The organism is Oricola indica (assembly GCF_019966595.1).
Classification (GTDB): Bacteria; Pseudomonadota; Alphaproteobacteria; order Rhizobiales; family Rhizobiaceae; genus Oricola; species Oricola indica.
Window position 1 is genome coordinate 1 of sequence record NZ_JAINFJ010000006.1, and the last position, 55,749, is coordinate 55,749.

Below are 55,749 nucleotides of genomic sequence, written 5' to 3' on the forward strand. Positions count from 1 at the left end.
CAGGCGCGGCATTGTTGGTGGAGTTCTCATAATGATCGCCTATCCTCACGCAAAGCCGTAATCAACTTGGCAATCCCGATCTGGCTGTTTTCGGTTCTGTCGATCATCATCTTTTTTCCCGTCGCCATCGGAATCGTCATTGTCGAAAAGCCGGCGTTCGGCATCGCGCAACTCGCGTTCATTGCGGGAAGCGCCATGCTGCATCTCGGCTATTTTCTCCTGTTGCAGACGGGTTACCGCAAAGGCGATCTTTCGCTTGTCTACCCAACGGCACGCGCGACAGGGCCAGTGCTGTCGACGTCATTCGCAGTCCTGTTCCTCGGCGAGACGGTCACTCCCCTCATGGCGGCCGGCGCGGCGATCGTCATTTTCGGAGTGTTGATGCTGACAGGCGGCATCAGGCGTCGGGCGGACAACCTTTCCGCCTCCCTTCTGTTCGGCCTTGGCGCGGGCTTCCTGATCGGCAGTTACACTGCCTGGGATGCCTATGCGGTGTCCGCCTTGCTGGTTCCGCCCTTGCTGCTGGATTACGTCTCCAGCGTCGGGCGCGCGGTCTTGCTCGCTCCGGTCGCCAACCGCAATCGCGCGCTCGTCCGCCGGCATTGGCGCGAACATCGGAGCGGCGTTGTCGTGATCGCGATCTTCAACCCGCTGGCCTATATCCTGGTGCTCTATGCGCTGACATTCACGCCGGTCGCCTATGTGGCGCCTATGCGCGAGGTGAGCGTGTTGCTGACTGTACTCGCGGGCAGCCTGTTGCTCGGCGAAGGACGGTTGCGCCCCCGGCTTTTCTGGGCAGCCGTGATCCTGTCGGGCATGACGCTTCTGGTGACCGCGTGAGGGGGTGCCTCAGCGCGACAATTCCCGCGTCGCCTCGTCCAGCCCCTTCAGGGTCAGCGGATACATGCGTCCGCCCATGATCTCGTTGAGCATCTGCGTCGACTGGGTGTAGCGCCAGCGGTCTTCGCGCTCGGGATTGAGCCAGATCGTCCTGGGGAATTTGTCCAGCACGCGCTGCATCCACACCGCGCCGGCCTCGTCGTTCCAGTGCTCGACCGAGCCGCCGGCCATGGCGATCTCGTAGGGGCTCATCGCGGCGTCGCCGACGAAGACCACGCGGTAGTCGGAGCCGTAGGTGTGCAGCACGTCGAAGGTCGGAATGCGCTCGGCGTGGCGGCGGCGATTGTCCTTCCACACGCTCTCATAGAGGCAATTGTGGAAGTAGTAGTATTCCATGTGCTTGAACTCGGCGCGCGCTGCCGAGAACAGTTCCTCGACGACGCGGATATGGTCGTCCATCGAGCCGCCGACATCGAAGAACATGACCAGCTTCACCGCGTTGCGCCGCTCGGGGCGCATCTTCACGTCGAGATAGCCGTGCTCGGCGGTGGACTGTATGGTGCCGTCGAGGTCGAACTCGTCATGCGCGCCCTGCCGCGCCCAGCGGCGCAGCCGTTTCAGCGCCACCTTGATGTTGCGCGTGCCGAGCTCGACCGAATCGTCGAAATTCCGGAATTCGCGCTTGTCCCAGACCTTCACGGCGCGGCGATGCCGGCTTTCATGCTGGCCGATGCGCACGCCCTCGGGATTGTAGCCATAGGCGCCGAAGGGAGAAGTGCCGGCCGTGCCGATCCATTTCGAGCCACCCTGGTGGCGGCCCGCCTGTTCCTTGAGGCGCTCCTTCAGCGTCTCCATCAGCTTGTCGAAACCACCGAGCGATTCGACCAGCTTCTTTTCCTCTTCCGACAGGTGTTTTTCGGCCAGCCGGCGCAGCCATTCCTCCGGCAGGTTGGCGACATCCACGCCGGTTTCGCCGGAGACAGCCTCCAGCCCCTTGAAGACACGCGAGAACACCTGATCGAAGCGATCGATATGGCGCTCGTCCTTCACCAGCGCCGCGCGCGCGAGAAAATAGAACCCCTCGACATCATAGGTCACGAGCCCGGCCTGCATCCCTTCCAGCAGCGAAAGATATTCGCGCAGCGACACCGGCACCTTGGCGGCTTTCAGTTCGAGGAAGAAGGGAATGAACATGGCCCGTTTCTATCGTCTGTGTCTGCATGTGTCATCAAGGAGACGTCGAGGCCGTTCTGATAAACTGCGGACTGAAAAGGGTCTGAATTCATCTAACAACGGCTGAGTCTCCTAGGTTGGAATTATCAGAGTAGTATCGTGCATTTTCTGGAGACGGCGCGAATCATCTATTGTGTGCTCGACGATAGCTAGGGCTTACGCCTGAGTTGTGTTGTCGCTTTATGGGGCGAGAACTTGGAACAGTTAGCCGAATTTGTCCGTCCTTGGATCCAGCGTTTTTGGTGGGTGCGCGGTATCGTCGCGGCACTTTGCGTCATCACTCTTGCCTCGAAGATTTTTGACCTGCCATCGAATGAGGTATTGGCCGTAATTCACGCAGCCATCTATTCTTGGGAGAAGGCAACAGCTTGGATCGCCGGTATCCTGCCCAATTTTTTTCCATTTAATCTAGTAGGACCGGTTGAGGCGAGAGCAATATTATTTGCGGTTTCATTGGCGCCTGTTGGAATAGCTGGAAATCTATATTATTGGTGGTGGCTGCCCGAAAAAATCGAAAAATCGCCTCATATTGCTTATTATGCGGGAAAATATAGTGGTGCAGAATTTTTATATAATAAATTTGGCCCTAAAATCACTTATTATTTCGGAAGGTCATTGGAAATAATTGGAGTTACAATTTCTGTAGTTTCTGGATTTTTTCTATATTATTATATTGTTCTTTTATATTATCGAGATAATAAGATTGCCTATGGACTATTGGTTGCTGGGGTTTTATATATAGCAATAGCATTTATTTTAATACAGCCTATCAGGAGAGGCTTTATTCTGGTTTTATCTTTTTTACTGACAGTAGAAGTGTTATATATAGCAAGGACGCCGGGTGTAACCGATGCTATTCGCGCATTCGCGTGTGAGTTCCATGGTGGGGCACATGCCATTTGCGCGCCGCCCGAGATGTAGCCCCCAAGAAAAATTCGTGATGCTGTCCCTCGATAGAGCGGGCCTGTGTAGCGATGGCAACAACACGACATGATGGCTGGCTCTGAAAGGCGCTGGCGCTGATGTCTGCACGTGTCATCGAGGACGGAATGCGTGCTAGTCTCACCGTGTATTCGCAGATTGGAGAACCCCATGTCCGATTACAAGCCGGCCGGCTACACCAGCCTGTCGCCCTATCTGATCGTTCCCGATGCGCAGAAGACGCTCGATTTCGTCAAGGCCGTGTTCGGCGCGGAGCCGCTAAGGCTTCATCGCCGCGATGACGGCTCGATCATGCATGCCGAGGCGCGCATCGACGATACGGTGGTGATGATGGGCGAGATGCCGGAGGGGCCGCAGGCGAGCATCCATGTCTATTGCGCCGATGTGGGGGAAGCCTTCCAGCGGGCGCTCGATGCAGGCGGCACGATCGTCCAGCCGCTCGAACTCAAGCCCGACGGAGACCGGCGCGGCGGCATCGATGACGGCAACAACACCACGTGGTGGCTGGCGCGTCAGGAGGGCTGAAGCCGCCCTAGGCGAAGTTGTTGCCCCAGACGATGAAGCCGACGATCGCCAGCACCAGCGCGAGGGCCGCGGCGGCCGGAAGGCGGCTTGCCCATCGCAAGCCGGAGCCGCGCGGATGGCCGCGCCCGAGGAAGAAGACGGGAACGGCGACGAGCCCCGCCGCCAGTTGCCAGCCGAGGAACCCGGTCACGCGGTTCAGGCCGCGTGTGAAGCTGTCGCCCGTCGGTTCGGTGATCGAGAACTGGATGAAGGACCAGATGAACAGCCCTGCCCAGACGGCGAGCAGGACGATGGTGGTCGAATTCTTGCGTTGATCCGGCATCGCCAGTCCCTCCCCGAAGCCGGGGAGAGTGTCGGCGAAAGACGCAAGAAGATCAATCGGGCGTCAGCGCGCGTATTTGATGAAGGGCGTGAGCTTGCCGATCCGGTCGTAGAGCCTGCGGGCCGTCTCGTTGAAATGCTGCGTATTCCAGTAGACCGCCGGGCAGCCCTCTTCATCGGCGGCGGCGTAGACCGCCTCGATCAGCGCCCGGCCGATTCCCTTGCCGCGCACCTCCGGGTCGGCATAGAGATCCTGCAGATAGCAGACATTCTCTATCTTCCATCCGTGGCGGTGGAACAGGTAATGGACGAGCCCGACCGGCTTACCGCCGACCAGCGCGATCAGGCCGCGAAACTCGTTCGGCGCGCCGCCATTGCCGGCCAGCATGCGTTCGAAAGACGACACGTAGACCTCTTCGGGCACCGAGGATTCATAGAACTCGAGATAGGCGGTCCACAGGCGGCGCCACTCGGCCTCGTCGCCGCGTTCGAGCGGGCGGATTTCAGGCGTGTCAGACATCGCGGTGCTTCCCGATTTCGGAAAGGTCGTATTCCGTCGTCTGGTAGACTTGGTTGATCCAGTTGCCGAACAAAAGGAAGGCGTGGCTGCGCCAGCGGTTGAGGGGCTTGTTGTCGGGGTTGTCTTCCGGGAAATAGTTCACCGGCACGCCGATCGGCGTGCCGTTTTCAACGTCGCGGAAATACTCCTCGGCCAGCGTCGTCGAATCATATTCGACATGGTTGAAGATGTAGAGCCGGTTGCACTTCTTTTCCGAGATCAGGCAGAGGCCGGTATCCGGCGATTCCATCAGCACTTCCAGCCCCATGTCGGGCGTGATGTCGTCCTTGCGCACCTCGGTCCAGCGCGAGACGGAAATCTGGAAGTCGTCGGAAAAGCCCGCGAGATAGGGCGAGGCCGGCTTCAGGTTGCGGTGGCGGTAGACGCCGAAGGCCTTCTTGGGAAGCGTGTATTTCGGCACGCCGTGGAAATGCCAGATCGCCGCCATCGCGCCCCAGCAGATGTTGAAGGTCGAATGCACATTGGTCTCGGTCCAGTCGAGGATCCGCTGCAATTCGTCCCAGTAGGTCACGTCCTCGAAGGGCAGCGTCTCGATCGGCGCGCCGGTGATGATGAAGCCGTCGAACTTGCGGTGCTTCACCTCGTCCCAGGTGTGGTAGAAGGAGATCAGGTGTTCGGCCGAGGTGTTCTTTGGCTGATGGCCGCCGACGCGCACCAGCGTCAGTTCCACCTGCAGCGGCGTCGAGCCGATCAGCCGGGCGATCTGGGTCTCGGTCTTGATCTTGTTCGGCATCAGGTTGAGCAGGCCGATCTGCAGCGGCCTTATGTCCTGGCGCAGCGCGGTCGTGTCGTCCATGACCATAACGCCCTCGCGCACGAGAATATCGCGGGCGGGAAGCTGGTCTGGAATACGGATCGGCATGGCCTTGCTCTTTCACTCAAACAAAAAAACCGGCCGCGAAACAACGCTACCGGTCGGGACGTCCTCTGACTGTCGTCTCGGCCCTTTAGCGAGTTTTTTTACGTGGCTGCAAGCCGGCCGGCCAAATCACCACGCGGCGGAATGTAGTGCCGGCGGCGACGGGCGTCAATCTGTCGGTAAGATGGGTGCCGGAGTAAAGGATTTCGCCCTTACGTAGCGTTATGGAATTTTTTCCTTTTGGTGGCTATCGTGAACCGGAAACGTACTGAATATGGACCAATGATATGATCCATGGCCTGATTGCCAATCTGGCGGTTGTCGGACTTTTTGTGTCGGTTTGGTTTTTCGCCAAAGAGGCCCTTGTGCGGCACACTCACGGCAAAAGGGTGGTCGCCCTGGGCATTCTGGTCGGGTTGGGCTCGATTGCGACGATGGCGATGGCGGTCCGGACGCAGGATGGCCTTCTCTTCGATCTTCGGTTCGCCTTGCTCGCGACTGGTGCCTTTCTCGAAGGGCCGATTGTCGGCGTCATCGCCGCCCTGGCCGCGATCTCCTTCCGAATCATCGAAGGCGGCGCGGGCTGGTTTGCCGGAACCGTCGGCATCCTGCTCTCGGCCCTGATCGGTATCGCCGCCTACCGGTGGTTGCCGTTCCGCTGGACCTTTCGCCAGTTCGCGCCGCGCGCCCTGCTGGTAGCCTTCGCCGCAACGACCTTGCCGAATATCGCTGTTTTCATGCTTCCCGCGGATCTTCTCGATGCGTCGATGGGCCGGACGGTCTTGCTGACGATGGGCCTGAATTTCGTTGGCATGCTGTTTGTCGTTTTTGCCGTCTGGCATGGCAAACTTCGCCTGAGGGAGCGCGCTCTCCTGCTGGCGGCGATCAGGCAGGCGCCGGATTACTTCTACGTCAAGGATCGCCAGAGCCGGTTTGTCGCGGTCAACAAGGCCGTCGCCGCGCATCATGATTCGGAGCTGAAGTCTACTCTGGCCGGCAAGTCGGATTTCGATCTCGAACCGGAACGGGCACGGCAATTATTCGCGGCCGAGCAGGATCTGATGACCAGTCCCGACAACAGGATCGATACGCGCGAGACCGTCGACCTGCCCTCCGGCGACACGCGCGTCTTCGAAACGACTAAAGTTCCGGTGAGCGATGTCGATGGACAGGTCATCGGGCTGGTCGGGATTACGCGGGACGTGACGGAAGCCGTCGAGGCGGAACTTCAACTGCACGAAGACCGGCGCCTGCTGGTTTCGATCCTGTCGAAAATGACGGACGGCGTGGCGCTCTTCGACCGGGAAAGCCGCCTCGTCTACTGCAACGATCAGTATCACGCATTCTTCTCGCGGACGCGGGACGTCCGCGTTCCGGGCGCCGAACTGACGGCCATCTTGCGCGCCGCGGCGGAGCGTCGCGAGCAGCTCGACATTCCTCATGAGGACGTCGAGGGCTGGATCCGGGACGTCGTGCAGGGCATGAAGCGGGGCGGTTCAGAGGAAATCCGTCTGTTCGATGGCCGCACGGTCATGGCTCGGACGAGGGTGGTTCACAATCTGGGCGCGCTGTCCGTCGTGTCCGACATTACCGACATGCGGTTGACCGAGCAGAAGCTCTCCGGCCTTGTCAGCGAGATGGAAACGCTCGCAAGGACCGATGCGCTTACCGGCATCGTGAACAGGCGGGCGTTCGACGAGTATCTCGAGCGCGAGGTTTCGCGCGGCAAACGCGGCGGGAGCCCGGTCAGCCTGATCATACTCGACGTCGATCACTTCAAGGCCTTCAACGACTTTCACGGTCATCCGGAAGGCGACATCTGCCTCAAGCGCGTGGCGAATATTCTGAGATCGCAGATCAGGCGCGGTTCGGACTTGCTGGCGCGCTATGGGGGAGAGGAGTTCTGCGTCATCCTTCCCGACACCGATGAAGACGGCGCCATCGTTTTTGCCGAAGGCCTGCGCGCGGCAGTCGAAGCGGCGCGGATCGAGCATGGCGCTTGCGACGCGGGAATCGTGACGGCGAGCCTGGGTGTCGCGACGATTCCGGCGGGGGTCGACGATCTGTCGGCGTCGGACCTCCTGAAAATGGCGGACATCGCCCTCTACGGCGCCAAGAAAAGCGGCCGAAACCGCGTCATGCAGCATTCGCGGGTGTTTCAAACCATGACTGCGAAAACCTTGCAGCCTGAGGAGCAACCCGCCAAAACGAAACAGGCCGGTTGAGCGGCGCAATTCGTCTCGAAGGCTTTCCGGCGACGATGCTCGAAGAGCGACTGGCCGGCCAAATCACAACGGACAGCTGGTTATGCCTGAAACGGGATGATGTCAGTGTTTTGGGAGGATGGGGCCGCGTCTCGAATGGGGCCGCGCGAACTCTCGAACGGCCCCGTTTGCCAGGTGCGGACAGAATTCAGGCGGCGGCGTCCTTGTTGACTCCGCCCTTAACGGCGATCGCTGTCATGCGGCGGTCGCCGTCATAGGTCTGATCGAGGCATTTCTTCAAAACCGCCGCGTCACCGTCCAGGCCGAGGCGGTTGGCGAAGGCGGCCAGCGTGCCGTAGCCAGCGAGCGCATAATGGACCATGCGCTGATATTGCGGGATGATGGCGGCGTCGCGCACGTCGGCGTCCGTGATCTCGTCGGACAAGCCATGCTTGCGCGCTTCTTTCACGAGGCCTTCCATACCCTTGCAGTGCTCCGCGTTGGGCTTGATGCCGTGGTCGTTGCACAGCTTTTCTATCTCGGCGATGCCATCGGCAATACCGTTGCCGCCATCGATCAGCGCCTCGGATAATTCCTCGTCCTGGGCGGCGCGGCCCAGTTCGGTCACGACGGGCAGGGACTGGGTGTTCGCGCTCCAGATGTCCTGAAGCTGGTCGAGGTAAATGTCCTTGAGCGAATTCATTGTCATGTCGGACTCCTTTGGTCTGGTCAGTCCCCCAACGACCAGCGCCACGGAAAGTTCCTCTTGTCGATACGGCTTGCCTGTATCCTGTCGCCCGCCCGAGGCGCCGCACTGACCGTCAGATTATTGCGCCTGGTTGCGTTCGCAGTCCTTGCGCTTACGGCAGCCAAGCAGCGCTGATCCGAAGGGGCTAAACGACCCACATGGGGTGCAATACGGCCGACAACACACCCGGGTCCCCCTCCGGCCTTCGCGTTTTTTGTCCGCCGCTCCGGACACCCCACCACAATCGCCCGAACCCTTGGCGGAGATACATGGCATGGCGTTCAACCGAGCGCTTCTGCACCCTTCGGCGAAGACACTCGACGCCGGGCTATCTGAGCTCCATCGAGTTCGAGGATAAAATCATGTTGGCCCAACCTCGTGTCCGAAAAACCGGCAGCGGGCCATTCCGGCGACGGTGCTCGAAGTGCGACTGGCCGGCCGGCCAAATCACTACGGACAGCTGGATATGCCCGAAAGGGGACGAGGTCAGTGATTTTGGGGGGAGGGATGGCCGCGTCTCGAATAGGGCCGTGAACGGACATCATCGGATGTATGGCAAAATGTCCGCTATGTGCCAGCATCAGCCATGGCTCGGATGTAGCAGCCTATCGAACCATCGCCGACGCAAGCTCGGCCAACGCTGACTCCAGCGCGGGCACTAGATCGTTTGTGTCGTCGACGATGCCGGCGTCCGTGTTGATCTGGAAGGCGACACTCACGCCAAAATCGGCGTAGTGGCGCAGGCTGGAGACGTAACCGGGAATCCAGCCGCCGTGCCCATAAACAGGGCCGTGCGGCGTCTTCGTGTAGATCGCCACGCCGGCCCCGTAGCGGATGCCGGGTGCATCGGGCGCAACAGGCACCCCGTCGAGCATACGCGTGAGATAGGGCGCATCGAGAGCCTCGCCGCCGAAAAGCGCATGCCCCCAACGCGCGAGGTCGCCCGACGTCGTGGCGAACCCCCCTCCGGTCCACTCCACCGCCGGGTCCCAGACCAGCCACCCCGCCGCGTCCGCTGTCCGTCGGGGCAGGCCGAATGGATTGTCAGGCACGGTGTAGCCAACGGCGAGCCCCTCGATGTCTCGTCGATCGGAAGGGGTCGTGGCGTCCAGCCCCAGCGGATCGAGCAGCGTTTCGCGGACGACCGTGTAGTAGGGGCGTCCCGTTACCGCCTCGATCGCGAGGCCGAGCAGGATGTAGCCGGTGTCGGTGTAGGCCCAGCCCGCTCCGGCCGGAAAGAGGGCGGGTTGTGCTAGGACGAACGCCACCAGTTCGTCGGGTGCGAAGCTTGATTCGCCGGCTGCGATCCGCGCCGCCTGCGCGGCCTGAAACTCAGGCAGGTGCGGATGGTCCGGCAGACCTGACTGGTGGCGAAGCAGGTGGCCGATGGTGATCGAATCTCCGTTGGGCAGCGTATCGAACCACGTTCGGTCGCCGAGATGTTCGGCGATCAGGTCGTCCCGTGAAAGCTGTCCGCCGTTCTCGAGTGCGAGCAACGTCGCCGCAACAAACATCTTGCCAATGCTTGCCGCCAACATTGGTGTCTCCGGCGTCATTGCCCTGTCTGCCTCGACATCGGCGAGCCCGGTCGACGCGACGACGACCTCCCCATCGGGCAGCGCGATGGCTGCAGTGGCACCGGGGAATTCGTAACGATCACGGAACTCGTCCAGTGTCTGCTTTAGCGACGCTGCGAGGTCCGCCCGGTCCTGGGCCGCAACCGGAGTTGCCACAGAAAGCCAGAAGCACGCCGCGACTAGGGAGCGTCGGAACCACATCGCCGTCACGCTCCTGCCGAAAGGGATGCGGCGGGTGCGGCGGTCGGCATGATCTCCGTCGCCGCGCCTTCGCGCGAAAACAGGCTGTCGCGCTTCCACCAGATGACCGCTGCCGCGACTGCGGCTAGAATCCATGTGTCCCACGGTTGCGCGTCAGGCCAGAACGGGTTGATCAACTGCCAGTGGAACAGCATCGGCAGCAGCAGGCTTCCCCGTGCGCTGTTGAAGATGGGGGTGACCAGGATGGCGAGCGTCACGTTGCCGATGAAGAACGGCAGGAAATTCCAGTCGGTGAAAACCATGTTGGCGAGGAAGAAGGCTGGCAGGTGCCAGACCCCCCAGGTCGCGCCGATCAGCGCCCCCGCCCAGATAGGGGCCATGTGCCGCTGTAGGATCGGCTGCGCCACGCCGCGCCAGCCGAACTCCTCCATCGGTCCCAGGAACAGCATCATCCCAAGGAAGGCGAACGCTGGGCCGAGCCCGCCCGGTGGCAGAGGCGAGAGCAGCGGGCCGCCCTTCAGAGCCGACCCGGCCATATAAACCAGCGGAATGCCCACCAGGATGAACAACCACCACACCGGCGCGCATCGCCAGAGCAGAAGTCGTCCCAGGAAGGCACGCAGTCCGCTCGATCCTGCGTAGGCGAGAACCACAATTACCCCGGCAATGCCTGGCGCCCAGGTTGCGAGAAAATAGAGCGGATGGCTGCCGCTGATCTCGCCGAACAGCGCCGTCACGGTGTCTGGGATCAGGATGTAGCTGCCGATGATGCTCCAGGCGATCGCGAAGGTGATCACGAACTGGGCCACCAGCGCAGATGAGGGGATGATGTGGACTGAAGTCCGTTTGCTTGGGGATTGCATGGTCTTGGCTCCTGGAATTGGTTTGAATGGCGTTGCGGGTGCACGCGGCTAGCCGCCGCCGGTGGGCGCGGTCACTAGTCATCCGGGAGTTCCGACCCGGGATTCATGAAGCTGAAGCTGCCGGCTTCGGCGCCCAGTGAGCGTTCGACGATCGTCTGGGTCGCACTGCGCCGAGCGCGGATTTCGCCCTCGCTGAAGCGGAACAGCCCGCCGTCAGTCAGGAACTGCGCCCCGGTCAGCAGGAACTGGACCGTCTCCAACGGGCGATCTACACTGAACGCGCCTTCGCTGTTTCCCTGCTCCACGATCGTCGCGAACATCGGCGAAAGCTTCAGCACGGTCTCGATGTTGGTGATCTCGTGCAGCTCTCGATTCTCGGGCAGGTGCATCATCTCGGCGAGGTCGCGGGTGCTGTCGTCGCCAACATGGCTGTCCGCCAACAGCATCTCCATCTTTGCCATGGCGGTCAGCGAGGGGTTGTCCGCAATTGCTTGCGCCTGCTCCAAGATCAGGCCCAGCGCGCGGTCTACGATCGCACCCAGGATCTCCTGCTTCGACTTGAAGTAATGGTAGAAGGTGCCCTTGGCGACGCCGATTTCACGGATGATCGTCTCCACCGGGCAGTTGCTGTAGCCGAGTTCCTTGAACAGCCGCTCAGCCGTCTCGATGATTTCCAACCGCCGCTCCTCCGGTGGCTTTGTGATGCGCGCCATGGTGTCTCCTTCTGCAGAGATTCATACTGACCGACGGTCGGTCAGTCAAGTGCCCGATAGGGTTTGCCAGAGCGGCGCTGTTTTTGTGCGCAATTCGAAGGATCAGCCAAGGCAAGGAGTGATATGTTCTGAAACTGGTGATGCCAGGCCCATTTTCAGGCTGCGGATGTCCGCTTCGGGTCAGAAGCGGCCGTTTTCGCGGCCGGCGCCGGAGAATCCGCTTTGGGGCGCAACATCGCTGACAGCACAGCCGAGTCCCGCGGCCCTTCACTCAAACCCCTTTTTTGCCACCCGCATTTGCCCCTCCGGCCTTGGCTTTTTTCATCCACCGCCCCGGACACCCCGCCACAATAAGTCCGAACCTTTGGCGGAGATACATGGCATGGCGTTCAACTGGGCGCGCGCGATCGAGAAGAACCGTGACGATCTGATCAGTGTCGTCACGACGCTCTTCGTCATGGCGGGCATCCGCACGGGGAAAACGGTCACCGTGTTGCCGCGGTTCATGCATCGGCGCATCCTCAGCCTGTTGCGCCCGGCGGAATATGCCGCGCGGCGGCTGATCCTCATGGCGGCCTGCAAACTGGCGGTGATTTCCACTCCACCCGCCACTGCGTCGAGGGGAAGCCGGCAAGCGGGTCGCGAAGCCGGAGGGAGCGAGACGGGAGGCAAGCCTGCCGATCCCGCGCAAGACGATGCCATTCCGGCCTTTTCGCTGTTCGACCCGTTCAAGCGTCCCGCCTATCCGTGGATCGAGCCCGAGGATCTCGTCACCACCTCCGTCGATGACGCCGGGGACGGGCCGCCGCCCGGCGAGCCGGTTGGCGCGGGCTGCCTCTGCCGCCGGATCAGGGCGCTGGAGGGGGCGTTGCAGGACCTGGAGGGCGCGGCGCTGCGGCTTGCCCGCTGGCGCGCGCGGCGATACCGCGATCCCGCATCGTCCGCGACGATGAGCCGGGCTCGCCCCCGACGCTGGAGCGTCCTGCGGACGGGCCGTCCGCCCGGCTGGAAACGCAGGCCGAAGACGCAAGTCGAGGCGGTGCTGCACGAGTGTCATTCCCTCGCGCGCGAGGCGTGGAACACGTCATGATATCCCGCGCATGGTTTTCGGTTTGCCCGAACGCCCGCCCGGGACCGGTGCGCGGCGACGGCGGCGCTTGCCCGGAGATCCGCGACCGGCTTTGCGTTATCCGCCGCGCTGCCGCGCCAGAAACGCCAGCCGCTCGAAGAGATGCACGTCCTGCTCGTTCTTCAGCAGCGCGCCATGCAGCTTGGGCAGCGCGTTCTTTGCGTTGCCGTGCAGGGTTTCCGGCTCGACATCGTCGGCGACGAGCAGGCGGATCCAGTCGAGCACTTCCGAGGTCGATGGCTTCTTCTTCAGCCCGGCGACCTCGCGGATTTCGTAGAACTGGGTCAGCGCGGCGTTGACGAGGGTCTGCTTGATGCCCGGATAATGCACGTCGACGATCGCCTGCAGCGTCTGCATGTCCGGAAACTTGATGTAGTGGAAGAAACACCGGCGCAGGAAGGCGTCGGGCAGTTCTTTCTCGTTGTTGGAGGTGATGATGACGATGGGGCGGTGCTCGGCGCGGATCGTCTCGCCGGTCTCGTAGACGAAGAACTCCATGCGGTCGAGTTCCTGCAGGAGATCGTTCGGAAACTCGATGTCGGCCTTGTCGATCTCGTCGATCAGCAGCACGGTCTTGCGGTCGGCGGTAAATGACTCCCAGAGCTTTCCGCGCTTGATGTAGTTGGAGATGTCCTCGAAACGCGGGTCGCCGAGCTGCGAATCGCGCAGGCGCGACACGGCGTCATATTCGTAAAGGCCCTGCTGGGCTTTCGTGGTCGACTTGACGTGCCATTCGATCAGGTCGAGGCCGAGCGCGGAAGCGACCTGCCTGGCGAGTTCGGTCTTGCCGGTGCCGGGTTCGCCCTTCACGAGCAGCGGCCTTTCGAGCCGGATCGCGGCATTGACGGCGACCGTCAGGTCCTTTTCGGCGACATAGGCTTCGGTGCCTTCGAACTGCATGCGGATATCCTCGGTTGTCACCGACCGTCATATGCATCGTGGCGTCGGCGGGCAAGCGCTGCGCCGGAGACCGGTCTGTGCAAAATCGCACAGTCTGGATCGGGCCGCTTTGCTAGACCGGGCTTGCCGGGGGCGGGGGCGCACCCACCTTCGGTGGCGGGAGGTCTCGCGGCCGTTCTTGTTGCCCCACGAACCAAGCGGGGCCTCCCATTAGATTTTGGAAAATCAGCGCGTCGGAACCGGCGTTTCGCCCCGGTAATCGTAGAAGCCGCGCCCGGTCTTGCGGCCGAGCCAGCCGGCTTCGACATATTTCACCAGAAGCGGACAAGGCCGGTATTTGGAATCCGACAGCCCGTCATGCAGCACCTGCATGATGGACAGGCAGGTGTCGAGGCCGATGAAATCGGCAAGCTCCAGCGGACCCATCGGGTGGTTGGCGCCGAGCTTCATCGCCGTGTCGATCGCTTCCACCGAGCCGACACCCTCGTAAAGCGTGTAGATCGCCTCGTTGATCATCGGCAGAAGAATGCGGTTGACGATGAAGGCCGGGAAATCCTCCGAAACGGTCGTCGTCTTGCCGAGCGTCGCCACATAGGCTTTCGAGGCCTCGTAGGTCACGTCTTCGGTGGCGATGCCGCGCACCAGTTCGACCAGCTTCATGCGCGGGACCGGGTTCATGAAATGGATGCCCATGAACCGTTCCGGCCGGTCGGTGGAGGCCGCGAGCCGGGTGATCGAGATCGAGGAGGTGTTGGAAGCCAGCATGGCCTCGGGCTTGAGCACCGGGCAGAGCTTCGAGAAGATCTCGCGCTTGACCGCCTCCTTCTCGCTCGCCGCTTCGATGACGAGGTCGCAATCGGCGAGGTCTTCGAGTTTCCCGACGGGCATGATCCGCGCGGCGGCGGCATCGGCGTCGGCCTTGTCCAGCTTGCCGGTGTCGACCATCCGGTCCATCGCCTCGACGATCTTCGCCTTGCCGGCTTCGGCGTTTTCGAGCGAGATGTCGTTGAGTTTCACATCATAACCGGCCGTCGCGCTGACCTGCGCGATGCCGCAGCCCATCTGGCCGGCGCCGATGACGCCTATCGTCTTGATATTTCCCGTCATTTTCTTGTCTCGCAGAGTTGTCGCCGCTGTTTTTCCGTATTCTGCGATTGCTGCGCTGCAATGTAAACAAGGAATGTTGCGGTGCGATACCTAGCGAGACTGGTCGAACCCGAGTTCCCGACGCAGCTTGCGGGTAAGCTTTTCGGCGACGATGCGATGGCTTTCGCGCAGGTAATCCTTGAGCGCATCGTCATCCATCGAGTCGTCGGACACGCGCTGGATCCAGGTCATCCCGCGCGACGCCAGATAGGGCGCCGGTCGCAGCCCCGGCTGTTCGCGGAGTATGTCGAAGGCGAACTCGCTCACCTTGAAGGTGACCGCCAGATCGTCGCCCGCGCTCCAGCCGGCGATGGCGAAGACCTTGCCACCAACCTTCCAGACATGCGCGTCGCCCCACTGCACGACATGGGTCGTGGCCGGAAGGCTGGCGCAGAATGTGTTGTAGGCGTCGAGGTCCATCCGGGAGACGCTAGACGATGGCGGCATGCAAGCCTAGTCGATGAATTCGACGGTGACGCCCTTGGTGACAAGCCTTGCCAGTTCTGCCGCGTCCCAGTTGGTCAGGCGCACGCAGCCATGCGAGTTCGTCTTGCCGATTCGGTCGGGTTCCGGCGTGCCGTGAATTCCGTAAGTCGGTTTCGACAGGGCGATCCAGATCGAGCCGACCGGGCCGTTGGGGCCGGGCGGGATCGTCAGCACCTTGGTGTTCGTGCCCTGAACGAAATTCACCTTCGGATTGTAGGTGTAGTTGGGATCGATGGCGACGCGATCGACCTGTACCAGGCCGGACGGCGAGGGGGTGTCGGACGAGCCGATGGTGGCCGGATAGGCGGCGATCAGACGCCCCGCCTCGTCATAGGCACGCACCTGTTCGTTCGCCTTGTCCGCCTCGATATGGGCGACGGAACGCTCGACGTTCTGGCCGACCGCGACGACGCGGATGGTCGTTCCGGCGCGGTAGAAATTCACATCGGGATTGAGCTGTTCCAGATAGTTCTGCGCCATGTGGAAGCGTTCCGCCAGCATTTCCGCCGGCGAGGTGAAGGACATGGCGGGCATCTTCGCCTTTTCGGCGTAGTCGGTCGGGATGGACTCGGCGAACGGGCCGGCGACGTCCTCGGGCGTGATGACATATTGCGCGAAGGCCGGGCCGCCGGTGCGGTCGAGTTCCGCATCCAGCGTCGCTTCGTCCACCACCGTATAGGCCACGCCGGTCACCTGGCTGGCAGCGGCGACGGCCTTCCTGACATTGCTGCCCATCTGGCCGTCGATCACGCCGGGCGAATAGCCAAGACGGTCGAGCAGGACCTGGAGCTTGACGACGACCGGTCCTTTCGAAGGGATGTTCGGTTCCGGGCGCGGCATGGCGGCGGTTTTGGTATTTGCCGCCGGCGTTTCTCCGGCGTCCGGGGCCGGGACGACCCGGGACTGCGGCGCCTGCGCATCCGGCGGGGTTATCCGTGCGGGCGCATCCGGGTTCTGCTCCGCCAGCAATTCATCGAGGCTGCGGATACGCGAATTTCCGTCGCCGGGCGATCTTTCGTCGAGAGGCGCGCGCTCCACCGTTTCGGGAGCGGGGATCGGGTCTGCTGTTCCCGGGAAGTTCCGGGGCTGCGGCGGCGTCTGCGGCGCGGGCGGGAAATCGTTGCTGTCGTCGCGCGGGGTCGCGGCAAGCGGCGGGAGGACGCGCTCCAGCAGTCCCTTCAGGGGCTGCGGCTCTTCCACCGCAATGATGCGATTGGTCTGCCGGTCGAAGTAGACGCGACGGCCATGGCTGTCGACGAAAAATCCGACATCGGATTGCGCGACCTGGTATCGGGCGGCTTCCGGCGGCGCGCCTGCGGTTTCGGCATGGGCGGACATGGTGGCTGCCGCTGCCGTGATCGAGAGCAAGCCGAGGAGGACGAGGCGTTTCATTGGGGGATTCCCGGGACCATGGAAAAACGGTTCACGCGACATCAATGTCCCGCAAGCGAATGTGTCCCTTCATTACCCAGAATTTTATACAATGTGGGCATGAAAATGGCCGACCCGGCCGATTTTGGCCGGGTCGGGATGGTTATCGCAGCCTTACGCCGCCTGATCCTGCTGGACGGCGGCGGGCCGGAAATTCAGCCGGTCCGAGCCTTCCAGAACATTGACGGTCGAGCCGTCCAGGATTTCGCCGGACAGGATCATCTCGGCGAGCGGGTCCTGCACCTCCTTCTGGATCACGCGCTTGAGCGGGCGTGCGCCATAGGCGGGGTCGTAACCCTTTTCGGCGAGCCACTGCATGGCGGCGTCGTCCATCTTGAGCGTGATCTTGCGATCGGCCAGAAGATCCTCCAGCCGGCGCAGCTGGATCTTGACGATCCGGCCCATCTCCACCCGCTTGAGCCGGTGGAACAGGATGACCTCGTCCACGCGGTTGAGGAACTCCGGCCGGAACGAGGCGCGGACAACGCCCATGACTTCGTCGCGAACGCTGTCGGTATCCTGATCCTCGCCGAGATTGACGAGATATTCCGCGCCGAGATTCGACGTCATGACGATCAGCGTGTTCTTGAAGTCCACCGTGCGGCCCTGGCCGTCGGTCAGGCGGCCGTCATCGAGCACCTGCAACAGCACGTTGAAGACGTCCGGATGGGCCTTCTCGATCTCGTCGAACAGGATCACCTGGTAGGGCCGGCGCCGGACCGCCTCGGTCAGGACGCCGCCTTCCTCATAGCCGACATAGCCGGGAGGCGCGCCGATCAGGCGCGAGACGGAGTGCTTCTCCATGAACTCGCTCATGTCGATGCGCACCATGGCGTTCTCGTCGTCGAACAGGAAGTCCGCGAGCGCCTTGGTCAGTTCCGTCTTGCCGACGCCGGTGGGGCCGAGGAAGATGAACGAGCCGATCGGCCGGTTCGGATCCTGCAGGCCGGCGCGGGCACGGCGGACTGCCTTGGAGACGGCCTGAACGGCCTCGCCCTGGCCGACGACACGCTCGGCCAGTTCGTCCTCCATCCGCAACAGCTTGTCACGTTCGCCTTCGAGCATCTTGTCGACGGGCACGCCCGTCCAGCGCGAGACGATGTGGGCGACGTGATCCGGCGTGACCGTCTCCTCGACCATCGAGCCGGCATCGCCTTCGCCGCGCTGTTCGGCTTCGGTGAGCTTTCGTTCCAGATCGGGGATCAGGCCATAGGCCAGTTCACCGGCTTTCTGGAACTCGCCCTTGCGCTGCGCCGTGGCAAGCTCGTTGCGCGCCTCGTCAAGTTGACGCTTGAGGTCGGCGGCGGTGCCGAGCTTTTCCTTCTCGGCCTGCCATGTCGCCGTCAGGCTGTCGGATTCCTCCTCGAGCCCGGACAGTTCCTTCTCGAGTTTCGAGAGGCGATCCTTCGAGGCATCGTCCTTTTCGCGCTTCAGCGCCTCGCGCTCGATCTTGAGCTGCATGATGCGCCGGTCGACTTCGTCGAGCGCCTCGGGTTTTGAGTCGACCTGCATACGCAGGCGCGACGCGGCCTCGTCGACAAGGTCGATCGCCTTGTCGGGCAGGAAGCGGTCGGTGATGTAGCGGTTCGACAGGGTCGCTGCCGAAACCAGAGCGGAGTCGGAGACGCGCACCTTGTGGTGCTGTTCGTATTTCTCCTTGAGGCCGCGCAGGATCGAGATCGTGTCCTCGACTGTCGGCTCCTCGACGAAGACCGGCTGGAACCGGCGGGCAAGCGCGGCGTCCTTTTCCACATGCTTGCGGTACTCGTCGAGCGTGGTCGCGCCGACACAGTGCAATTCGCCGCGCGCAAGCGCGGGCTTCAGCAGGTTGGACGCGTCCATCGCGCCGTCGGCCTTGCCGGCGCCGACAAGCGTGTGCATCTCGTCGATGAACAGGATGATCGAACCGGCTGCCGACTGCACTTCGTTGAGAACGGCTTTCAGGCGTTCCTCGAACTCGCCGCGATATTTGGCGCCGGCGATCAGCGCGCCCATATCGAGCGCCATCAATTGCTTGTCCTTCAGGCTTTCGGGCACGTCGCCATTGACGATACGCAGCGCCAGGCCCTCGGCGATGGCGGTCTTGCCGACGCCGGGCTCGCCGATCAGAACAGGGTTGTTCTTGGTGCGGCGCGACAGGACCTGGATCGTCCTGCGGATTTCGTCGTCACGGCCGATCACCGGATCGAGCTTGCCGTCGCGGGCATCGGCCGTCAGGTCGCGCGCATATTTCTTCAGTGCGTCGTAGGACTCTTCGGCAGACGCGCTGTCGGCGGTGCGGCCCTTGCGGATATCGTTGATTGCCTGGTTGAGCCCGGTCGGCGTGACGCCGGCCTTGGAGAGGATTTCGGCGGTCTTCGCCGATTTCTCCATCGCCATGGCAAGCAGGAGCCGCTCGACCGTGACATAGCTGTCGCCGGCCTTCTTGGCGATTTCCTCGGCGGTGTTGAGCACCTTGGCGAGCGGCTGGGCCATGTAGAGCTGGCCGTTGCCGCCCTGCACCTTCGGCTGGGCGTTGAGCGCCGCCTCGATAGCGAGACGGACATCCTTCGCCTTGCCGCCGGCGCGTTCGATCAGCGACGCGGCCAAGCCCTCGGAATCGTCGACGAGCACTTTCAGAAGGTGCTCTGGCGTGAATTGCTGGTGGTCCTGCCCAAGCGCGAAAGTCTGGGCGGACTGGATGAAACCGCGAACGCGGTCGGAATACTTCTCTAAGTTCATTTTGGTCTCCAATCGTCCGGGCAGCCTCTCCTGAGCACTGGCCGGTTCATCTTTGACGGGTTCCCGCAAGCGGCAAACCACTGGTCTAGACGGATATGGTGACTGACGACCTCGAAAAAAAGGGGAACCGGAGGACAAAGAAAAACCCGCCTCGCGCGAACGAAGCGGGTTCTTGAAATTTACGTATTCCCGGTGCGGGATCAGGCCTCGGCGGCGACCGATTCACCGTTTCCGGCGGCTTTTTCCTCGGCTGGCTTGTCACCGGCGCTTTCGCCATCGGAAGAGGTTTCTTCCTTCGTGCGGCGCGGTTTGCGCGGTCGGCGCGGCGCGCTGCGGCGCGCCTGGCCCGATGCGGCCTGTTCCTGTTCCTCAAGGGTAACTTCGACCGGCGTTTCGCCGATCACCGGCTGCGGCGCCTCGGAAGCATCCTGCCCGTTTTCGCGGGCATCGCCGTTCGGCTTGGAATCGGCTGACTGTTTTTCGCGGCCGCGGCGCTTTTCCTGCTTCTCGCGGTTATCGTCGTCATCCGATCCGTTGTCGGCGTTGTTGTCGCCACTGTTGTCGCCGTCCTGATCGTCGGACTGGCCGCGTTCCTCACGCTGCGCCTGCATCTGGGCCTGCGCCGCCATGATGATGCGGTTGTAGTGTTCGGCGTGTTGCAGATAGTTCTCCGCCATCACGTTGTCGCCGGACGAAAGCGCGTCGCGGGCGAGCGTGGCGTATTTGTCGGCGATTACCTGCGCGTTGCCGCGGATCTTAACGTCCGGACCGTTGCTCTCGTAATTGCGGGAAAGCGGATTTTGGTTACGCCGATTGCCCCCGCCACTGTTGCGATTGCGCTGGCGGCGACCTTGCTGTTGTGGTCTCATCAGACTCTCATGTTGTCATTACAGTGCTTACAGATTGCGCGTTGCGCCGGATCGGTCCGGGCCAAAGCTTCCCCCTACTTTGCCCGGGCATACAAATTGTGTGTGTGCGTGCCTGTAGCCGATCTCGCACAATAGTCGGCGGTAGGCGGGTGTCCGCACGGTAACGTCAGTTTTTCCGTAGGGTGTCGGACTGGTGGCTTGGTTGAAACATGCCACTGTCTTTAGGTAGCGTTCCATTGCTGCATTGCCAAGTGATTTTTTCACTACAGCCAGCAAGTTTTTGTCATTTCACAAAAAAAAGTGTCCGATCATGGCCCGAATAGTCCTTTCGTTCGCCTGTCTGGCGAAATCCCGAGGACCGAAAGAGATTCGTTACCGGTAATTTCTGGTCATGGCCGATTTCGACGCCGAGCGCACCGCTTTCGGTCAGAAACGATCCGGCTTGACTGGCCAGCAACCTGTAGGCTGACAAGCCGTCATGTCCGCCATCGAGGGCCGGCAACGGATCGTGATCGCGCACATCCGTGTCGAGTTCGGCGATATCGGCGCTCGGAATATAGGGCGGATTGGACACGATCAGGTCGAAGGAGCCGGTAATCGCCTCGAACCAGTCGGACCAGACGGTTTCGAAGCGGTCGGCAAGGCCGCATGCCGCCGCATTGGCGTCCGCCGCTTCCAAGGCTTCGCGCGAGACGTCGGCCCCGACCGCCACGGCCTGCGGCACGCAGGACAGGAGCGCCAGCGCGATCGCCCCGGTGCCGGTGCCGAGGTCGAGGATCCGGCAGGTGCCGTTGCGCGCGGCGGTATCGGTGACGAAAGGCAAGACCAGATCGACAAGGGTCTCGGTATCCGGGCGCGGCACCAGCGTCGACGGATTGAGCTTCATCGGCAGGCCGTAGAATTCGCGTTCCCCGATGATTCGGTGGACGGGCTCGCGGCGCAGCCGGCGCTCGACAGAGGTCTCGAACCGTTCGATGGCGTCGGGCAGGACGATCCGGTTGGCGTCCGTGATCCGGTCGAGCACGGTGAGCCCGGTCGCATGTTCGAGCAGAAGGCTCGTGTCGAGATCGGCGGTCTCGATGCCGACATCGGCAAGCCGGCGTCTTGCGTCGCGAAACAGGCTTTCGACGGAGCGGGGCGCGACGGATGCGTTCACGCGAGTTCCTCGGTCAAGAGCTTCGCTTGGTGGTCGGCGATCAGCGGGTCGATGACATCGTCCAGTTCGCCCTCCATCACACGGTCGAGCTTGTAGAGCGTCAGGTTGATGCGATGGTCGGTCAGGCGGCCCTGCGGGAAATTGTAGGTCCGGATGCGTTCCGACCTGTCGCCGGAGCCGACCTGCAGCCGGCGCGATTCGGCGCGCTCGTCCGCAGCCTTCTGGCGCTCCGCGTCATAGAGGCGCGCGCGCAGGATCTCCATGGCGCGGGCCCGGTTCTGGTGCTGCGATTTCTCGGACTGCAAAACGACGATGCCGCTCGGGATATGCGTGATGCGCACCGCCGAATCGGTCGTGTTGACATGCTGGCCGCCGGCACCCGAGGCGCGCATGGTGTCGATGCGGATATCCTGGTCTCGGATCTCGACATCGACATCCTCGGCCTGGGGCAGAACCGCGACCGTGGCGGCGGAGGTGTGGATGCGTCCGCCCGCCTCGGTTTCGGGCACGCGCTGGACCCGGTGGACGCCCGATTCGAATTTCAGGCGCGAAAAGACGCCGCGTCCCGAAACCATGGCGATGATTTCCTTGTAGCCGCCGGCGTCGCCCTCGGAGGCCGAGATGACCTCGACCTTCCAGCCGCGGCCGGATGCATAGCGCTCATACATGCGAAACAGGTCGCCGGCGAACAATGCCGCTTCCAGCCCGCCGGTACCGGCGCGGATTTCCAGGATGGCGTTCTTGGTGTCGGCCTCGTCCTTGGGCAGGAGCAGGATCTGGATTTCCTTTTCCAGACCCTCGATCTTCTCCTCGACCTCGGGCAATTCCGTTTCGGCCAGCATCCGCATCTCGCCATCCGTCTCCTTGTCGGCAAGGAGCGTCTTCAGGTCGTCGCGTTCCGAGGTCGCGGCGGTGTAGGCGCGGATCTTGGCGACGATTTCCTCGAGCTCGGAATATTCGGAGGCGAGCTTCACATAGGTGTCGCTGTCCGGGCCGCTCGCCATCTGGCTTTCCAGCATGGCGAAGCGCTTGACCATCTGGTCCATCTTGTCGGCGGGAAGTTCAATCATGGCGCGGTGCGCTGGTCATGCTCTCAGCTGTAGGGGATGGCGTTGGTGTCCGCAAAATCGCGGATCATCGGAAGCATATCGGACGGACCGCGATCATTTTCAATCGCCGCGTCGAGCGTGGCGGTCAGCGCGGCGAGGTCCGTGGCGAGCAGGGCGGCCTTGACCGGTCCGATCGCGGCGGCTGACATGGACAGGTCGCGGATGCCGATGGCGGCCAGCGCCAGGGCGCTGAGCGGACGGCCCGCGAGCTCGCCGCACAGCGTAAGCGACGTGCCATGCGCCTCCGCGGTCCGGGCAACCATGCGCAGGGCGCGCAGGAACGGTCTCGACAGCGGTTCGAACCGGGCGGCGATCTGCGGATTGCCGCGGTCGCTGGCGGTCAGGAACTGGAACAGGTCGTTGGAGCCGATCGAGACGAAATCGACCGAGCGCATCAGCGCGTCGAGATCGAACAGAAGCGACGGAACCTCCAGCATCGCGCCGAGCCTGAGCCGGGTCGGCAGGCCATGGCCGAAGCGCGACAGGTGCTGGACCTCGCGATTGACTATGGCGCGGGCCTGCTCGATTTCGCCGACTTCGGTGATCATCGGCAGCATGAGCCGCAATTCGCGCCCCGCCGACGCCTTCAGGAGCGCGCGCAATTGCGTGCGGAATATGCCGGGCCGGTCGAGCGAAAGGCGGATGGCCCGCCAGCCCAGCGCCGGATTTTCCTCCTGCGGGCCACTTCGGAAATAGGGAAGGATCTTGTCGCCGCCGATATCGAGCGACCGGAACGTCACCGGCTTCTTGCCGGCGGCCTCGATGACGCTTCTGTAGAGCGTTTCCTGCGCCTCGGCGCGCGGGAAGGCCTCGGCGATCATGAATTGCAGCTCGGTGCGGAACAGGCCGATGCCCTCGGCGCCGGATTCGTCGAGCTGCGGCAGATCGACGAGCAGTCCGGCGTTCATGTGCAGATGGAAATCGAGGCCGTCCTTGGTGACGGACGGCTTGTCGCGCAGATCGCGATATTCCTGCTGGCGGCGGGAGCGAAAGCGCACTTTCTCGGCGTAGGCCAGTTCGACGTCACTTTGCGGACGCAGGTGGACATCGCCCGACAGGCCATCGACGATGATCGCGTCGGCGTTTTCGGACAGGGCGACGATGCCCTTGGCCTGGCCGACCACCGGTATGCTCATGGCGCGCGCGACGATGACCACATGGCTCGTGGCGGCGCCGTCCTCGAGGACGATGCCGCGCAGGTTCTTGCGCGGATAATCGAGCAGTTCGGCGGCGCCCATGGTGCGCGCGACCAGGATCGTGTCGGGCGGCAGCTTCTCCTCGCGGCTGGCGGTGTCCTCGCCCAGCAATTCGCGCAGCAGGCGATTGGCGAGGTCGTCGAAATCGTTCATGCGTTCGCGCAGATAGGGATCGCTGACGGCGGTCAGGCGCGCGCGCATGTCGCTCTGCACCTTCTCGACGCTGGCTTCGGCCGTCAGGCCGTTGCGGATCGCTTCCTCGAGGCGGCGCACCCAGCCCTTGTCGTGGGCGAACATGCGATAGCTTTCCAGCACGTCGCGATGCTCGCCCTCGAAGGCGATCTCGCGGCGCGACAGCATGTCGTCGATGGTCAGCCGAAGGGAACTGAGCGCCGAGGCCAGCCGCTCGATCTCGGTGTCGCTGTCCTCGTTGAACAGGTTGGTGACGACGATGCGGGGTTCGTGCAGCACGACATGGCCGAGGCCGATGCCTTCGGCCAGCGCGCGGCCGTTCGAGGTCACGGAGCGTGTCAGGTCGAGTTCGATGCCGGCGGTCGAGAGTCGCTTCAGGTCACCGGCGGCAATCAGTTCGCCGAGCACCATGGCGGTCGTTTCGAGGGCTTCCACCTCGTCGTCGCCATAGGCGCGATGCGCCTCGTTCTGGACAACGAGAACGCCGAGCGTCCGGCCGGCGCGCAGGATCGGCACGCCGAGGAAGGAGTTGTAGACCTCCTCGCCGGTCTCCGGGAGATATTCAAAGGCGGGGTGCTTCTGGGCTTCGGCCAGGTTGAGCGGGCGTGCCGCCGAGGCGATCGTGCCGACAAGACCCTGGCCGAGGCGCAGGGCGGAGTTGTGGACCGCGGTCGGGTTCAGGCCGATCGTCGCGTAGAGTTCGAGAACGCCGTCGGCGCGCAGCACATAGGCGGAGCACACTTCGGCGACCATGTTCTGGGCGATCTGGCGCACGATCCTGTCGAGCCGCTCCTGCGGCTCCATCGGCTCCGCCATGATCTCGCGGAGCCGCTTCAGGAGGACACGTGGTCCGGCATCCGCCTCACGTAACAAGCACTTCTCCCCGCAAAATGTTGCCGCGCCGGGCAATTGCCCGCGCATCCTCCCATGGCATAGCCGTGCCGACTAGACCTTGTCGAGACCGTAGACGTTGTGAAGCGTGCGCACGGCAAGTTCGCACCAGTCGCCGTCGATCAGGATCGAGATCTTGATCTCCGACGTCGTGATGGCGCGAATGTTGACGCTCTTGTCGGCCAGCGCCTTGAACGCGCTGGCGGCGACGCCGGCGTGACTGCGCATGCCGATGCCGATCACCGAGACCTTGGCAAGGCCCGTCTCCGACTGCACGGCCTCGTATCCGACCTCGTCCTTGACGCTTTCGAGCGCGTGCAGGGCCTTTTCGACATCCGTGCTCGGGACGGTGAAGGTCATGTCGGTAAACTTGCCGTCTCCCGACACGTTCTGGACGATCATGTCGACATTGATGCCGGCCTCGGCAAGCGGGCCGAAGATCGCCGCGGAAACGCCGGGACGGTCCTGGACGCGGCGCAGGGAAATCTGCGCCTCGTCGCGCGTATAGGCGATGCCGGTCACATTTTGTTTTTCCACGATTTCATCCTCATCACAGATCAATGTGCCCGGCGGATTGTCGAAATCATCCATGCCGGGGGCGTCGGGCGCCTCGAAACTGGAGCGCACGAACGTGCGCACATTATGCACCATGGCTAGTTCGACCGAGCGAACCTGCAGAACCTTGGCCCCGAGCGACGCCATTTCGAGCATTTCCTCGAAGGAGACTTTCGCCAGCCGGCGCGCCTTGGGCTCGATGCGCGGGTCGGTCGTGTAGACGCCGTCGACATCAGTGTAGATGTCGCAACGGTCCGCATTGACGGCGGCGGCGATCGCTACGGCGCTTGTGTCGGAGCCGCCACGGCCGAGCGTCGAGACCCGATTGTCGGGCGCGACGCCCTGGAAACCCGCGATCACGGCGACTTGCCCGATGCCGAATCGTTCGATCAGGAGCGATCCGTTGATCTCGGCGATACGGGCGGCGCCATGGGCGTTGTCGGTGACGATCGGGATCTGCCAGCCCTGCCAGGACCGGGCGTCGACGCCCATCGATTGCAGGACGATCGCCAGCAGTCCGGCCGAGACCAGCTCGCCGCTGGCGACGATCGCGTCATATTCGCGGGCGTCGTGCATCGGCGAGGCGGCGCGGGTCAGGTCGACCAGTTCGTTCGTCCGGCCGGCCATGGCGGAGACGACGACGGCGACTTCGTGGCCGCTATCGACCTCCCGTTTCACATGCCGCGCGACATTGCGGATGCGATCGATATCGGCGACGGAAGTGCCGCCAAATTTCATGACGATACGGGCCATGGCAGGTGGGGTGCTCGATGGTTGGCTTCGTTATACGGGCGGGCATTGCCCGGCAGGTCGGAGCGCTCCATATCGAATTGCGGGAAATGCTGCAAGTTCGCCATTGATTTGCCTGCGGCGGTGCGGCCCCTTGACTTGGGCTGTGCGACGCCCGAGTTGATGGCGAAGACCCGTACAGGACGAACCGACATGAATACCGGCGCAACGACGATCGACGAATCCGAAGTGGACCGCTTTTCGCGGATGGCCGCGGACTGGTGGAACCCGACGGGCAAGTTCAAGCCTTTGCACAAGTTCAATCCTGTGCGCCTGAGCTATATCCGCCAGACGGTGATCGAGCATTTCGGCCTGGACGCTGGCACTGCACGACCGTTCGACGGCCTGCGCCTGCTCGATATCGGGTGCGGCGGCGGATTGCTGTCCGAACCGATGGCGCGGCTCGGCGCCGAGGTGGTCGGGGCGGATGCCTCGGAAACCAATATCGAAATCGCGCGTCTCCATGCGGGCCAGTCCGGGCTCGATATCGATTATCGCGCGACCACGTCGGAAGCGCTCGAAGCGGCCGGCGAAAGCTTCGATGTCGTTTTGAACATGGAAGTCGTCGAGCATGTCTCCGACGTCGATCTCTACATGAAATCATGCGCGGCAATGGTTCGTCCCGGCGGGTTGATGGTCGTGGCGACGATCAACCGGACCATGAAGGCCTATGGTCTCGCGATCATCGGCGCGGAGCACATTCTGCGCTGGCTGCCGAAGGGTACGCATCAATACGAAAAACTGGTGACGCCGCAGGAACTGGAAGACGCGCTTGCCGGGACGGGCGTCGACATCGTGCGGCGAACGGGCGTGAGCTTCAATCCGCTGGCCGACGAGTGGCGCCAGTCGCGCGACATGGACGTCAACTACATGGTGGTCGCCGAACGGCCGCGCTGAAGCGGCGTCAGTTCAGGTCCTCGGGCAGGTCGGGAAGCGGCAGGATCTCGACGCCTTCGTCGAGCAGGCTCGAAACCTCGTCGGGCGTCGCCTTGCCGTAAATTCCGCGCGGATCGGATTCGCCATAGTGGATTTTTCGGGCTTCCTCGGGAAACCGCGTTCCGACATCCTCGCCGCTCTTTCGAACCTCGCGCGCCATTGCGCGCATTTTCTCCACCACCTCGCGCTGCATCGCGTGGCCGATGGCCACAGCGACTTCCTCGCGTTTGGCGGCGGTCGTGACATTCGGCGCCATGAGTCCCTTGGAGACGTGGCTCGAACCGCAGGTCGGGCATTCCAGCAGGCCGCGTTTTCTCTGCGTTTCGTAGTCGCCGCTGTCGCGGAACCACGCCTCGAAGTCGTGGCCGTTGTCACAATTGAGCGAAAACTTGATCAAAAGCGTGCTCCGGTCGGTCCAACTATTGTGCATCCACCAGATTAAACGGGCGTATATTCTTCAGGTTCGGAATCTTGCCGCGCGCCTCGGCCACCTGCTCGAGATCGATCTCGGCGATGATCACGCCGGGCTCGTCATCGTCCTTCTCGGCCAGGATGCGGCCCCAGGGATCGATGATCATCGAATGTCCGTAGGTTTCGCGTCCGTCCTCATGCGTCCCGCCTTGGGCCGCGGATACGACGAAGGCGCCGTTCTCGACCGCGCGGGCGCGCAGAAGCACGTGCCAGTGCGCCTCGCCCGTCTGGCGGGTAAAGGCGGCCGGCGTTGTCAGTATCTCTGCGCCAGCGAGCGCCTGGCGGCGGAAAATGTCCGGGAAACGTACGTCGTAACAGATCGCGAGACCAAGACAGGCTTTCCCGATATCGGCGGTCACCGCGCGGTCACCGGGCTCGTAAATCGCGGATTCGCGCCAGCTTTCGCCATTGTCGAGATCGACATCGAACATGTGGATCTTGTCGTAGGACACCCGCAAGGTTCCGTCTGGTGCAAACAGGAATGCACGGTTCGCGACCTTGCCGTCGCCGCGATCGATCGGCGTCGAGCCGACATGCAGCCAGACGGAAAGCTCTTTCGACAGTCTGCCTGCGGAAGACACGATCGGATCGTCATCCTGAGCGAAGATCGACTCCATCAGCGCGGCCCGGTTTTTCTGGATCAGCCCGGTCATTTCCGGTGTCTGGACATACCCGGCGCCCTTCGACGCCGCCGCGCGAACCAGCGTCTCGAAGGCGTCGCGGTTGGTTGCGACGTCGGTGGTCGAACGCATCTGGACCGCGGCGCATGTCAGGCTGCGTGTCATGGTCAGCTGGCCAGAAGGGCGTCGAGCTTGCCGGCGCGATCGAGCGCGTGAAGCTCGTCGCATCCGCCGACATGAACGTCGCCGATGAAGATTTGCGGGAAGGTGGTGCCGCCATGCGAGCGCTGGATCATTTCGCGCTTGAGGTCCGGCTTGAAGGTTGCGTCGTGCTCGACATAGGACGCGCCCTTCTTCTCGAGCAGGCGCTTCGCCGCCGAACAGAAGCCGCAGAACTGGCGTGTGTATATGGTCACGGGGGCCATCAATTTTTCCTTTCAGATGCCGCTATATATGATCGCTGTCGCATCCTGAAAAGATAGGCTCGCCATATGGACGTCGCGGTCGGTCAGTCGCTGAAATGCGGAACGACGCGCGAAAAGCACAACACATCGACGTTGTCGGCACCCGCGCGCAGCAGGGCCTTGGTCGCCGCGGAAATCGTCGCGCCGGTCGTGTAGACGTCGTCGACGAGGAGCACGTTGCGGCCGGCCAGCGCGATCTCGCGGCCGGCCGGGACGCGGAAAGCGCCACGGACATTGTCGCGGCGCTGGGTCGCGGTCAGGCCAACCTGCTGGCGGGTCGGCTTGACCCGCGCCAGAGCACCCGGCTCGAAGGCGCGGCCGGTTTCCGCGGCAATCGCGCGGGCGAGTTCGGCGGACTGGTTGTAGCGGCGGGCGAGGAACCTGCGTGAATGGAGCGGGACGGGCACGATCACGTCGCATTCTTCGATCAACGCGCTTCCGGCGCGGATCATCCAGCGCGCCATCCATGGCGCCAGCTCGGTGCGGTCGCCATATTTGAGGCGCTGCACGAGTTGGCGGGCAATGCCGGTGTGGAGGACGGCGGCGCGGGCACGCCGGTAGTCCGGCGGATCGGCGAGGGCTTCGGCGCTGACCATCCGGTCGCCGAACTCATGCTGGAAGGGCACCCCGGTGACATCGCATAATGGTTCGGCGATAAAATGCAGCCTGTTCCAGCACTCCGGGCACAGCGTGCCGCGATCGGCGACATGCGTGCGGCATGCGAGGCAGGTGTCGGGAAACAGCACCGATGCCGCGGCGCGGCTTGCCTTTTGCGCCAGGTTTTGCATGTGAGGAACCGGATAGCTGGCTGCGGATGCGAGCACTGTTACAGAAGAGACCATGGCCGTCAAAACCATCATCGATCTCGGGCAGGTGCGGGCCAATCGGCGTCGCGCTGCGAGGCTGGGCGTCAGTGGCGCGGATTTCCTGTACCGGTCGGTCGCCGAGGATCTGGATCTGAGGCTGTCGGCGGTGACGCGCAATTTCGAACGGGGGATCCTGTTCGTTCCCGACGGCGCGCCGCAACTGCAGTTCGAACGCGACGGTATCCTCGAACGGCATGCCGGACATGCGGACGACACCGAGGCGCTGGACCTGCCCGAGGGGGCTTACGACCTCGCGGTCAGTCTTCTCACATTGCACGAGAGCAACGACACGCCGGGTCTGCTTGCGCAGATCCGCCGCGCCCTGAAACCGGACGGGCTGTTTCTCGCCTGCGTGCCTTCGGGCGGAACGCTCGGCGAATTGCGCGACAGCCTCCTGGCGGCGGAATCCGAGCTGACGGGGGCGGCGAATGCCCGGGTGTTGCCGTTCATGGATGTGCGCGATGCTGGTGGCCTGTTGCAGCGGGCGGGCTTTGCCCTGCCGGTTACCGACACCGAGACGCTGACGGTCCGCTACGACACGATGTTCAACCTGATGCTCGATCTGCGCGCCATGGGGGCGACCAACACGCTCGCCCCGCGCAGCCGGGCCATGGCGACCCGCGCTTTGTTCCAAACGGCCGCCGAGCACTATGCCCGCAATCATGCCGATTCGGACGGACGCATTCGCGCGAGTTTCAATTTTGTCTGGATGTCCGGCTGGGTGCCGCATGAGTCGCAGCAAAAGCCGCTGAAACCGGGAAGCGCGACGAATCGCCTTTCGGATTTTCTCGGCGACCGGTCAGGCGGAACGGAAGGGCAGGGCTGAGGATCGATGCACGCGAACCGCGCGGCCGATCAGCAATCTCCGGTGCGCACACCGTTCGAGTGAATGATGCACATGGAGCCGGGCGAGGTCTGAAGGACGCTGCGGCGGACCGTGTATTGATGCGAGCCGTTTGCGCGGACCGTGCCGGTGGTGGTGCGGTCGAGCGCGCCATAGGACGCCGACGCGGACAGTGTCGAGCCGTTGGAGCGATCGAGAATCGGTGTCAGGAAGAGGGCGATCGCGATCGCGAAGGAACCGAAGAGCAGGGTGATTCGAAGCATGCCTTGACCCGCTTCGGATATCGCGGATGCGTTTTGGGGCCGGATTTCGGCCCAATCACGGTCTTCTTGCATGTTTTCGTACCCCTCTTACAGACGAGACAAACCCAGGCGCCGGATCAAGTAAACACCGGTGCGTTCAACACAAATCGCACACTGTAATAAACGTTTGATTAACAACGTTTGTTAGCGATTGAAAGGGGGGCTCTACAAGAGGTCCTGGAGGATGGGGACAAGCGGCAGATCCGCCGGCGGCATCGGGTAGTCGCGCAGCGCCGATGACCGAACCCATTTCAGTTGCTGGCCCTCCCGCGGCATCGGAATGCCCTGGTATTTGCGGCAGACATAGAGCGGCATCAGCAGGTGGAAATCCGGATAGGCGTGGCTGGCGAATGTCAGCGGCGCGAGGCAGGGCGGCTCGGTTTCGATGCCGAGTTCCTCGTGCAACTCGCGAACGAGGGTCTGTTCGGGCGTCTCTCCCGCCTCGACCTTTCCGCCGGGAAACTCCCAGAGGCCGGCCATGGATTTGCCCTCGGGCCGTTGCGAGAGCAGCACCCGATTGTCGGTATCGAGAAGCGCGCAGGCGGCGACGAGGAGGATGGAACTGGGCGCGGGTTGCGTCACGGGTTCAGTCGCCTTTCTGGCGATAGCTGTAGGTGTAGACCTTCTCGAAGCCGAGGCGCGAATAGAGGCTGACCGCCGATTTGTTGGCGGTCATGACCTGCAGCCAGGCGCGTTGCGCGCCCTGTGCGCTCGCCCAGCGCAACGCGGCGCGCACGATGGAGCGGGCATAGCCCTTGCCTTGCTGATCGGGGCGGACGGCGACGTCGAACAGGCCTGCGAGATCGTTGTCGTGGACGCAAAGCGCCGATGCGACCGGCCCGGTCTGGTCCTCGAGCACGAACATGCCGTTGGGCGGGCGGATCGATTCCACGACCTCGGTCAGACCGGCCTTGCGCTCCGGATTCTCGTCGCGGATGCTGATTGATGCATCGACATAGCGTCCGACATCCTGAAGCGGGATCTGGTCGAAGCCGCTGTCGAGATCGATGTCCTTCAAGCGCGCGATCATCACCGCGGTTTCGTCGAACCGTCGCCAGCCATCCGCATCGAAATGGGCGTTGAGCTGGAGCGGGGCGAGCGGCGACAGGCGGAAGACCAGCGGACGGCCATAGGCCGCGAAACGCCGCGCGGAGCGCGCGATTCGCTGGTCGATGTCACGATAATCGGACGGGTCGAGCGGATTGACCGAGTTCAGCCGCTTGGAGGGATGGCCGGCGGTCAGCCGCACCGCCCAGCTTCCGTCGTAATGGACGGACGCGGCCGGCCACGCACGGAAACCGACAGCCTCGAGGCGGCGAACGAGTGCGAGACCCGACACCGCGTCAGCTCCTGTAGTCGCCGTTGATGGCGACATATTCCTTGGTGAGATTGCAGGTCCAGGCCGTGAAGCGGCCTTCGCCGAGACCGATATCGGCGCGAATGACGATCTCGTCGTTCTTCATGTAGGCGCTCGTCTGGTCCTCGGAGTAGGATTCCGACCGTTCGCCCTCACTGGCGACGAGAATGTCGCCGAACCAGATGGCGAGCCGGTCGCGGTCCGCCGGTTCGCCAGCCTTGCCGACGGCCATGACGACACGTCCCCAGTTGGCGTCCTCGCCGGTCACCGCCGTCTTCACCAGCGGGGAGTTCGCGATCGACATGGCGATGCGCTTTGCGGATGTGTCGGAGGTGGCGCCGGTCACTTCGACGCGGATCAGCTTGGTTGCGCCTTCGCCGTCCTTGGCGATCATCAGGGCGAGTTCATGCAGGCATTCGCCGAACGCTTCGTCGAAGGCCGCGAGGCGCGGGTCGGCGGCGTCATCGATGGCCGGCGCGCCGCGCCCGGCGGCCGCGCCGGTCGCAAAGGCGAGCAGCGTATCGGATGTCGAGGTGTCGCTGTCGACCGTGACGGCGTTGAAGGTGAGCGCGGTGTGGCGCGCGAGAAGCGCCTGCAGGACGGGCGCCGAAACCGGCGCGTCGGTCGCGACATAGGAGAGCATGGTCGCCATGTCGGGCGCGATCATCCCTGCGCCCTTGGCGATGCCGTTGATCGTCACGTCGACGCCGTCGAGCGAAACGGTGCGCGTCACCATTTTCGGGAACGTGTCGGTCGTCATGATCGCGTGGGCCGCGTCGGACCAGCGGTCGCCGGCCGCCTCGGCGACCATGCCGTCGAGATGGCGCTCGAAATGGGAGGGATCGAGCGGTTCGCCGATCACGCCCGTGGACGAAAGGAAGACTGCTGTCTCGTCGCAGCGCGCGGCATGTGCGGCGGCGCGCGCGGCGACGGATGTGGTGTGGCGTCCCTTCTTTCCCGTGAAGGCGTTGGCGTTGCCAGCATTGACGACCAGAATGCGCGCCTTGCCGCCGGGAAGGTGCTCGCGGCACAGTTCTACCGGCGCGGACGGGCATTTCGAGGTCGTGAACACCCCGGCGACGGCGGTGTTCTCGTCGAGCACCATCGCCATCAGGTCGACGCGGTCGCGATATTTGATGCCCGCTTTCGCGGTCGCGATGCGCACGCCGTCGATCGCCGGCATTTCGGGTTGGGTTTTCGGGGCGAGCGGCGAAATGCTGACGCTGTGCATGTCTGTGCCTGGAGTAGGTTCTACTGCGCTGCCGTGGCCTGGTCGTAGGCCGCCTTGAGCGTCGGATCGGTGATCTCGACATCGGCCTGACCGCGCAATTCGGTCAAAAGTTCGAAATAGCGTTCGCGCACCAGCACCGAGCGAATCTGGCCTTCAACCTGCGCGAAGGCCGGGGGCTGTGCGGCGCGCTTGTCCTCGACCTTGATGACATGCCATCCGAACTGGGTCTGAACCGGCTCTTCCGTGTATTCGCCGACTTCGAGGGCGAAGGCCGCCTCCTCGAATTCGGGTACCATGGAACCGCGTGCGAAATAGCCGAGATCGCCGCCATTGGGGCCGGACGGTCCGGTGGATTTTTCCTTGGCGAGGGTGTCGAAATCGGCGCCGTTGTCGAGCTCGGCGATGACGGCTTTCGCTTCCTCTTCGCTCGCCAGCAGGATGTGACGGGCCCGCACCTCGTTTTCCGGCGAGGTGGCGGCGATCTCCTTGTCGTAGCGCGCGCGCACGTCCTCGTCAGTGATCTTGTCCAGGACCTCGGTGCGGAAATAGGCATTATGAAGGGCGCGCTGGCGCATGAATTCCAGGCGGCTGCGGAAATCCTCTGTCTCGTCGAGGCCGGCTTCCTCGGCCTTTTCCGCCAGAGCGCGGATGTCGATCAGCGCTGTGAGAGCGGCTGCGTCGCGGCCCTCGGGCGGCACCTGTCCGAGCTGGTCCTGCAGGTCCGTCAGGGTCAGGTCGAGATCCTGCCGCGTGATCGGTTTGCCGTCCATGGTCCCGACGATTTCGCTTGTTTCCTGAGCGGAAACGAAGCCCGTAGCGCCGGCGGAAACGGACAATGCCAACACGAGACTGGCAAGTGTGCGGCCGATGCGCGAAGGCAGGACATGGCTGGTCGAACGGGAAAAGGGCATTGATTACTCGCTTCGTTGCGGAAAACTGTTTCACATCGATGTGACCGGAACGCGCTGCAAATCGCCGGCTTTCGCGGTCCGCCGCAGCGTTGACATCACTATTGGCCCCTCTTATCTGTCCTTGGCTATCGCGTCCACTCCGAATAGCCGGGTCTCCGGGCAAAACCGCTCCGGAAGAAGGACGCAAACACACAGATTTCCGGCCGCCATCCTGTGCGGTCAATCCATGGGAAAGGACCATTTACATGGTCAATTTCGGCGGTTTCGCCCGCAAGATTTTCGGTTCCGTCAACGATCGTCGCATCAAGTCGCTGCAGCCTCGGGTTGCAGCCATCAACGCCCTCGAGGACGAGATGGCCGCGCTGAGCGACGATCAGCTTCGCGCCAAGACGGATGAATTCAGGGCTCTCCTGAAAGACGGCAAGTCGGTCAACGACATTCTGGTTCCCGCCTTCGCGGTCGCCAGGGAAGGCGCGAAACGCGCCCTCGGGATGCGACCCTTCGACGTGCAGCTGATCGGCGGCATGGTGCTGAACGAGGGCGGGATCGCCGAGATGAAGACGGGAGAGGGCAAGACCCTCGTCGCCACGCTTCCGGTCTATCTCAACGCCTTGACCGGCCGGGGCGTTCACGTGGTCACGGTGAACGACTATCTCGCCAGCCGCGACGCCGAGTGGATGGGCAAGCTCTACAATTTCCTCGGCCTGAGCGTCGGCGTGATCGTCCACGGGATGGACGACGAGCAGCGCAAGGCCGCTTACGACAGCGACGTCACCTACGGCACGAACAACGAGCTGGGCTTCGACTATCTTCGCGACAACATGAAGTATGAGCGCGCCCAGATGGTGCAGCGCGACCATGCCTATGCGATCGTCGACGAGGTGGACTCCATCCTGATCGACGAGGCGCGCACGCCGCTGATCATCTCCGGTCCGCTGGACGACAAGTCGGAACTCTACATCACGATCGACAAGTTCATTCCCGATCTCGCGCCGGAAGATTACGAGATCGACGAGAAGCAGCGTTCGGCGACCTTCACCGAGGAAGGCACCGAGAAAATGGAGCAGATCCTCGCGCAAGCCGATCTGCTCAAGGGCGCGGGCCTCTACGATATCGAGAACGTTTCGATCGTCCACCACGTCAACAATGCGCTCAAGGCGCATACGCTGTTCCAGCGTGACAAGGACTACATCGTCAAGGATGGCGAGATCGTCATCATCGACGAGTTCACCGGTCGCCAGATGCCGGGACGACGCTATTCGGAAGGGCTGCACCAGGCGCTGGAAGCCAAGGAAGGCGTTTCGATCCAGCCGGAAAACCAGACGCTCGCCTCGGTGACGTTCCAGAACTATTTCCGCATGTATGACAAGCTTGCCGGCATGACCGGTACGGCATCGACGGAAGCCGAGGAATTCGGAAACATCTACGGCCTCGACGTTGCGGAAATCCCCACCAACCTGCCGATCCAGCGTCTCGACGAGGACGACGAAGTCTATCGCACCGTCGAGGAGAAATATGTCGCGGTGGTGATGGATATCGCCGCCAGCCAGCGCAAGGGGCAGCCGGTTCTCGTCGGTACGACCTCGATCGAGAAGTCCGAACTGCTGTCGTCCTTTCTCGGCGACACAAAGCGACTGAAGCAGATCCGGGATTCGATCAAGCAACGGATCGAAGGGATCAAGGAAGGCAAGGAACAGGAATTCCGCGACTACCTCGAACAGTCGCTGAAGAACCTCGACGAGGCGATCGCCGCCGGCGGCGTGCCGCACGAGGTGCTGAATGCGCGCCAGCATGAGCGCGAGGCGCATATCGTGGCGCAGGCGGGCGTGCCGGGCGCGGTGACCATCGCGACCAACATGGCCGGCCGCGGCACGGACATCCAGCTCGGCGGCAATGCCGACATGCGCATCGAGCAGGAACTGGCCGACATGCCGGCAGGCGAGGAGCGCGACAAGCGCGAAGCCGAGATTCGGGCCGACATCCAGAGGCTCAAGCAGCAGGCGCTGGAAGCCGGCGGCCTCTACGTGCTCGCGACCGAACGGCACGAGAGCCGACGCATCGACAACCAGCTTCGCGGCCGTTCCGGCCGTCAGGGCGATCCGGGCCGGTCGAAATTCTTCCTGTCGCTGCAGGACGACCTGATGCGGATCTTCGGGTCCGACCGCATGGACGGCATGCTGCAGAAGCTGGGCCTGCGCGAAGGCGAGGCGATCATCCATCCCTGGATCAACAAGGCGCTGGAAAAGGCGCAGAAGAAGGTCGAGGCGCGGAACTTCGATATCCGCAAGAACCTGCTGAAGTTCGACGATGTCATGAACGACCAGCGCAAGGTCGTCTTCGAGCAGCGCAAGGATCTGATGGATGGCAACGACCTTTCAGACACCGTGGCGGAGATGCGCCACGAAGTTGTCGAAAGCATCGTCGCCAAGCACATTCCCGAGAAAGCCTATGCGGAACAGTGGGATGTCGCCGGCCTGAAAGAGTCGGTGGTTTCCCTTCTCAATGTCGATGCGCCCGTGGACGAGTGGGCCGCCGAGGAAGGTATCGCCGAAGACGATATCCTGGAGCGCCTGCGCGACGCGGTCGACAAGGCAGCCGCCGAGAGGGCGGAGCGCTTCGGCCCGGAAATCACCCAGTATGTCGAGAAATCGATCCTGCTGCAGACGCTTGACACGCTGTGGCGCGAGCATCTCGTCAATCTCGATCACCTGCGTTCGGTCATCGGGTTCCGCGGCTATGCGCAGCGCGACCCGCTGCAGGAATACAAGCAGGAAAGCTTCGAACTTTTTCAGGCGATGCTCGGAAATCTCCGCCAGGCGGTGACGGCGCAACTGATGCGCGTCGAGATCGTTCGCGAACAGGCCGAAGCGCCGCCGCCGGACCTTCCCGAAATGGAAGCGGAGCATGTCGATGCGTCCACCGGCGAACTGGATTTCGAGGAAAGGTCTTCGGACAGTTACGGAACCGCGATCGCGACCGGACAGGTCGCCGTCGAGGACCGCGATCCGAACGATCCCTCGACCTGGGGCAAGGTCGGGCGCAACGAAGCCTGCCCGTGCGGTTCCGGCAAGAAATACAAGCACTGCCACGGAGCTTTCGCGACCACGGCATAGGAGGGTCCCGATTTTTTCGTTACGAGAACAGGCGAACGCTTTCTTAAGCGGATTGGTCTAATTCGGGCGCAAGATTTCGCAGCAAACGGAATGCGTGATTTTGCGGTTTTCGGCAGTAGAGACAAGCGAGCAATTTCTGTCGGCCCCGTTGTTCCAACGGGTGGCGCCGTTTGCGCGCCAGCTCGACCGGATCCGGAGCGGTTCTGACGAAACCGCGATCGCGCAGCGCATGTCGCTGATCGCATTCGCGATCCGCATCGCGAGCGCCGGTATTGCCTTCCTGTCCCAGGTCGTGCTCGCACGCTGGACCGGCACTTTCGAGTACGGCATCTATGTCTTCGTCTGGACGGCGATCATCATCCTCGGCAACCTGTCCTGCTTCGGCTTCCAGACGGCGGTGATCCGTTTCCTGCCGCAATACCGGCGGGAGGGCGATCTCGAACGGTTGCGCGGCATCCTGCTGACCAGCCGGATCTTCGTTCTCCTGTCCGCTTCGATTATTGCCGCCGCCGGCATCGCGATCGTCTGGATGCTGTCGGGCACGATCGAATCCTATTATGTCCTGCCGTTCGTGCTCGCTTTCACCTGCCTGCCGATGATCGCTCTCGGGGACGTTCTCGACGGAACGGCGCGCGCCAATTCATGGCCGGTTCGCGCGCTGACGCCGACCTATATCCTGCGGCCTTTTCTGGTCCTCGCCTATATGGCGATCGCGCATGGGTTCGGCTTTACCGCGACGGCGGTAACCGCGGTCATCGCCGCCGTTCTCGCGACCTATACGACGACGCTCCTGCAGTTCTTCGTCATCACGCGCCATCTCGACGCCGCCTATCCGTCGGGCGACCGGACGGTGGAATTCGGATTGTGGATGACGGTCGCCTTTCCGATCTTCCTCGTCGAGGGGTTCTTCTTCCTTCTGACCAATGCGGACGTGCTGATGGTCGGCATGCTGATGCCGCCTGAGGATGTCGCGGTCTATTTCGCGACTGTGAAGACGCTCGCGCTGGTGCATTTCGTGTTCTTCGCGGTGAAGGCTGGTGTCGCGCAGCAATTCGCGGCGCGCACATCGGTGGAAGACCGTCAGTCGCTGCGCAGCTTCGCCCGCCGGACCGTCGGCTGGACATTCTGGCCGTCGCTGCTGATGGGCCTGGTCGTTCTGCTTCTCGGCCGGTTCCTGCTTTCGCTTTTCGGCGCGGAGTTCACGCAGGGCTATACGCTGCTTTTCGTGCTGGTCGCGGGCGTGGTCCTGCGGGCGAGCATCGGCCCGGCGGAGAGCCTGCTCAACATGACCGGAAACCAGAATATCTGCGCGGCGATCTTCGCGGCGGTGCTGGTGATCAATATCACGGCGAACCTGATCCTCATCCCGGTGTACGGCCTGATGGGCGCGGCGATGGGCGCCGCCGGTGCGACGGCCGTCGAGGTCCTGCTGCTTTTGACCATGACCTATCGGCGTATCGGGGTCGTCATGTTCGTTCTGGCGCCGAAAGTCGCGGAGCCCGCCACATGACGCAACCGCAGCCCCTGATCGACAAGAATGTCCCGCTTGCCGGGTCCTTCATGCTCTCCGGCATCGTCGGCGACCTGCCGCGCGAAATTCGCCCGGAAGTGAGCAGGCTGACCAATGGCGACCGGCGTTTCGTGGTCTACCCGGCCGATAGCGGGTTCGAAATCCTCGACGACATCGACCGCGTGACCGACTACGCGCTCGAACCCAACATCTTCTTCACGCCGCGTTTCCTCGTGCCGGCCATGCCCCGCCTCGACGATCGGCAGGTCCGGCTGATGATGCTGCAGGACGGACCGCCGGACGCGGCCGAGACCCGGTTCCTGATGCCGTTCTCGGTGGAAAAATCCGGCTTCGCGGTCGGGCCCGACGTCATACGGGCATGGTCGAACCCCTATGGACCCTACGGCATCCCGATCGTCGAACGGCGCGAGGCATCGCGTATCTTCGACGACCTGCTTTCCATGCTCGGCGATCAGAATATGGGCTTGCCGAAAATTCTCGTGCTTCCCGACATCATGATGGACAGCGTATCGATCATGACGCTGCGCGGTGTCGCGATCGGGCGCGGCCTGCCGGTGATGACCACGAGTTCGGTTCAGCGGCCTTTTCTGAAAAGCGAAAAGGACAGCGTCGATTATATCACCGACAACATCCGCTCGCACAGCCGCCGAAACTTCGGCCGTCTCCGCCGGCAACTGGAGGCGATGGGCGACTTCAGCTACGAGGTGGCGCGCAGTCCCTCGGAGGTTCGCTTCGCCATGGAGGAGTTCCTCCTGCTGGAAAACGCGGGCTGGAAGGGACGGCAGAGGACATCGCTTGCCGCGGATCGCTATCGGGCGGCGTTTGCCCGCGAGGCGATCAACAATCTCGCCGAGCGCGACCTGTGCCGTATCCATTCCTTCAAGCTGGACGGACAGGTGATCGCGTCGCTGATCGTGTTCGTCCAGTCGGGCCATGCCTGGACGTGGAAAACGACCTATGACGAAACCTATTCGTCCTATTCGCCCGGCGCGCTGCTGATCCTCCAGGTCACGGAATCGCATCTCGACGACCCGAACATCCAGCTCACCGACAGTTGCGCCGTCGAGGATCATCCTGTGATGGCGCGGCTGTGGTCCGAGCGGCGTGAATTCGCCACGATGGTGATCGGCCTTCGGCCCAATCTGGATCGGGAGACACGGCAGGTGACGTCGCAGATCGAGCTCTACCGCAACACGCGCAACGCCGCGAAGACAATGCGCGACCGGCTGCGGCACCTTGTGCGCAGCCCCCAGCGCTGACAGCTACCCTTCGCTTTCCGCCTCGAATTCCGCCTGCGCCCTGTCGCGGAAAATCCGCCGTATGACCTTGCCGGTCGTGGTCAGGGGCATTTCGTCGACGAAGTCGATCTCGCGCGGGTATTCATGCGCGGAGAGACGCTGTTTCACGTAGGAGCGGATCTCGGATTTCAGGTCCGGCGAGGGCGCGACGCCCGGGCGCAGGACCACATAGGCCTTGACCAACTGGCCGCGAATGGCGTGCGGCTTGCCGATGACGGCGGCGAGCGCGATGCTCGGATGGCCGACCAGACAATCCTCGATCTCGCCGGGTCCGATCCGGTATCCGGCCGAGGTGATGACGTCGTCGTCGCGGCCCACGAAAAAGAAGTAACCGTCCTTGTCGCGGAAACCCTGGTCGCCGGTCAGCATCCAGTCGCCGATGAACTTCGCTTCCGTGGCTTCCGGATTGTTCCAGTATTCGAGGAACATCACGGGATCGGGCCGGCTGACGGCGACCTGGCCCTGCTCTCCAGGCGGCAGTTCCCGGCCGGTCTCGTCGATGATCGCGACGCGGTGCCCGGCGACGGGCTTGCCCATCGAGCCGGGGCGCAACACGCCGAGCGCGTTGCAGGCCGACAGGACGAGGTTGCACTCGGTCTGGCCGTAGAACTCGTTGACGGTCAGGCCGAGATTTTCGGCGCACCATTGCAACGTTTCGCGGCCGAGCGCCTCGCCGCCGGAGCCGATCGTACGCAGGTCGAGGTTGTATCGGCGGGCTTCGCCGCCGAGCGTCGCCATCATGCGCAGCGCCGTGGGCGGCAGGAAGGTGTTGCGAATTCGCGCCTTTTCCATGAGGGCCAAGGCCCACTCCGCCTCGAAACGCGGCGCGCGCGCGGCCACGATGGGGACGCCGAAGTAAAGGCCGGGCAGCAGGACGTTGAGCAGTCCGCCGGCCCAGGCCCAGTCGGCGGGTGTCCAGAGCAGGTCGCCTTCGCGGGGCAGGAATTCGTGATGTGTCTGGACGCCGGGCAAATGACCGAGCAGGACGCGGTGCGCATGCAGCGCGCCCTTGGGCTGACCGGTCGTGCCGGAGGTGAAGATCATCAGCGCGGGATCGTCCGGCGACGTATCGGCGGGTTCGAAGTCCGGCGAAGCGGCGGCGAGCATTTCGCCGAAATGATGCGCGCCTTCCGCTCCACCGACGCAGATGAGGGATTTCAGATCGGGAAAAACATCGCCGGCTTCGGCCAGCTTGGCCATGCCTTCGGGATCGAGCACCAGCGCCCGCGCGCCCGACAGGCCGAGCCTGTAGCGGATCGCGTCCGGTCCGAACTGCATCGCCATCGGCACGGCAATGGCGCCGAGCTTGTAGATGGCGAGATGGGCGATGACGGTCTCGAAGCACTGGGGAAGCAGGATCGCGACACGGTCGCCACGCGCGACGCCCAGGTCCGCAAGCGCGGCGGCGAACCGGTCCGATTTCTCCGACAGTTCGCCGAATGTCAGCGTCAGGGGGCTATCGCCGGACCAGTCGATGATCGCCGGCTTTTCCGGGTCCTGCCGGTCGGAACAGGCGACGCCGATATTGAAGCGGCTCGGGATGTCCCAGCGGAAGCGGGAAACGAGGTCGTCATGGGAAGCGGGATCGGCCGGCAACATGGGCAAGGTGATGCACTCTTGTCCGGCACAGTCAAGAAGATTGCGCATCATCCGGTGCGGCCGACCCGATGTCGGTCCCGCCCGTTATTCATCGACGACCGAATTGAAACCCTCGAATTGCGGATGACCAGCATACATTCCCTTGTTGGACCCGGCATTGCGGTGGGCGTTGCGGAAATTCTCCGATCGCGTCCAGTCGATGAAATGCTGTTCGCTTTCCCAGATCGTGTGCGAGGCATAGAGCGTGGTCTTTGCTTCCTCGTCATACGGGCCTTTCAAAAGGTGAAAGGACTGGAAGCCCGGCGTATCCGCGAGGCTGGAATTACGGTTTCGCCACACATCCTCGAAGGCCTCTTCGTGCCCCTCGTTGATGCGGAAGCGGTTCATGGCGACATACATATGCAATTCCCTTTCGCGATCTGATTTGTCTTACATAATTGCTGCCGGCCGGTCATCGCCGGACTTCGACGGGGATGACGAACTGGCGTTGCGCGCCCGACGGCGGCGGCGGAAACGGCGCGGCGCGGCGGATGTGGTCCAGTGCAACCTGATCGACGGAGCCCGAACCGGAACTGGCCGCGACGCGAATGCTGGCGAGCCCGCCACTGGTCGAGATCGAAAAGCGTATCTTCGTGACGCCTCTGCCGCCGGCACGTTTCTGACGGGTGCGCCGGATTTTCGCATAGACCTTGCCGGGATAGTTCGTTGCCAAGGCATTGCCGGAGTTCTTCGCCTTGCCGCCGGACTTCATGCCGCCTGACTTGGCCTTGGAACTCGTCTTGCCGGATGTGTTTCCGGCGCGCGCATTGCGGTCCGAATTGCCGCGCGGGACACTGACGACCTGTTTTCTCGGCGCGGGTTTGGCCTTTTTCGCGGTTTTCGTTGTTTGCGCTTCCCGCGCTTTGGCAAGGTTGCGCGCGTCCTGCGGCTGCCGCGGGCGTGCCATGGGGACCGGAACAGGGCGCTCTTCGGGTTTCGCCTCGATCGTCTCGGTCGCGTGCGACGGCGTGAGCGCGGCAGTCTTTGCATTGGATGGCGTCGTTTGCTCGCGGGATGCTGCTTCGGCAACCGGCGCGGATAACTGGGTCGGCCTTGCGATCGATGCCGTCTTCACCGGCGTTGCCGTCGTGGCACTCGATGGAGCCGTCGCGAGCGCCGGTCGGGATGCGGTCGCCGTTGCAGCGGGAAAGGTTCGGGAAGGGGCGACCGCTGCGGCCACCGGGCTTTGTGTCGCGGAAAGGGCCGGTGCGTTGTCGGCCCGTGCCGGCGGTGGTGTCGGCTGTGCCGTTTCGGCCGGTTCACTTTTTCTGGCAGCGGGGGCTTCGACCGGTTTCGACGCTTGCGGCGCGGGCGCGGAATGGCTGTGGAGCTCGGCCGGCCGGGCCGGATGGGCACCGGCCACAAGGTCTTCGAAGGACGCGCCCAAGGCCGCGATTTCGGCTGTCGCCCCGCCTTCCTGGCGGACGTCCGGAGCCGGGGAGGTCGTCACCATCGCCGCCGCGAAGTGCACGCCAAGGGAGGCGGCGAGCGCAAGGGGGATGCGGAGCTTGCGAAGCGGGATCGTCATTCCAGTCCCCTTTCGGTCACGACAAAGATCCGGGCCGCGCCGCCGCGGCGCAGTTCCTCGGCGATCTCGATCAGCCGGATTGCGGGAAGGTCACGGTCCGGCACGATTCGCATGACGTTGCCGCCGTCCTCCGACCCGGTCTTCGCGTGTCTTGCGGCGTCGGCGATATCGATCTCCCGTCCGCGCCATATCGCCGTTCCATCCGAACGGATCATCAGCGCATCGGGCGGTTCGCGTCCTTCCAGTCCCTCCGTCCGCACAAGCGTCAGATCCTTGTCGAGCGGCGGCGCCAGCGTGCCGGCGATCAGGAAGAAGATCAGCATCAGGAAGACGATGTTGATCAGGGCGATCGTCGGTTCCGGCTTCCTTGCGGGGGGCGATGCGGCGGCAAGGCGCATGGCGGGCTCCCTTCAGCGCAGGACGGTGACCGCGAAGCCCGGCATGGCGCGCAACGCGGCATAGACATCGACGAATCGCTGCGAGACGGTCTTGTCGTCGAGCGACAGCAGAATGGTGTCGGCACCGGCCTCGGCCTGGCCGGCAAGCGCTTCAGGCAGCGTGTCCAGCGTGAGTTCCCGGCCATTGAGGACGATTCGGTCGCCCTGCAGGCGCAGATAGACCGGGGTGACGGGCTGTCCCGACGCGCCGCTGCCGGCTTTCAGTTCGATTTCGCCGAAGCGGGTGAAGGTCGATGAGAGCATGAAGAAGAGCAGCAAAAGGAAGATGACATCGATCAACGATGTCATCGACAACACGCCACGCCGTCTCTGTGCCGCCTCAAGCCGCATGGGCCTGCATGCTCCCCTGGCCTGTTCGGTTGACGTCCGGCTGCGTTTCGCCCGGCTGGACGATCGGCGCGGGATTGAGAACCACGGTCATGGCGCGTTCCAGCAACTCGCTCTCGCGCGCGACCCGGCTTTCGAACCAGGTGAGAAGAAGCGATGTCGGCATCGCGACGGCCAGTCCCACTGCGGTGGTCAGGAGTGCGACCCATATGCCGCCGGCCAGAACCGACGGATCGACGCTGTTGCCGGCTTCCTGCAGCTTTCGGAAGGCCTGGATCATGCCGAGCACGGTCCCGAACAGGCCGATGAGCGGAGAAATCTGGGCGATCGCGTCCAGCGCACGGAACCCCGACCTTAGCCGTGTGAGATAGGCCGATGCATCGACGCGAAGTCGCTCGGAAATGGCTTCGAAATCGTGTGGCGAGGCATTCATGACAGTCGCCATGGTCTGCCAGACGAGGCGCGCCGCGCCGTTGCGCCGCGACGAAAGGTCGTTGAGAGCGATGCGATGGCCGCCGGCCGTCCAGTGCGCGAGCGCCTTCTCGATCGTCCGGTGACGGCCGACGCGCGCGATCAGGAACTGCCAGACCTTCGTGATGATGAGCGCCAGCGAAACCACGGACACTGCCAGCAGGATGGTGACGACCGGCCCGCCCAGCGACAGGAATTCGAGCGTGCGCGCGATCGTTTCTTCGATCAGGGCGCTCATCCGGCGATCTCCGCATCGGTTTTCGACGACAGTGCGAGGCGGTCGATACACTCGGTGCCGGCGAGGCCTTCGCCTTCGCAGGCAGCCGCGCCGTTGATCAGGATGCGGCCAATGGCGCTGCATGGCGTGTCTTCCAGATCGAACTGGCGGACACGCGTGCGATTTGCCGGCATCGCCTGAAAATCAAACAGCGTCAGACGGTCGACCACGCCATTGGCGTCGATCAGGACGGTCTCGAAGGACAGTGCGGACAGGTCCGCGCCGAGGCGGTTTTCCGCTAGAAAGACGATACGGCATGCATCGTCATGCTGCTGCAGGGCGTTGAGTTCGAGAGAGAGCGACGGGGCCGGCGCGTTGTCCTGCGAGAAGGCCGGCCCCGTCGACAGGGCAAGAACGCACGACAGGCTCATCGCGGCCCTGATCAGCCGGTCGTGGGAGTGTCGTCTTGCCTGTTCCATGGTGTTTCCTCAGAGATCGAGTGGTTTCTGCGCCAAACCGCGAAGCGCGATTGTTCCGGGTTGGCGGGAAGGCCCGGCGCATCCGGATGTCCCCGCTGCGGAGAACGGATCTGGTCCGGAATGCCGTAGCGTGGAGGCGTTTTGGATTTCGCGTGATTTCGGAGCGTTGGTCCGATCAGCAAGCGCAAGGAAAGTCAGGTCTACCGGCCTCATCATCTTCTCCGTCGAGAGGAAACATGGCTGGCTGGCGGTTGCTTGCTGGCCCGAGCGAGTGCGAAAGCCAGAATAACTTGACACAATCACTCATGTATTGCATTCGATAGAAAACCTGATAATCGAAGTCAAGTTTGAATTTGCTTTTCGAACGTGCCGAGCCAGCGGTCAGCCAGCCAGGCCTCTCAAATCGACAGACCGATGCACATGACAAAGCAGGACGGCCGCGCGCCGCGCACGGACACCATGAAACCGGAAGAAAAGACCTTGAGCGGCGGCAAGCCGGTCTATGACAGCGGGCAATTGTTCAAGGGCACCACAGAAATCGGCATCCATCACGACGGGGCCTTTTACAGGCTGAAGATCACGCGCCAGGGCAAACTGATCCTCAACAAGTGAGTGCGGCGGCTTTCGCCTCTGTTTCGCATCACCGGCGGACATCCATCACCACGATCAGCAACTTTCGGGCCAGGAACGGCAACCAATGAGCGCACCCATGCAGAAATTTTTACGCCGCGAACGGGCAAGCGGCAGGCTCCTGATGGCGGCCTGCTTCGCCGGGATCGTCGCCCTTCTCATGCTCCGGGGACCGGCGTTTGCCGCCGAGGAGCAACAGAGGGTTCTGTCCATTGGCGGAGCGGTGACCGAAATCGTCTTCGCTCTGGGCGAGGAAGACAGGCTCGTCGGTCGCGACACGACCAGTTCCTATCCGCCCGAAGCGGAAGACCTCCCGGATGTCGGCTACATGCGCGCGCTCGCGCCGGAAGGCGTTCTTTCGATCAGGCCCGATCTGATTCTCGCGCGTGAGGGAAGCGGGCCGCCGGAGGCCATCGAGGTTCTCAAAGCGGCGAGCGTCGAGTTCGTCGAGGTGCCGGACAGCTTCTCCGCCGAGGGGATAGGCGAGGCGATCCGCGTGGTTGCCGAGACCCTGGACGCAACCGAAAAGGGCGATGCCCTGCGCGCGGCTATCGCTTCGGAATTCGAGCGTCTGGCTGCCATGACAAGCAGCATCGACAGGCGCAAGCGCGTGCTCTTCATCCTGTCGACGCAGGGTGGCCGGATCCTCGCTTCCGGTACCGGAACAGCCGCAGACGGGATCCTCAAGCTCGCGGGAGCGGACAACGCCATTACCCAATTCGAGGGTTACAAGCAGTTGACCGACGAAGCGATCATTTCCGCCAATCCCGACGTCATTCTGATGATGGATCGCGGCGGCAACCATGGCGGCGACGATGACGCCGTGTTTTCACAGCCGGGCCTGAAGCCGACCGAGGCGGCGAAAAACCGCGCGATCATTCGCATGGACGGTCTCTATCTTCTGGGCTTCGGACCTCGGACCGCGAATGCCGCGCTCGATCTCGCGGAGGCACTCTATGGCGATGAGCTTCACTGAGGCGCCGGCCGCGGCGCGGACATACCACCGGCACGACGGAGACCGCTCCGCGCTGGCGCGCGCGGTGCTCGCCGCGCTCGTCGCGGTCCTCGTCATGACCTTCTTCTTCAGCCTCGCATCCGGCGCATCCGATACGTCCGCCTGGCAGGTGTTTCGCGAGACGGTCGGCCTTGGCGGGGGCGCGCTCGACCTGACCGATCGTGTGATCGTTTTCGAGATCCGCCTGCCGCGCGCCGTGCTCGGCGTTCTGATCGGCGCGGCGCTCGCCGTTTCGGGTGCGACCATGCAGGGCGTGTTTCGCAATCCGCTCGCCGATCCCGGTCTCGTTGGCGTTTCAGCGGGCGCTGGCCTGGGCGCGGTGAGTTTTATCGTGCTTCAGGCCGGAGTACTGGCGCCGGTCGCATCGCTGTTCGGGATCTACGGCATCCCGTTCGCGGCGTTTTCGGGCGGTCTCGTCTCCACGCTGATGCTCTATCGCATTTCGACCCGCCACGGGCGCACCTCGGTCGCCACGATGCTTCTGGCCGGTATCGCGCTTGGCGCGCTCGCGGGGGCGTTTACCGGCGTGCTGGTGTTCTGGGCCGACGACACGCAATTGCGCGATCTCACCTTCTGGGGCCTCGGGTCGCTCGCCGGCGCGACATGGACCAAGAGCCTGATGGCCGCGCCTTTGATCCTGCCGGTCCTCATCGCCATGCCGTTCATGGCGCGCAGCCTCAATGCGCTCGCGCTCGGCGAGGCCTCGGCTCGGCATCTCGGCATCGACGTGCAGCGCTTCAAGAATCTCGCGGTCATTTCGGTGGCCGCCGCCACGGGGGCATCGGTGGCGGTCTCCGGCGGGATCGGTTTCGTCGGGATCGTCGTGCCGCATCTGCTGCGTCTCGCCATCGGTCCCGATCACCGGTTCCTGCTGCCGGCCTCGGCCCTGCTCGGGGCGGTGCTGCTGCTGTTCGCCGACGCGATCGCACGCCAGATCGTGGCGCCGGCCGAATTGCCGATCGGCATCATCACCGCCGCGGCCGGGGCGCCCTTCTTCCTCTGGATCCTGCTGCGCAAGCGCGGCCTCCTCGACCTCTAGGCCGGCCATGCTCAACGCCCAGAATATCGAGGTTTCGCTCGGAAAGACCCGGGTCCTGCAGGGCATCGACCTGGCCGCGCCGCCCGGAAAGCTGGTGACCGTGATCGGGCCGAACGGATCGGGCAAGACGACGCTGATGCGCGCCTTGTCCGGCGATATTTCCTATTCGGGTCGGGCGGAATTGAACGGCATCGACATTGCGCGGACGCGGCCATGGGAACTCGCCGCGATGCGCGGCGTGCTGCCGCAATCGTCCAGCCTGTCATTTCCGTTCACCGTGCGCGAGATCGTGCAGCTCGGCACGCGCGAAGGCGTCGCCGATACCGGGCGAGCGAATGTCGCGGAGGCCCTCGAAAGGGTCGATCTTTCCGGCTTCGAAGGGCGGATGTATCAGGAACTCTCCGGCGGCGAGCAGCAGCGGGTACAGCTTGCGCGCGTCCTTTGCCAGGTCTGGGAGCCGGTCCTCGACGGCAAGGCGCGCTACCTCTTTCTTGACGAGCCGGTGTCGAGCCTCGATATCCGCCACCAGTTGCAGATCATGAACGTGGCGCGCGATTTCGCGCTGCAGGGCGGCGGTGTGCTGGCGATCCTGCACGATCTGAACCTGACCGCCATGTATGCCGACCGCGTGGTCCTTCTGAAGGACGGGCGGGTGCATGCCGAAGGGGCTCCCGGAGCGGTTCTCACCGACGACAATCTGCGCGCGGTCTATGAATGCGACCTGTCGGTCAGCCGTGTGCCGGCGGATGGCTCCGTCTTCGTTCTTCCGCATGGTGCTTCCGTCTGACCGGCGCGGCCGGATACCGACCGGCTTGACTGCGATCGGCGCAACGGGCTTTCTCGCGGAGGGTTGAATCGACGCCGTGTCAAAGCCCGTTCCGGGTGCCGCCCTGTCAGGACAAGGACCACCACGATGCCGCTTGCCGATCACGGCCGCTACCCGTTCTCGCCGATCACGGCGCGTCCGGATTTCTGCTGGCCGGACGGCAAAAGGCTCGCGGTCTATGTCGGGATGAACCTGGAATGCTTCGCCTTTGGCGAAGGGCTCGGCGCGACGCTGAGCGATGGCGGGCCGCAGCCGGATGTTCTCAACTTTGCCTGGCGCGACTACGGCAATCGCGTCGGCGTCTGGCGGATGATCGAGCTGTTCGACCGGCTGGACATCCCCGTTACGGCGCTGGTGAATTCGCAGATGTACGAGACGGCGCCCGAGGTGGTTGCCGCTTTCCGGGAACGTGGTGACGAAATCGCGGGGCACGGGCGCAGCAATGCGGAGATGCAGGGTGTGCTGGCCGAAGAGGACGAGGCGGGCCTGATCGCGGAGGCGACCGAGGCGCTGACGCGGCATGAGGGGCGGCAGCCGAAGGGATGGCTCGGCCCCTGGATTTCGCAAAGTCGCACGACGCCCGACCTGCTGCAGGAAGCGGGATATGACTATCTCCTCGACTGGTGCCACGACGACCAGCCGGTCTGGATGACGACGCGCAAGGGCCGCATCCTGTCGGTTCCCTATCCGCAGGAACTGAACGACATCCCGCAGATTGTCGGCCGCAAGCATGAGGGCGCGCAATTCGCGGACATGATCATCGATGCGTTCGAGGTCATGCTGGCGGAAAGCGAACGTCGTCCGCTGGTCATGGGTGTTGCGCTGCATGCCTATCTGATGGGCCAGCCGCACCGGTTCCGGCATCTGGAACGGGCGCTCGCTTACCTGCGCGACAAGTCCGACAGCCGCGTCTGGTGGACGACGGCCGGCGCGATCAACGACCATTACCGCGCGCTCGGGCTCTAACCTTCGGGATGGAAGCTGTTGTAGCGGTACGGGGTGTGTTCCGACACGACGCCCGTTGCGCGGATGAAGGCTTCGAGATGCGGGACGAGTGCGTTGACCATGTCCCAGTCGCGGGCTTCCGCGGGCGTTTCGGGCACCGCCAGTCTCTCCGATATCTCGCGCAGGACCGCGTCGCGGTCGATGCCCGTCACGCGACCGTTCTCGACGGCCTTGCGGCCGGCCACGAAGACCTGGTCCACAGCCGATTTCGTCACCCGGTGCAGGATCGTTTCGGCGAGCGGTGTGCGTGGCGAGACATAGGGTCTTTCGATTTCGGAGCGGCGCAGCAAAACGATATCGGCCGCCATGCCGGGCTCCAGCCGTCCGGCGACTTTGCCGTAGCCGCATGAGCGCGCGCCGGTCTCGGTCGCCATTTGCAGCACGGCGGCGGCGTCCGGCCGGTCGTTGAAGAGGCCGGTCTCGCGATGCAACGCCCAGACCAGCTTCATTTCCACTGTCATGTCGCGGTCGTCGGCAATGTTCGACTGGTCGATGCCGAGCGCGACCGGGATGCCGCGCTCCCGCATCCGGTTGACGGGCGCGATGCCGCTTCCGAGCCGCAGTCCCGAACTCGCATTGTGGCAGATCATGCAGCCGCATGTTCCCAGCAGGTCGAGATCCGCCTCGGTCGCCCAGTTGCCGTGACCGAGCGTGAGTTCGGGGCCAAGGCAGCCAAGCGCGGCCAGATGTTCGATGGCGGTGTGGCCGTAGCGCGTTTCGGCGAAACGCGCCTGCCGCTCGGTTTCGAGGAGATGCATGTGGACGCTCGCGCCGTGCTGCCTGGCGGTTTCGAAGATGGTCTGCAGGCTGTCGTCGCTGCACCAATGCAGATTGGCGGGGGCGAGGCTCATCCGCACGGTGGAGCGTTCGGAATAACGGGTCTTCGCCGATGTGAAGAAATCCATGTAGTCGCGCGTCGGCGTGGCGGCAGATGAAAGCTGGGGGGCGATCCAGTCGCGGAGATCGTCCGGCAATGCGGCCAGAACCTGCGCATCGTCCTCGTAGGACAGGATGTTCCGGTCGCGCATCATGAAGGAGTAGGAGACGCGCATGCCGATTTCGTCATAGGCGGACAGGATGGCATCGGTCGTCGTTTCCCAGTTGTCCGGGGTGCCGACGAGACCGCTGTTTATGTGGTGGACCGTGGTCGTGCCGCTTTCGAGCATCTCGATGGCCGAATAGAGCGTGTCGAAGCGAGGCCCGACGCCGCGCATCGCCCGGAAACGCGGCAGCCAGAATTCCAGCGGCGCGAAGGGCACGCCGGCCATCAGCGGGGTGATGCCGAAATGATGGTGGCCGTTGACGAAGCCGGGCAGCGCGATGAACTCAGGCCCGCCATGGCGCGGCAGATCCGGATGGCGGCGGGTCAGTTGATCGGTTGGTCCGATCTCGACGATGGTCCCGTCGCGCACCAGGATGGCGGCATCGGACAAACCCTCCGGCGCGTCCTGCGGTGCGAAGCCGGTCAGGACGGTTCCGGCCGCAATGAGCGCATTCTGATCGTTGTTCATGCAGGTCCCCGTTTGCGTGTCGGCAAGAACCGGGTGTGGTGGTTCTTCGCCGATACGCCCCATAGTGCGCGTATCGCGAATGGGCGCAACGCAAATTGCCGAGATGGCGAGCGTGAAAGAGGGGGTGTCGGAGATTTCAGGTGGTTGTCTCGGATGGCGCAAACAGCCTGTAGAATGGCTGTGGTGCCCCCCGCCGGAATCGAACCGGCACTCCCGAAGGAACGGGATTTTGAATCCCGCGCGTCTACCAATTCCGCCAGAGGGGCAACGCCTGATAGATTTCGAGCTTTATTGGCGTACCAGAGCCGCGTCAAGGCGGGTTGCGTCGTGACGCCACGCCGAAATTGTTTGGCAATCAATTGCGGTCTAAAGCTATGCCTGAGCCTCATGCCGCAACCGGGAGTCCCATACCGTGTCCGTTCATCAGGAGACAGATGCCAGCCACGCCCCGCGCGGCGCGCTCGCCAAGATCGAGCATATCCTGCATGCGGCCGAAAGAGACGATGACGGCAATATCGCCCTCGGTGCGCTGAGCGACGCCATGGAGGAGCGGGCCTTCGCGCTGCTCCTGCTCATCCTCGCATTGCCATGCTGCCTGCCCTTCATCTACCTGCTGCCGCAGATCGTGGCGCTTCCGATGGCGTTTCTTGCATGGCAGATGGCCAGCGGCCGCCGCTCGCCCTGGCTTCCGGAAAAGTTTCGCGCAAGGAAGCTTCCCGTCCGCGGGATGTTGCAGATCACGGCGCAGGTCAAACGCTATGCCGGATGGCTGGAGCGGCTCGCCCATCCCCGGCTGACGGGACTGACGGATGCAGGCGGCATGCGCATTCTCGGCATCCTCCTGCTGATACCGAGCCTGTCGATTCTGGTGCCTTTGCCGCTGACCAACACGGTGCCCGGCATCGGTGTCGCGATCACGTCGGCGGGGCTGATCGAAAGGGACGGCGTCTTCGTCATACTCGGCCTCCTGATCGGCCTTGCCTGGGTCCTGGCGCTGGTCGTTGGCGGGCCGACGGTCGTCTATTTCCTCATCGACTGGATCAGGATGCGCGTTGCCGCAACTTGAACACAGTGTCGCGCAGATTGGTTTGTCCAATCTCGCGCGATGCGGTAAGCCACGACGCGCCTTTCCAAACCGGAGACCCCGATGGCCCAGACCGCTAACCGGCCCGTACTTTTCCAGTCGGCGCTGTTCCTGACCGTGGCGATGGCAGTCGTGGTCGGCACCGCGCTGGGCTTCGAACATATTGGCGGGTTCGTTCCCTGCAAGCTCTGCCTCGCCCAGCGCGTTCCCTACTATGCCGGTATTCCGGTCGCCCTGATGGCGGCGGTCGCCTCGGGCCTGAAATGGAACCCGGTGATCGCGCGGGGGCTTTTGCTGATCGTTGCCGCGCTGATGGCCTACGGCCTCTATCTCGGCGTCTATCATTCCGGGGTGGAATGGCACTGGTGGGCCGGTCCGGCCGATTGCAGCACGTCGGCGACAAGCGGGCTGACAACCGATGCCGGCGACCTGCTCGGCGCGCTGGAAACCGTCAAGCCGCCATCCTGCGACGAGGCGGCCGGCCGTTTCCTCGGATTGTCATTTGCGGGCTGGAATGTGCTGGCGAGCCTGGCGCTCGGTGCGGTCGCGCTCCGGGCGGTCCTGATCAAGCGCTAGTGCGCACAAACAAAAACGCCGGAGACCTTCCTCAAGGCTCCAGCTCGACATCCCAGTAAAGGTAATCCATCCAGCTTTCGTGAAGATAGTTGGGCGGAAAACTTCGGCCATTATTGTGCAGGTCGTGCACCGTGGGCTGGAACGGCATCTGGTGCGGCCGCATGCCCGATTCGCGCGGCATCTTGCCGCCTTTCCTCAGATTGCAGGGCGAGCACGCCGTGACGATGTTTTCCCACGTGGTCTGTCCGCCGAAGCGACGGGGAATGAGGTGGTCGAAGGTCAAGTCGTCGGGCGAGCCGCAATACTGGCATTCGAACTTGTCGCGCAGGAAAACGTTGAAGCGCGTGAAGGCCGGATAGGCGGAGGGTTTGACATAGCTCTTGAGGCAGACGACGCTGGGCAGCCGCATGGCGAATGACGGCGAGGAGACCTCGTGATCGTACTCGGCGACGATATTCACACGGTCGAGAAACACCGCCTTGATCGCGTCCTGCCAGGACCAGAGCGACAAGGGATAATAACTCAGCGGACGGTAGTCCGCGTTAAGCACGAGCGCCGGAAGGCTGTCCGGCGAAACCGCAATCGTCAAGGCTCACCTCTTCGCATCACGATAGAACTGCGGACATATAGTAAGCGCGTTATGACATGCTTGTGAAGCATCCCGTTGAAAAGTGCGCCTTCAGGAAAAATCCTGAAAAATCATAAGTTTGTATTTTGCTCACTGTCACGGCATGACGGCGCGTGCGTGCCGCGTGGCGTAGAAAGCCCAGAAAAGCCGCGCCGCGACGCCGCGCCAGGGCGCCCATGATTCGGCGATTGCGCGCAATTCCGCGACGGCCGGCCGGCGGGCAAGCCCGAGCGCTTCGCCGACGGCGGCCTGAAGCGCGATGTCGCCGGCCGGGAAGATATCGGGGTGCCCCGCCGCAAAAAGCAGATAGACCTCGGCCGTCCATGGCCCGACGCCCTTGATCGCGGTCAGCTCGCGCATGGCGTCGTCGCCGTCTATACGGCACAGATGCTCAAGATCGAGGCCGCCGGACATCACGGCGTCGCAAATCGCGACCAGGGTGCGCTGCTTGGGGCGGGAAAGCCCGGCCTCGCGCCAGCTCGGTTCGCCGCCGGCGAGGAAACGCTCCGGATCCAGCGGATCGATCAAGCTTGTCAGCCGGCCCCAGATCGCATCGGCGCTTTGCCGCGAGACCTGCTGCGACACGACGATCGAGGCGAGGCTGGAAAATCCGGGCTCGGTGCGCCGCAGGGGGACTTCCCCGGATTGCGCGATCACGGCTTCCAGTCGCGGATCGGCGGCGCGCAGGCAGGACAGCCCTCTTTCGATATCCGCGCGGCCGCTTATCGGCGCGTGACGTTGCGTCCCGGGCGCGCAGTTTCTACTAATCTGGCGAACCATGTCCGCGCACGCCTCCATGACCGACGACCGGCCCGTTTTCCGTTTCGCCCCGAGCCCCAACGGTGCATTGCATCTGGGGCATGCCTATTCGGCCATCCTGAATTTCGAGATGGCGCGCGAGTCAGGCGGACGGTTTCTCTTGCGCGTGGAGGATATCGACACGGAGCGCTGTTCGCCAGCGCTGGAGCGCGCGATGCTGGACGATCTCGCCTGGCTTGGCCTGTCATGGGAAGAACGGGTTCGGCGGCAGTCGGAGCATTTCGCCGATTATGAAAAGGCGCTGGATGCGCTGGAAGCGGAAGGGCTTGTCTATCGCGCCTATCTGAGCCGATCGGAGATACGCCGGCTCGTCGAGGCACATGAAACGGCCGGCACGCCCTGGCCGCGCGATCCAGACGGCGCACCGCTCTATCCGGGCAGCCGCGAGGAGTGCGGAGACGACGACGCGCCCTATCTGCTCCGGCTCGATATGGAGCGTGCGCTGGCCTGGCGCGGAGAAGCGCCCGAATGGATCGAGGAGGGAAGCGGCCCCGACGGACAGAGCGGACCGGTTTCCGCCGATCCCGCGGCGTGGGGAGACGTTGTCCTCGCACGGCGCGATACGCCGACCAGCTACAATCTGTCGGTCGTGCTCGACGATGCCCTGCAAGGGGTGACGCATGTGGTGCGCGGTCGCGACCTGTTTCATGCGACATCGGTCCATGTCTTGCTGCAGGATCTCCTGGGTCTGCCGCGGCCGCGCTATTTCCATCACGATCTGGTGCTGGCGGAAGACGGGCGCAAACTGTCGAAGAGCAACCGCGACACTAGCCTTCAGTCGCTGCGCGCAGCCGGTGCGACGCCGGAGGATATCCGCAGGATGATAGGGCTGTAGCGCTCTAGTAATGCAGTCGCCGGGCGAATGCCTTCAACATGGCGAGCAGGGCGAGCGCCGAAAACGCACCGACGGCGCAGGCCAGGCTGCGCAGGGCGACGTTGTGGATCGGCAGTTGCATGTGTTCGATCGCGAAGAGACCGAGGACCGAGCCGAAAATCAGGATGATCGTGTTCTTGAACGCGCCGAATCCGTCGGCGCCCATCACGTTGTCTGTCGCGGCGCCGAGGAAATAGGTGCCGACGGCAAGCGCGATGCCGAAGAAAGTCAGGGTCGTATTGTCGAACGCGGCGAACATGTCAGCCTCCGCCGTTTTTTCACGGTCGTAGATCTTCCTTAAGGTAAGGCGCATTAAGGCCGATTTAGAAGAATCGCTCAAATTGCGGCGTTTCGGACGTTCAACGCGGCTTTGAACGGCTCTCCGCGGCCAACGCCATGAGGGATCGCGCCTCGCGCAGGCGGATGATCGCGGCATTGATTTCGGCGCCGAGAATGAAGATCGCGGCGATAATGTAGAGAAAAACCAGCGCGATCATGATCGAC

57 protein-coding genes, 1 tRNA gene and 1 riboswitch (1 of these 59 only partly in view) are annotated in these 55,749 nt (G+C 63.3%); of the genes, 18 read left to right on the top strand and 40 right to left on the bottom strand.

The window, feature by feature from the left end; genetic code table 11:
• Positions 1-66: 66 nt before the first annotated feature.
• Complete coding sequence (locus LC343_RS15695; RefSeq protein WP_223478116.1) at positions 67-840, top strand: DMT family transporter; 774 nt, start codon at positions 67-69, stop codon at positions 838-840.
• A 9-nt stretch (positions 841-849) separates the two neighbouring features.
• Here LC343_RS15695 and LC343_RS15700 read toward each other — a convergent pair whose 3' ends face one another.
• Entirely contained in the window at positions 850-2,034 is a 1,185-nt protein-coding gene (locus tag LC343_RS15700) for a vWA domain-containing protein (RefSeq protein WP_223478117.1), read from the bottom strand.
• Positions 2,035-2,268: 234 nt separating this feature from the next.
• Between LC343_RS15700 and LC343_RS15705 the strand changes: the two genes are divergently transcribed.
• Positions 2,269-2,994, top strand: coding sequence for a hypothetical protein (locus LC343_RS15705; RefSeq protein ID WP_223478118.1), 726 nt, complete (start codon positions 2,269-2,271; stop codon positions 2,992-2,994).
• A gap of 171 nt (positions 2,995-3,165) precedes the next feature.
• On the top strand, positions 3,166-3,540 hold the full coding sequence (locus tag LC343_RS15710; protein WP_223478119.1) for a VOC family protein: 375 nt from the start codon (positions 3,166-3,168) through the stop codon (positions 3,538-3,540).
• A 7-nt stretch (positions 3,541-3,547) separates the two neighbouring features.
• Here the strand turns inward: LC343_RS15710 and LC343_RS15715 are convergent, their stop codons facing one another.
• The 3 genes from LC343_RS15715 to metA form a co-directional block, all read right to left on the bottom strand.
• Complete coding sequence (locus LC343_RS15715) at positions 3,548-3,862, bottom strand: hypothetical protein (protein WP_223478120.1); 315 nt, start codon at positions 3,860-3,862, stop codon at positions 3,548-3,550.
• A 63-nt stretch (positions 3,863-3,925) separates the two neighbouring features.
• On the bottom strand, positions 3,926-4,381 hold the full coding sequence (locus LC343_RS15720) for a GNAT family N-acetyltransferase (protein ID WP_223478121.1): 456 nt from the start codon (positions 4,379-4,381) through the stop codon (positions 3,926-3,928).
• The gene (gene metA / locus LC343_RS15725; protein WP_223478122.1) at positions 4,374-5,303 is read right to left on the bottom strand and encodes a homoserine O-acetyltransferase MetA; all 930 of its coding nucleotides are present in this window, start codon (positions 5,301-5,303) and stop codon (positions 4,374-4,376) included. Before metA ends, LC343_RS15720 begins: the two co-directional genes overlap by 8 nt.
• Before the next feature lie 65 nt (positions 5,304-5,368).
• Positions 5,369-5,446: riboswitch (SAM riboswitch) on the bottom strand.
• Between the two features lie 219 nt (positions 5,447-5,665).
• On the opposite strand from metA, the gene LC343_RS15730 reads away from it, so the two are divergent.
• Entirely contained in the window at positions 5,666-7,525 is a 1,860-nt protein-coding gene (locus tag LC343_RS15730) for a diguanylate cyclase (RefSeq protein ID WP_223478123.1), read from the top strand.
• A 187-nt stretch (positions 7,526-7,712) separates the two neighbouring features.
• On the opposite strand, the gene LC343_RS15735 is transcribed toward LC343_RS15730, so the two are convergent.
• The 4 genes from LC343_RS15735 to LC343_RS15750 form a co-directional block, all read right to left on the bottom strand.
• Positions 7,713-8,213: a ferritin-like domain-containing protein gene (locus LC343_RS15735; RefSeq protein WP_223478124.1), complete on the bottom strand. Its 501-nt coding sequence runs from the start codon at positions 8,211-8,213 to the stop codon at positions 7,713-7,715.
• 644 nt (positions 8,214-8,857) lie between these two features.
• Positions 8,858-9,985 (bottom strand): serine hydrolase domain-containing protein, encoded by a 1,128-nt coding sequence (locus LC343_RS15740; protein WP_223478125.1) that lies wholly within the window; start codon positions 9,983-9,985, stop codon positions 8,858-8,860.
• A 50-nt stretch (positions 9,986-10,035) separates the two neighbouring features.
• Positions 10,036-10,893: a CPBP family intramembrane glutamic endopeptidase gene (locus tag LC343_RS15745; protein WP_223478126.1), complete on the bottom strand. Its 858-nt coding sequence runs from the start codon at positions 10,891-10,893 to the stop codon at positions 10,036-10,038.
• Between the two features lie 74 nt (positions 10,894-10,967).
• A complete protein-coding gene (locus tag LC343_RS15750; RefSeq protein ID WP_223478127.1) occupies positions 10,968-11,606 on the bottom strand; it encodes a TetR/AcrR family transcriptional regulator in 639 nt (212 codons plus the stop codon).
• A gap of 382 nt (positions 11,607-11,988) precedes the next feature.
• On the opposite strand from LC343_RS15750, the gene LC343_RS15755 reads away from it, so the two are divergent.
• Entirely contained in the window at positions 11,989-12,696 is a 708-nt protein-coding gene (locus tag LC343_RS15755; protein ID WP_223478128.1) for a hypothetical protein, read from the top strand.
• 96 nt (positions 12,697-12,792) lie between these two features.
• On the opposite strand, the gene LC343_RS15760 is transcribed toward LC343_RS15755, so the two are convergent.
• From LC343_RS15760 to LC343_RS15805, 10 genes are all read right to left on the bottom strand, one after another.
• On the bottom strand, positions 12,793-13,635 hold the full coding sequence (locus tag LC343_RS15760; RefSeq protein ID WP_223478129.1) for an AAA family ATPase: 843 nt from the start codon (positions 13,633-13,635) through the stop codon (positions 12,793-12,795).
• A gap of 225 nt (positions 13,636-13,860) precedes the next feature.
• Positions 13,861-14,742, bottom strand: coding sequence for a 3-hydroxybutyryl-CoA dehydrogenase (locus LC343_RS15765; protein WP_223478130.1), 882 nt, complete (start codon positions 14,740-14,742; stop codon positions 13,861-13,863).
• A gap of 90 nt (positions 14,743-14,832) precedes the next feature.
• Positions 14,833-15,201, bottom strand: coding sequence for an MmcQ/YjbR family DNA-binding protein (locus LC343_RS15770; protein ID WP_223478329.1), 369 nt, complete (start codon positions 15,199-15,201; stop codon positions 14,833-14,835).
• A 33-nt stretch (positions 15,202-15,234) separates the two neighbouring features.
• On the bottom strand, positions 15,235-16,659 hold the full coding sequence (locus LC343_RS15775; protein ID WP_223478131.1) for a L,D-transpeptidase family protein: 1,425 nt from the start codon (positions 16,657-16,659) through the stop codon (positions 15,235-15,237).
• Between the two features lie 153 nt (positions 16,660-16,812).
• Entirely contained in the window at positions 16,813-19,419 is a 2,607-nt protein-coding gene (clpB, locus tag LC343_RS15780) for an ATP-dependent chaperone ClpB (RefSeq protein ID WP_223478132.1), read from the bottom strand.
• Between the two features lie 200 nt (positions 19,420-19,619).
• Positions 19,620-20,288 (bottom strand): DUF4167 domain-containing protein, encoded by a 669-nt coding sequence (locus tag LC343_RS15785; protein ID WP_223478133.1) that lies wholly within the window; start codon positions 20,286-20,288, stop codon positions 19,620-19,622.
• Between the two features lie 283 nt (positions 20,289-20,571).
• A complete protein-coding gene (gene prmC, locus LC343_RS15790; RefSeq protein ID WP_223478134.1) occupies positions 20,572-21,444 on the bottom strand; it encodes a peptide chain release factor N(5)-glutamine methyltransferase in 873 nt (290 codons plus the stop codon).
• A complete protein-coding gene (gene prfA / locus LC343_RS15795; protein WP_223478135.1) occupies positions 21,441-22,514 on the bottom strand; it encodes a peptide chain release factor 1 in 1,074 nt (357 codons plus the stop codon). Before prfA ends, prmC begins: the two co-directional genes overlap by 4 nt.
• 23 nt (positions 22,515-22,537) lie before the next feature.
• Positions 22,538-24,757, bottom strand: coding sequence for a phosphoenolpyruvate--protein phosphotransferase (gene ptsP, locus LC343_RS15800; protein WP_223478330.1), 2,220 nt, complete (start codon positions 24,755-24,757; stop codon positions 22,538-22,540).
• Between the two features lie 129 nt (positions 24,758-24,886).
• On the bottom strand, positions 24,887-26,140 hold the full coding sequence (locus LC343_RS15805; protein ID WP_223478136.1) for an aspartate kinase: 1,254 nt from the start codon (positions 26,138-26,140) through the stop codon (positions 24,887-24,889).
• Between the two features lie 189 nt (positions 26,141-26,329).
• On the opposite strand from LC343_RS15805, the gene ubiG reads away from it, so the two are divergent.
• Positions 26,330-27,073: a bifunctional 2-polyprenyl-6-hydroxyphenol methylase/3-demethylubiquinol 3-O-methyltransferase UbiG gene (ubiG, locus tag LC343_RS15810; RefSeq protein WP_223478137.1), complete on the top strand. Its 744-nt coding sequence runs from the start codon at positions 26,330-26,332 to the stop codon at positions 27,071-27,073.
• A gap of 7 nt (positions 27,074-27,080) precedes the next feature.
• Here the strand turns inward: ubiG and LC343_RS15815 are convergent, their stop codons facing one another.
• The 4 genes from LC343_RS15815 to LC343_RS15830 form a co-directional block, all read right to left on the bottom strand.
• Positions 27,081-27,509 (bottom strand): DUF1178 family protein, encoded by a 429-nt coding sequence (locus tag LC343_RS15815; RefSeq protein ID WP_223478138.1) that lies wholly within the window; start codon positions 27,507-27,509, stop codon positions 27,081-27,083.
• A 22-nt stretch (positions 27,510-27,531) separates the two neighbouring features.
• Positions 27,532-28,368, bottom strand: a complete 837-nt coding sequence (locus tag LC343_RS15820; protein WP_223478139.1) for a carbon-nitrogen hydrolase family protein — start codon at positions 28,366-28,368, stop codon at positions 27,532-27,534.
• A 2-nt stretch (positions 28,369-28,370) separates the two neighbouring features.
• Positions 28,371-28,628 (bottom strand): glutaredoxin 3, encoded by a 258-nt coding sequence (gene grxC / locus LC343_RS15825; protein WP_223478140.1) that lies wholly within the window; start codon positions 28,626-28,628, stop codon positions 28,371-28,373.
• An 83-nt stretch (positions 28,629-28,711) separates the two neighbouring features.
• Positions 28,712-29,455, bottom strand: coding sequence for a ComF family protein (locus LC343_RS15830; RefSeq protein WP_223478331.1), 744 nt, complete (start codon positions 29,453-29,455; stop codon positions 28,712-28,714).
• 52 nt (positions 29,456-29,507) lie between these two features.
• On the opposite strand from LC343_RS15830, the gene LC343_RS15835 reads away from it, so the two are divergent.
• The gene (locus LC343_RS15835) at positions 29,508-30,359 is read left to right on the top strand and encodes a methyltransferase domain-containing protein (RefSeq protein WP_223478141.1); all 852 of its coding nucleotides are present in this window, start codon (positions 29,508-29,510) and stop codon (positions 30,357-30,359) included.
• Between the two features lie 29 nt (positions 30,360-30,388).
• Here LC343_RS15835 and LC343_RS15840 read toward each other — a convergent pair whose 3' ends face one another.
• The 5 genes from LC343_RS15840 to LC343_RS15860 all read right to left on the bottom strand — a co-directional run bounded on the left by LC343_RS15840 (position 30,389) and on the right by LC343_RS15860 (position 34,178).
• Positions 30,389-30,640 (bottom strand): hypothetical protein, encoded by a 252-nt coding sequence (locus LC343_RS15840; protein WP_223478142.1) that lies wholly within the window; start codon positions 30,638-30,640, stop codon positions 30,389-30,391.
• Positions 30,641-30,844: 204 nt separating this feature from the next.
• On the bottom strand, positions 30,845-31,261 hold the full coding sequence (gene mutT / locus LC343_RS15845) for an 8-oxo-dGTP diphosphatase MutT (protein WP_223478143.1): 417 nt from the start codon (positions 31,259-31,261) through the stop codon (positions 30,845-30,847).
• Between the two features lie 4 nt (positions 31,262-31,265).
• Positions 31,266-32,018, bottom strand: a complete 753-nt coding sequence (locus LC343_RS15850; protein ID WP_223478144.1) for a GNAT family N-acetyltransferase — start codon at positions 32,016-32,018, stop codon at positions 31,266-31,268.
• A gap of 4 nt (positions 32,019-32,022) precedes the next feature.
• Positions 32,023-33,267: a bifunctional glutamate N-acetyltransferase/amino-acid acetyltransferase ArgJ gene (gene argJ / locus LC343_RS15855; RefSeq protein ID WP_223478145.1), complete on the bottom strand. Its 1,245-nt coding sequence runs from the start codon at positions 33,265-33,267 to the stop codon at positions 32,023-32,025.
• 20 nt (positions 33,268-33,287) lie between these two features.
• The gene (locus LC343_RS15860; protein ID WP_223478146.1) at positions 33,288-34,178 is read right to left on the bottom strand and encodes a peptidylprolyl isomerase; all 891 of its coding nucleotides are present in this window, start codon (positions 34,176-34,178) and stop codon (positions 33,288-33,290) included.
• 245 nt (positions 34,179-34,423) lie between these two features.
• Between LC343_RS15860 and secA the strand changes: the two genes are divergently transcribed.
• The 3 genes from secA (at position 34,424) to LC343_RS15875 (ending at position 40,081) form a co-directional block, all read left to right on the top strand.
• Entirely contained in the window at positions 34,424-37,291 is a 2,868-nt protein-coding gene (gene secA / locus LC343_RS15865) for a preprotein translocase subunit SecA (protein ID WP_223478147.1), read from the top strand.
• A gap of 100 nt (positions 37,292-37,391) precedes the next feature.
• The gene (locus tag LC343_RS15870; protein ID WP_428982582.1) at positions 37,392-38,801 is read left to right on the top strand and encodes a lipopolysaccharide biosynthesis protein; all 1,410 of its coding nucleotides are present in this window, start codon (positions 37,392-37,394) and stop codon (positions 38,799-38,801) included.
• Positions 38,798-40,081 carry a GNAT family N-acetyltransferase gene (locus LC343_RS15875; protein ID WP_223478149.1) on the top strand — a complete coding sequence of 428 codons (1,284 nt, stop codon included), beginning with the start codon at positions 38,798-38,800 and terminating at the stop codon, positions 40,079-40,081. The genes LC343_RS15870 and LC343_RS15875 overlap by 4 nt, the downstream gene beginning before the upstream one ends.
• A gap of 3 nt (positions 40,082-40,084) precedes the next feature.
• On the opposite strand, the gene LC343_RS15880 is transcribed toward LC343_RS15875, so the two are convergent.
• The 7 genes from LC343_RS15880 to LC343_RS15910 all read right to left on the bottom strand — a co-directional run bounded on the left by LC343_RS15880 (position 40,085) and on the right by LC343_RS15910 (position 45,238).
• Positions 40,085-41,719, bottom strand: a complete 1,635-nt coding sequence (locus LC343_RS15880) for an acyl-CoA synthetase (RefSeq protein WP_223478332.1) — start codon at positions 41,717-41,719, stop codon at positions 40,085-40,087.
• A gap of 84 nt (positions 41,720-41,803) precedes the next feature.
• Entirely contained in the window at positions 41,804-42,118 is a 315-nt protein-coding gene (gene hmuQ / locus LC343_RS15885; RefSeq protein WP_223478150.1) for a heme-degrading protein HmuQ, read from the bottom strand.
• Positions 42,119-42,170: 52 nt separating this feature from the next.
• The gene (locus LC343_RS15890; RefSeq protein ID WP_223478151.1) at positions 42,171-43,286 is read right to left on the bottom strand and encodes a TonB family protein; all 1,116 of its coding nucleotides are present in this window, start codon (positions 43,284-43,286) and stop codon (positions 42,171-42,173) included.
• Positions 43,283-43,684, bottom strand: a complete 402-nt coding sequence (locus LC343_RS15895) for an ExbD/TolR family protein (protein WP_223478152.1) — start codon at positions 43,682-43,684, stop codon at positions 43,283-43,285. Before LC343_RS15895 ends, LC343_RS15890 begins: the two co-directional genes overlap by 4 nt.
• A gap of 12 nt (positions 43,685-43,696) precedes the next feature.
• On the bottom strand, positions 43,697-44,032 hold the full coding sequence (locus tag LC343_RS15900) for an ExbD/TolR family protein (RefSeq protein WP_238484338.1): 336 nt from the start codon (positions 44,030-44,032) through the stop codon (positions 43,697-43,699).
• 31 nt (positions 44,033-44,063) lie between these two features.
• Positions 44,064-44,780 (bottom strand): MotA/TolQ/ExbB proton channel family protein, encoded by a 717-nt coding sequence (locus LC343_RS15905; RefSeq protein WP_223478154.1) that lies wholly within the window; start codon positions 44,778-44,780, stop codon positions 44,064-44,066.
• Positions 44,777-45,238 (bottom strand): hypothetical protein, encoded by a 462-nt coding sequence (locus LC343_RS15910; protein WP_223478155.1) that lies wholly within the window; start codon positions 45,236-45,238, stop codon positions 44,777-44,779. Before LC343_RS15910 ends, LC343_RS15905 begins: the two co-directional genes overlap by 4 nt.
• 414 nt (positions 45,239-45,652) lie before the next feature.
• Here LC343_RS15910 and hemP point away from each other — a divergent pair, with 414 nt between their 5' ends.
• From hemP to LC343_RS15935, 5 genes are all read left to right on the top strand, one after another.
• Positions 45,653-45,850 carry a hemin uptake protein HemP gene (gene hemP, locus LC343_RS15915; protein WP_428982576.1) on the top strand — a complete coding sequence of 66 codons (198 nt, stop codon included), beginning with the start codon at positions 45,653-45,655 and terminating at the stop codon, positions 45,848-45,850.
• 97 nt (positions 45,851-45,947) lie between these two features.
• On the top strand, positions 45,948-46,844 hold the full coding sequence (locus LC343_RS15920) for a heme/hemin ABC transporter substrate-binding protein (RefSeq protein WP_223478156.1): 897 nt from the start codon (positions 45,948-45,950) through the stop codon (positions 46,842-46,844).
• The gene (locus tag LC343_RS15925) at positions 46,825-47,922 is read left to right on the top strand and encodes a FecCD family ABC transporter permease (protein WP_223478157.1); all 1,098 of its coding nucleotides are present in this window, start codon (positions 46,825-46,827) and stop codon (positions 47,920-47,922) included. The genes LC343_RS15920 and LC343_RS15925 overlap by 20 nt, the downstream gene beginning before the upstream one ends.
• A gap of 7 nt (positions 47,923-47,929) precedes the next feature.
• Positions 47,930-48,709, top strand: a complete 780-nt coding sequence (locus tag LC343_RS15930; protein ID WP_223478158.1) for a heme ABC transporter ATP-binding protein — start codon at positions 47,930-47,932, stop codon at positions 48,707-48,709.
• A 126-nt stretch (positions 48,710-48,835) separates the two neighbouring features.
• On the top strand, positions 48,836-49,714 hold the full coding sequence (locus LC343_RS15935) for a polysaccharide deacetylase family protein (RefSeq protein WP_223478159.1): 879 nt from the start codon (positions 48,836-48,838) through the stop codon (positions 49,712-49,714).
• Here LC343_RS15935 and LC343_RS15940 read toward each other — a convergent pair.
• Entirely contained in the window at positions 49,711-51,264 is a 1,554-nt protein-coding gene (locus LC343_RS15940) for an amidohydrolase family protein (RefSeq protein WP_223478160.1), read from the bottom strand. The genes LC343_RS15935 and LC343_RS15940 overlap by 4 nt on opposite strands.
• A gap of 181 nt (positions 51,265-51,445) precedes the next feature.
• A tRNA-Leu gene (locus tag LC343_RS15945) sits at positions 51,446-51,530 on the bottom strand.
• 146 nt (positions 51,531-51,676) lie between these two features.
• Between LC343_RS15945 and LC343_RS15950 the strand changes: the two genes are divergently transcribed.
• Positions 51,677-52,330 carry an exopolysaccharide biosynthesis protein gene (locus LC343_RS15950; RefSeq protein ID WP_223478161.1) on the top strand — a complete coding sequence of 218 codons (654 nt, stop codon included), beginning with the start codon at positions 51,677-51,679 and terminating at the stop codon, positions 52,328-52,330.
• 81 nt (positions 52,331-52,411) lie between these two features.
• Entirely contained in the window at positions 52,412-52,924 is a 513-nt protein-coding gene (locus LC343_RS15955) for a disulfide bond formation protein B (RefSeq protein ID WP_223478162.1), read from the top strand.
• 31 nt (positions 52,925-52,955) lie between these two features.
• Here the strand turns inward: LC343_RS15955 and LC343_RS15960 are convergent, their stop codons facing one another.
• Positions 52,956-53,513 carry an HNH endonuclease gene (locus LC343_RS15960; protein WP_223478163.1) on the bottom strand — a complete coding sequence of 186 codons (558 nt, stop codon included), beginning with the start codon at positions 53,511-53,513 and terminating at the stop codon, positions 52,956-52,958.
• A gap of 135 nt (positions 53,514-53,648) precedes the next feature.
• Positions 53,649-54,332 carry a DNA-3-methyladenine glycosylase family protein gene (locus LC343_RS15965; protein WP_223478164.1) on the bottom strand — a complete coding sequence of 228 codons (684 nt, stop codon included), beginning with the start codon at positions 54,330-54,332 and terminating at the stop codon, positions 53,649-53,651.
• 16 nt (positions 54,333-54,348) lie between these two features.
• On the opposite strand from LC343_RS15965, the gene gluQRS reads away from it, so the two are divergent.
• On the top strand, positions 54,349-55,206 hold the full coding sequence (gene gluQRS / locus LC343_RS15970; protein WP_223478165.1) for a tRNA glutamyl-Q(34) synthetase GluQRS: 858 nt from the start codon (positions 54,349-54,351) through the stop codon (positions 55,204-55,206).
• Positions 55,207-55,210: 4 nt separating this feature from the next.
• On the opposite strand, the gene LC343_RS15975 is transcribed toward gluQRS, so the two are convergent.
• Both LC343_RS15975 and LC343_RS15980 read right to left on the bottom strand, forming a co-directional pair.
• Positions 55,211-55,504, bottom strand: a complete 294-nt coding sequence (locus LC343_RS15975; RefSeq protein ID WP_223478166.1) for a hypothetical protein — start codon at positions 55,502-55,504, stop codon at positions 55,211-55,213.
• A gap of 100 nt (positions 55,505-55,604) precedes the next feature.
• On the bottom strand, positions 55,605-55,749 hold the 3' end of the coding sequence (locus LC343_RS15980; RefSeq protein ID WP_223478167.1) for a YihY/virulence factor BrkB family protein. 737 nt of this gene lie beyond the right edge of the window; the window shows 145 of its 882 coding nt (coding positions 738-882); its start codon lies beyond the right edge, outside the window — the gene reads right to left on this strand; its stop codon occupies positions 55,605-55,607.

Bases quoted from the DNA above. Each gene is read 5' to 3' on its own strand.
- LC343_RS15700 (WP_223478117.1), bottom strand. From the start codon at position 2,034: ATGTTCATTCCCTTCTTCCTCGAACTGAAAGCCGCCAAGGTGCCGGTG.
- LC343_RS15710 (WP_223478119.1), top strand. From the start codon at position 3,166: ATGTCCGATTACAAGCCGGCCGGCTACACCAGCCTGTCGCCCTATCTG.
- LC343_RS15715 (WP_223478120.1), bottom strand. From the start codon at position 3,862: ATGCCGGATCAACGCAAGAATTCGACCACCATCGTCCTGCTCGCCGTC.
- LC343_RS15720 (WP_223478121.1), bottom strand. From the start codon at position 4,381: ATGTCTGACACGCCTGAAATCCGCCCGCTCGAACGCGGCGACGAGGCC.
- metA (WP_223478122.1), bottom strand. From the start codon at position 5,303: ATGCCGATCCGTATTCCAGACCAGCTTCCCGCCCGCGATATTCTCGTG.
- LC343_RS15735 (WP_223478124.1), bottom strand. From the start codon at position 8,213: ATGACAATGAATTCGCTCAAGGACATTTACCTCGACCAGCTTCAGGAC.
- LC343_RS15745 (WP_223478126.1), bottom strand. From the start codon at position 10,893: ATGCAATCCCCAAGCAAACGGACTTCAGTCCACATCATCCCCTCATCT.
- LC343_RS15750 (WP_223478127.1), bottom strand. From the start codon at position 11,606: ATGGCGCGCATCACAAAGCCACCGGAGGAGCGGCGGTTGGAAATCATC.
- LC343_RS15755 (WP_223478128.1), top strand. From the start codon at position 11,989: ATGGCGTTCAACTGGGCGCGCGCGATCGAGAAGAACCGTGACGATCTG.
- LC343_RS15760 (WP_223478129.1), bottom strand. From the start codon at position 13,635: ATGCAGTTCGAAGGCACCGAAGCCTATGTCGCCGAAAAGGACCTGACG.
- LC343_RS15765 (WP_223478130.1), bottom strand. From the start codon at position 14,742: ATGACGGGAAATATCAAGACGATAGGCGTCATCGGCGCCGGCCAGATG.
- LC343_RS15770 (WP_223478329.1), bottom strand. From the start codon at position 15,201: ATGGACCTCGACGCCTACAACACATTCTGCGCCAGCCTTCCGGCCACG.
- LC343_RS15775 (WP_223478131.1), bottom strand. From the start codon at position 16,659: ATGAAACGCCTCGTCCTCCTCGGCTTGCTCTCGATCACGGCAGCGGCA.
- clpB (WP_223478132.1), bottom strand. From the start codon at position 19,419: ATGAACTTAGAGAAGTATTCCGACCGCGTTCGCGGTTTCATCCAGTCC.
- LC343_RS15785 (WP_223478133.1), bottom strand. From the start codon at position 20,288: ATGAGACCACAACAGCAAGGTCGCCGCCAGCGCAATCGCAACAGTGGC.
- prfA (WP_223478135.1), bottom strand. From the start codon at position 22,514: ATGATTGAACTTCCCGCCGACAAGATGGACCAGATGGTCAAGCGCTTC.
- ptsP (WP_223478330.1), bottom strand. From the start codon at position 24,757: ATGGCGGAGCCGATGGAGCCGCAGGAGCGGCTCGACAGGATCGTGCGC.
- LC343_RS15805 (WP_223478136.1), bottom strand. From the start codon at position 26,140: ATGGCCCGTATCGTCATGAAATTTGGCGGCACTTCCGTCGCCGATATC.
- ubiG (WP_223478137.1), top strand. From the start codon at position 26,330: ATGAATACCGGCGCAACGACGATCGACGAATCCGAAGTGGACCGCTTT.
- LC343_RS15820 (WP_223478139.1), bottom strand. From the start codon at position 28,368: ATGACACGCAGCCTGACATGCGCCGCGGTCCAGATGCGTTCGACCACC.
- grxC (WP_223478140.1), bottom strand. From the start codon at position 28,628: ATGGCCCCCGTGACCATATACACACGCCAGTTCTGCGGCTTCTGTTCG.
- LC343_RS15830 (WP_223478331.1), bottom strand. From the start codon at position 29,455: ATGCAAAACCTGGCGCAAAAGGCAAGCCGCGCCGCGGCATCGGTGCTG.
- LC343_RS15835 (WP_223478141.1), top strand. From the start codon at position 29,508: ATGGCCGTCAAAACCATCATCGATCTCGGGCAGGTGCGGGCCAATCGG.
- LC343_RS15840 (WP_223478142.1), bottom strand. From the start codon at position 30,640: ATGCTTCGAATCACCCTGCTCTTCGGTTCCTTCGCGATCGCGATCGCC.
- argJ (WP_223478145.1), bottom strand. From the start codon at position 33,267: ATGCACAGCGTCAGCATTTCGCCGCTCGCCCCGAAAACCCAACCCGAA.
- LC343_RS15860 (WP_223478146.1), bottom strand. From the start codon at position 34,178: ATGCCCTTTTCCCGTTCGACCAGCCATGTCCTGCCTTCGCGCATCGGC.
- secA (WP_223478147.1), top strand. From the start codon at position 34,424: ATGGTCAATTTCGGCGGTTTCGCCCGCAAGATTTTCGGTTCCGTCAAC.
- LC343_RS15875 (WP_223478149.1), top strand. From the start codon at position 38,798: ATGACGCAACCGCAGCCCCTGATCGACAAGAATGTCCCGCTTGCCGGG.
- LC343_RS15880 (WP_223478332.1), bottom strand. From the start codon at position 41,719: ATGTTGCCGGCCGATCCCGCTTCCCATGACGACCTCGTTTCCCGCTTC.
- hmuQ (WP_223478150.1), bottom strand. From the start codon at position 42,118: ATGTATGTCGCCATGAACCGCTTCCGCATCAACGAGGGGCACGAAGAG.
- LC343_RS15890 (WP_223478151.1), bottom strand. From the start codon at position 43,286: ATGACGATCCCGCTTCGCAAGCTCCGCATCCCCCTTGCGCTCGCCGCC.
- LC343_RS15895 (WP_223478152.1), bottom strand. From the start codon at position 43,684: ATGCGCCTTGCCGCCGCATCGCCCCCCGCAAGGAAGCCGGAACCGACG.
- LC343_RS15900 (WP_238484338.1), bottom strand. From the start codon at position 44,032: ATGACATCGTTGATCGATGTCATCTTCCTTTTGCTGCTCTTCTTCATG.
- LC343_RS15905 (WP_223478154.1), bottom strand. From the start codon at position 44,780: ATGAGCGCCCTGATCGAAGAAACGATCGCGCGCACGCTCGAATTCCTG.
- LC343_RS15910 (WP_223478155.1), bottom strand. From the start codon at position 45,238: ATGGAACAGGCAAGACGACACTCCCACGACCGGCTGATCAGGGCCGCG.
- hemP (WP_428982576.1), top strand. From the start codon at position 45,653: ATGCACATGACAAAGCAGGACGGCCGCGCGCCGCGCACGGACACCATG.
- LC343_RS15920 (WP_223478156.1), top strand. From the start codon at position 45,948: ATGCAGAAATTTTTACGCCGCGAACGGGCAAGCGGCAGGCTCCTGATG.
- LC343_RS15925 (WP_223478157.1), top strand. From the start codon at position 46,825: ATGGCGATGAGCTTCACTGAGGCGCCGGCCGCGGCGCGGACATACCAC.
- LC343_RS15930 (WP_223478158.1), top strand. From the start codon at position 47,930: ATGCTCAACGCCCAGAATATCGAGGTTTCGCTCGGAAAGACCCGGGTC.
- LC343_RS15935 (WP_223478159.1), top strand. From the start codon at position 48,836: ATGCCGCTTGCCGATCACGGCCGCTACCCGTTCTCGCCGATCACGGCG.
- LC343_RS15940 (WP_223478160.1), bottom strand. From the start codon at position 51,264: ATGAACAACGATCAGAATGCGCTCATTGCGGCCGGAACCGTCCTGACC.
- LC343_RS15955 (WP_223478162.1), top strand. From the start codon at position 52,412: ATGGCCCAGACCGCTAACCGGCCCGTACTTTTCCAGTCGGCGCTGTTC.
- LC343_RS15965 (WP_223478164.1), bottom strand. From the start codon at position 54,332: ATGGTTCGCCAGATTAGTAGAAACTGCGCGCCCGGGACGCAACGTCAC.
- gluQRS (WP_223478165.1), top strand. From the start codon at position 54,349: ATGACCGACGACCGGCCCGTTTTCCGTTTCGCCCCGAGCCCCAACGGT.
- LC343_RS15975 (WP_223478166.1), bottom strand. From the start codon at position 55,504: ATGTTCGCCGCGTTCGACAATACGACCCTGACTTTCTTCGGCATCGCG.